Source organism: Thermosynechococcus sp. JY1331, from assembly GCF_031583475.1.
In the GTDB taxonomy this organism is placed as follows: domain Bacteria; phylum Cyanobacteriota; class Cyanobacteriia; order Thermosynechococcales; family Thermosynechococcaceae; genus Thermosynechococcus.
In genome coordinates, this window is record NZ_CP134180.1 from 2,340,447 (window position 1) to 2,397,228 (window position 56,782).

Consider the following 56,782-nt stretch of genomic DNA (forward strand, 5'->3'; position numbering starts at 1 on the left):
TCAGGGCTGCCAATAATGAGTGGTGTGCGCATGTGCAGATGATCAGGCACGACATCGAGGAGGGGTTGGGTGCCGGTACTGGCTTTGCCACCGGCCTGTTCCACGAGGAAGGCGATCGGTGCCGCTTCGTAGAGTAGACGCAACTTCCCCGCGGGATTTTTCTGGGTGCCCGGATAGAGAAAGACCCCCCCCTGCATGAGGATGCGGTGAATATCGCCGACAAGGGCACCACTGTAGCGGGCACTGTAGCCGGGCTGGCGATGGACATGGCGGACATAGTTACGAATGGATTCTTCCCATGCCCAGAAGTTGCCTTCGTTGACACTGTAGATGGAGCCACTAGCGGGAATTTGCAGGTTCTCGATCGCTAGAATAAACTCGCCGAGGCTAGGGTCAAGGACAAAAACATGGGTGCCCCTGCCTAGGGAATAGACCAGCATCGTACTAGGGCCATAGAGAATGTAGCCCGCGGCAATTTGCTTGTGGCCATCTTGTAGAAGATCAGCAGCGGTGCCGTCTAGATCAGTGCCCTCCTGCTGGCGAATCGCAAAAATGGAGCCTACATTGAGGTTAATGTCCACATTGGAGGAACCATCGAGGGGATCGTAAAGCAGCGTGTAGCGGCCAATGGGGCAGTTTTCGGGAATGTAGTAGGGCTTTTCCATTTCCTCAGAAGCAAGGCGACACACCAAGCCACTTTGCTTGAAGGCCGCAATAAAGACTTCATTGGCATAGACATCCATTTTTTTGACGTCTTCCCCTTGGATGTTCACTGCCCCTGTAAAGCCCAACACCCCCTCCATGAGACCCGCTCGACTCAAACGGCGAGCAATCAGTTTGCCAGCAAGGGCAATGCGATTCATCAGGGCACTCAGGTCTTGGGCAGCGGCGTCAAAGCTTTGGAGTTGCTGGAGAACGTGGCGAGATAGGGTCAAACAATCGCGATCGAGGGCTTGTTCGTGAGCTGCAAAATCAGTCATAGCCCCTCCCTAGTGAGGATGCATCTAGCCCCGATCCTAAACTGTCTCTTTTCAGAAGTGGTAAGTCTTTAGATCAACTAAAGATTCAGGGAAGCACTGCTAGTACTGATGCGGTGCATGCCGGCAGCAGCAAACTGGGCAAAGGTTGCATTGGCAGTTTCGCTGAAGTCCACGACCCCCGGCACCACCACAGGGGACATACAATCCTCAAGGAGATAGACGCGTTGCGCTAGTTGGGGATCGCGCTGCTGAATTTCACTGAGCAGGTCGGCCACCGTCCAAGCAACACAGTGACTTTTGGCTTGACCGGCAATGATCAGGCGATCGCCCGCCAGCAGATGCTCAATCAAAGCGCTATTCACCGCCACTAAAGGACGCCCTTGGAGGTCATGGCTCACCTCTGGACGCAACACCGAATAATTCTCCGTCAGGGGGTGGCTCCCCTTGAGTTCGATGCGGGTTTGCTGCTGTCGCGCCACAGTATGAAAGAAACAGGCCTCCTCCACAGCAGACACAAGGGCATGGCCAATCCCCCCCAGCATCGAGTGGTAAGGCCAAATCGTCAACGGAAATTTGCCTTTGGCGGCTAACTGGGCAACGTAGTGCCGGGCATAGGCCTGCAAACTCTCTTGATCAGTCATGCCGAGGGAGGTTAGCAGATGGGGATTGGGTTGCCATCGCCCCCGCTCAACATCGTCAACGGTAATCGTGGTTAGAGGTGGCGGCGGTTCCCCGGTAGCATCTCGCCAAAAGAGGGGATGAAAAATTTGACTGGCGGTATGGGTATCGAGGGTAACAATAATCTCGCTAATGTGGGCAAGGTGGGTGTAGATAAAGCGGCAGAGGCGTTGATTATCCGCAACCGCCCCTTGGACAAATAGCTCAAAGTCGGGTAGGCAAAAGGTGTTTTGCACATCAATGAGCAAAAGGATCGTACGCTGCCGATCCTCAGCGGCAGGGGGAATTTGATACTGCTGTGCCCATTGCCGCGCCTGCACTGCTCGCTCTTGGTAGGGAACGCGCCACACTTGAGCAACCTTAGTGGCATCAAAAAAATCGGGGATAGGCAGTTCTTTGATCGGCGCCATAGGCAAGGGATCCGCTGCAGACCCGCTGCAAAATAGTGTAAAAAGTATTTTTGGATACAATTGTTAATTTTTAATAAAAGTCTAGAATATCAGAAATTCTACGGATGCGCAACAATTGATTACCTCTATAAAGTAGAGTTAGTCAAAGCTTAATCTTGATTGGGAAATTCGCAATGCTGGTGCGTACACTCAAGAGTGTTTTAGAGCAACATATTGCCGGAGTCCCGGGCGTGTTAGCTGTGTTAATTGGCCGCACGACGGATGGAGCAACCATTGCCGAAATTAACTACAGTGGCAATAGCCTTGAAAATGAGTCCTTGAGTTCTTTGGGTGCCTATGCCAGCGATCTGCTGCGAGCCAACAATCGCGTGTGCCAAGTGGTGGATCCGGCCTCAGAGGCAGACTATCTGCTAGCGGGTTCGGCAGAGGTGCGATTGGTCATCAAAGCCTTTAGCAAAACTCCCTACTTTGTCCTCTTTCTCACCAAGGGTAGCACGAACCTGAAGCTGGTCTTTGAGCGGATCAAGGCGATCTTGGCGGATGGCAAGCCCCTGTTGCCGCCTGTCCAAGACAACACCACCTCCGTCGCTCAACTGCTGCTTAGCTATGCCCGTCGCTATGCGCCGGATCCCAACTTTGTGGCGCTGCGGCTGTCGTTGAAAACGGGCTTGCACCGCGAGCGATTGGAAAAAGGCCAGTTGGATGAACGGGAAGTGCGCATTCTCTACAAGGGCGTGGCCGATATCTTGGGTGTGGAACGCCTGCCGGTTGCCCTTCCCTAGGTTGATTTGACTCACCCTTCACCATTTAACAAAAGATTGGCCCTATGTTTGAGCATCTCCGTATCGATCGCCCCCGCAAGCTGGTGGCTTTTTTTGACGAACCAGTGATTTTCCACTGCCACCACTACAACCTATTTCTCCAGCAAACCATTGAAGACCCCGACTGGATTGATGGCGTCAGTATCCTACAGACCTCAGCCCAAGAGATTTTCTATAGCTTGCTCGCCAATGCCTTTAATACGTTGGGAGTGCAAACGCCAGCGGAACGCCTTGCCACCGCCGCCCAGATTTTTAGCTTTTTGGGCTTTGGCCGCCTCAACTTTGAGGTGACAGAAGAGGGGGGTGAGGTGGAATTAACCCACTCCCACTATGCAGAGGGCTGGCTTGGAAAATACGGTGAGCAGGTGAGCCGCACGAAACCCATTGATCACTTGGCGGTGGGTTATGTGGCCGCAGCCCTAGATGCCACCTTTGCGGCGTTGGGTACCTATGTGGCTGAAGAAACCAGTTGTATGGTAGTGACGCGGCAGGATCACTGCATGATCCATGTGACCAAAGCACCGGTGCGCCGCTCCCTAACACCGAGTCCGCAAATGGGCAAGCTCATTGATCAACCAGCGCCCCTGCCGCAGCCAGAAACCAGTGTGGACTACGATGCGGTGAACGAAGCCCTCTGGGGACTGCCCCTGGAAGGGGATGCGAATGGTCAAATCCGAGCGTTTAATGTCTTGTTAACGCGCATGCCCGCCAACTACTACAACCGCATTCAGTACCGTTTCCTTGATGAGTTGCAAAAGGTGGATCCGCAGCTTTTAGAGGTGGGGCAGGCCTTGATCCGTGAATCAGGCCATGTTTGTGTCTTTTACACCTTTGGCAATATCATGGAGTCTTTGGAGTGGGAAACGGTCGTTGGCCCGATGTTAAAAACCGATACCGATTGGATTCACGGGGGGTATGCCGTTGCCAGTAGTTTGGGATGGGGGCGTTGGCAAGCCCTAGAGGTGGTCGGGAATGAATCCTGTCGGGTGGCCATTGATGGCAACTACGAAACCAACTACTTCTTGGCTTCCTATCCCCATACCCTGCAACCGGCCTGTTATTTTGCCCAAGGGGCGGTACCGGCAATGATGAACATTGTCTATAACGGGCGCATTCAACAGAAGCCTGTCTTAGATGAGGCGTTTTACAATCGTCTCTTTCAACGGGGCGGTGTGTTTCAAGGGGCAGAGGTGAAGGCGCGGGAAAAGGGTGATCCCTGGTGTGAATTTTATGCTCAACGCCTATAAGTTAAGTTCTGAGAATGCCAATTCAACTCTCTAAACGGCGGGAATGTGGCGGTACATGGGTGGTTGATGTGGATCTGGGGCGATCGCCCACCAACGAGGAACTCACTACCCTTGCCCAGCGCCATGGTGGTCGCTGTCGCCAATTTCAACAGTTGGTGTGGCTCGATTTCCCTAGCGGTCGGATTACGGCCTCCCTGCGGCTGTCGCGTCTGACGATTCGCCTTGGGGATAACGCCCTCGAAGCAGCCATTATTGCGGAGTTGCAGCAGCTTGCTGCGGCCAGCGTGCCGGCCTGTGCAATGGATGCTTAGCAGTAATTATGGCGGGTTGGCTCGGCACGTACGACTTCCTACTGGTTTCAATGACCTTGGGGGCGATGCTGGCCTTGTCACTCTATTTGCCCCTGATGAGTGGCCAACTCTCCCTTGCGAGTCCAGCGTTTTATGCCATGGGTGGCTATATTGCTGCCTTGGTCTCAACCCGTCTTTTTCCTGACCTGAACCCCTATCCCGTGCCCTTGGTGCTGGGGGAAATGGTGTTGGCGGCTGTGGTCTGTGGTGTGGTGGGCTGGGGCTTGGGGGTGCCGGTGCTGCGGTTACGGGGCATTTATTTTGCCATTGCCACGATTGCTTTCTCTGAGGTGCTGCGGGTGTTGGCACTCAATCTGGAGGTGACCGGGGGGGCGATCGGCATCTTTGGCATTCCCCAACCCTTTAGTACACCCTTGGGCTATTTGTGGCTGACGCTGCCCTTGCTGATCATGGTGGCGATCGCCATCGGTCGCTTGGAACAGACCCGTGCGGGCAAGGCGATGCAGGCCATTCGTGCCGATGAATTGGTGGCACAGACCCTCGGTATTGATACCACTCGCTACAAGGTTTTGGGTTTTGTATTCGGGGCAATTCTAGCGGGGGTGGCGGGAGTTTTGGCGGCCCATCTTTTGAATACTTGGAATCCGCGGCAGGGCACGTTTGATACGGGGGTGTTGGCACTGACAGCAGTGCTGGTGGGGGGCAATCGCACGTTTGTGGGGGCGATCGCTGGCGGTATGCTCTTTACGGCTCTGCCCGAACTCCTGCGGGGACTCGCCGATCAACCCTATTTGCCAGTGGCAGTGGCCACTTTTTTCCGCGATGGGCGTCTGATGCTCTATGGGTTGCTGATTATCCTCGGCACACGGTTCTTTCCCCAGGGGGTGTGCCAGCCTCCCAACTGGCGATCGCTCTGGTGCACCCTATTGGGCAACAAAACGAGGAAAATGTAATCAGTCCTCCTGCATTTGGCTGCTTCATGTCCCATCTGCGTTGCCCCATTGAACCCTCTTTCTCCTGCAGCCCATCTCAGCAGCCCTCCAGCGGCGAAACGTCTATTCGTCATGGCTCCATTTGCATCCTTTACATTCAGTGGGCAGGGCGAGCTGCGGAGCTGTTTTTGACCTCTTGGTATCCGATCCTAAAGCTCTGCAACTGATTCCACCCCAGCAAGGACAACTCAGCCTATGACGCCTCCCTTCACCACGGTTTCCCTAACCCTGACCAGTGACCTGACCCAACTGGAGGCTCTCTTGGCATGGTTCAATCAATATCGCCCCACGACGCTGCCCATCGAAGAGTGGTTGAAATTGGAACTCGCCCTTGCCGAGGGGTTTACCAATGCTGTGCGCCATGCCCATCGCGATCGCGCCAGCGATACCCCCATTCGCATTGATCTCTCCCTTGCAGATACTGTGATTGAATTGCGCATTTGGGATCAAGGGGATCCCTTTGATTTGATGGCCAAACTGGCAACACTCCCCAGCCAAATTGCCCTCGATGCCGAAGGGGGACGCGGCCTACGCCTCTTGGCAACCATCATGGATGAATTGGACTATCAGCGCGTGGGCAATACGGGTAACTGTTTGATTCTGCGCAAAACCGTGAAGCCGACTCCCCAATAACCCTATTCCTTGTGGGGGAAAAGGCGGGCTGCCAATTCCTCGTAGGTGGCATCAAAGGGACAGCGATCGCCCATCGCACACTGGCGACAGTATTTGCCATCGCTATAGCGTTCGAGGTTTTGACGGTTAAAAAAGTAGGGCTTGTGGCTAAAGGTACTGGCCACCCACTGCCACGAGAGGTTATTACTTGCCGGATCGCCATCGAGGAGATGCTGCAAAAACCAAGCGGCTCCCGCCTGCCAGCGCACCCGACACCAATGCACCACATAGGCTGCCAACCATAACCGCGCATGGTTATGCAAGTAGCCCGTTCGTTGTAGGTCGGCACTAAAGGCATCCATACAGGTCAGCCCTGTTTCTGCTGCGATGAGTGCAGGAGGTAAGTCGGTTTGATAATCGGTTGCTTGCCAACCCGTTTTATAGGGTTCAATGTCCTGCCACAGGCGATCGCCCCAACGGGCATAGAGGCGCTGCCAATAGTCTCGCCACGCCAGTTGTTGCAGTAAGGCTTCCGCTTGATGGGGGTGAGACACCACTTCCCGCAGGCGATCGCGCACCGCCGCCAAACTGATCACCCCATGGCGCAAATAGGCCGAAAGTCCTGTCACCGCCCCCACCAAAAAGTTGCGACTTTTGCCATACCGTAGAGGCTGTATCTTGGCCAAACGCTCCTGAGCTGCTCTTTGACCCCCACGGGTTTCACTGACTGTGTCATCCGCCCCCACCACATCGGCAAAGACTTGGCGCAGATAGGGCACATAGGCATCACGAGTTCCCGCCATTCGCTCCACAGCAGCAGCCGCGAGCAGATCTTTAGCAGAATTCGTCATCGGTCTAAGGGCTTAACAAACGTTGCAGGCGATCGCGATTATCCAAGTGTCCCACAAGGCGGCGCACCGGCTGGGGATAGACCCGCACCAATGTTGGCGTGGCTTGGACTTGATCCTCCTCCGCCAGATCGGGTTGCTTGGTGACATCCACCACTTTGAGCGTATAGGGCACCTTGAGGAAACGACTCAGCAAATCATGGAGGTTTTTGAGGGCAACCTCAGCAGCATAGGTTTCTCCACGCATATAGAGGCGAAAGACATAGCGATCGGGTTCCGAAGGACGCGGTGCAAAACTGCTCAGGGGGGTGGCTTCCTGCAAATCATAGATCAGTTGGTGATGCTCCCACAGTTGGGGAAAGCTGCTGCGGTAGGCCTCTAGGGCTTGGACATCGCAGGGATGCTGCGGATCCTGTACCAACTGCCACGGCAATGTGGGCTGATGAACAGGGGCAAAGAGGGCATTCAATAGGGGACGATGGGGCCATGCCAAGGGATAGACCTCCGCCGCCACTCGCAGGCATTGCTGCTCCTCATCAAACCAGTAATCTACCGCCGCTGTGTAGCAGGGGGATAGAAAAAGGGGCGGCTCCTCCAAATCCAACAGTTGTTGCAGGGCTTGACAGAGCGACTGATGCCAATGCCCCTGTTTTGATGGGTCACGGCAAAAGACCACATCCTCCCCCGGTGTAAAGAGGGCCAACCCCTTGTATAAGACAGGCTTGAGGCCAACCATTGCCCTAGACACGACCCCGTAGAATTTGCGCCATTTCGTTGGGTTTGGGGGAGTTTTCGATGGCGGTTTCCTCATCAATGCGCCCCGCCTCATAGAGTTCGTAGAGGCATTGGTTCATCGTGCACATGCCGTCATACCGACACTGCGGAATAATCGCCTCAATTTCTTCCACTTCACCCCGCAAAATGTAGTCCTTGATGGCATCGGTGTTGATCATGATCTCGTGAATCGCTGCCCGCTTACCATCCGTCGTACGCACAAGGGCTTGGGCAATGACTGCCACCAGCGACTCCGCCACCTGCATCCGCATCGGTCCCTGTTCATCGGGGTTGTAGAGGTTGAGGATCCGCTCAATCGTTTTCACGGCACTGTTGGTGTGCAACGTACCAAAGACCAAGTGACCCGTTTGCGCTGCTTTTAGGGCTGTATTCACTGTCTCGCGATCGCGCATCTCCCCAATCAGAATAATATCGGGGTCTTCCCGCAACGACGCCTTCAGAGCATTGTCAAACTTCAGTGTATGGATACCCACCTCCCGCTGGCGGATCAGGGCACGGCGACTTTGGTGCACAAACTCAATCGGGTCTTCAATGGAGATAATGTGCTTCGGCATTTCGGTATTGATATAGTCCACCATTGCCGCAAGGGTGGTGGATTTCCCGGAACCCGTTGGCCCTGTCACCAGAATCAGACCCTTGTGGTAGTGGCAGAGATCCTTGAAGACCGGCGGCAAATTCAATTGCTCTAGGGTCAGAATCTTCACCGGAATCAAGCGCAGCACCATGGCGGGGCCTTTGAGGGCGACAAAGATGTTGATCCGCACCCGGCATAGCCCTTCGTACTGATAGGCACCATCGTATTCAAGGTGGGTGCGAAACTGCTCAATTTGTTGGGGGGTCAGCAGTTCATTCAGCCAGTAGTTAAAGGTTTCCTCATCAGTAACGGGATAGTTGGTAATTTCTAAACGTCCGCGATCGCGAAAGCGCGGCGCTTCGCCAACCCCAACATGAATATCGGAATAGCCGTGCTCAAAAGCCTCCCGCACCAGTTGTTCCATCGTGGGGCCAGAGATCCGCGCGGCTGGTGTGGGTATCGGTTGGGTCGGTACCCCCTGTTGGGGCATTCCCGGCTGCGGCGGCATTGGTCGTGGCGGCATCCCCGGTTGTGGTGGCATGGGTCGAGGCGGCATGCCGGGCTGTGGGGGCATCCCTTGGGGAGGCGGTGGGGGGGCAGCAGGACGGGGAGGCGCCATTCCCGGTTGGGGAGGCAGCGGCGGAACACCCGCCCCCATTGGCGGCCGGGGCGGTGGCATCGGGGGTGAATTGGGAACACGTGGCGGTGGCGGCGGAGGACTTTGGGGATTCGTCATAGGGAGACTCGTGAGAGGGCTAGCAATGGATCAGGTATTTTCAGTGTGCCACTGTTCTTGGAAAAGGAGAGCAGTCGTTAGCGTTATGTTAAAATTTGGCGGCACAGGAACACCCACAACGGTAACACCACCACAAAGCTCAGGGTACTCAGGGCAATCACCGCCGGTGGCAGTTCGGTATTGAGTTCGTATTCCTCTGCCAAAATTAGCGCGGCAAAGGCGGTGGGCGTACCAGTCATAATCGCGATCGCCAGCAACGTATCGCCCCGCAAGCCCAAACCATAGGCGATCGCCATCATCGTCAATGGCAGCAACAACGTCTTCACCAACATAGGCAGCAACCCCATACGAAAACTTTGCCAGCCGGGGAGCCGACTCAGGCGAATTCCTGTGAGAACAAAGGCAAAGGGAATCACCAAGTGAATATCTATCTCACACAACCGTTCGATCGCGTCTGGAAACGAAAGATCATGGGTGGCAAAGCCGGCCATGGAGGCCCAAAGCGTCGGTACCGTTGGAATCACCCCGAGGGCACGCCACCAAGGTTGATCATTGCCCTTACCGTAGTACTGACCGAGGAATGAACCCAATCCATAGGTGCCGAGGGCATTTTGGGTAATGGCATAGAAGGCCGCCCAGGGCAATGCCCTAGCACTCAGGAGAGGAATCGCGACCCCCAAACCGACAAAGCCCGTATTGCCGAGAATGCTGGCAATCAGATAGCTCCCCTGAAAGCGGCGACTTTCTCCTTCGGGAACTGTACTCGTCAGGAAGGGGGGAGTGTAGTGGAGCCACTGGGGTTGAAAGTAGCGTTGCTGCCAATGGTAGAGGCCTTGGGCAAGAATATAGCCGACAATGAGCGCCACAAAGGCCAGCAGCGGTGCCAACCAAATTAACCCCGCGAAGTTGGTTTGCCGCACCAAAGCAAAAATTTGAATGGGTACCCCGACCCAATAGAGGCTGCGCCCCAACCATTGGGGAATCACTGCTGGCAACCAACGGCCACAGAGGAACCCGAGACTTGTCCAAATGACTAAGGGACTAGCTGCGCTGAGTGCACCCACCATCGCGATCGCCCTTAACGATTCTCCACTCAATATACTGTGGACATTCCTAAATTCCTAAATACAGGAGTTGAGTCATGGTTTGCCAAAAAGGCTCCGCCCTCAGGTTTGTCGTGCTCCTAGGGGTGGTTTCCCTCTGTGCCGACGCCACCTATGAAGGCGCCCGCAGTCTTACGGGGGTCTATTTAGGAGTATTGGGTGCCAGTGGTACCGTTGTCGGCCTCGTAGCGGGTTTGGGGGAATTCATCGGCTATGGTCTACGCCTTGGGATTGGCTATCTCAGCGATCGCACCCGTGCCTATTGGCGCATTACTACCCTTGGTTACGCCATCAATACCTTGGCTGTGCCCCTCATGGCCTTAGCCCATCGTTGGGAAGTCCTAGGGGGATTGATGATTGCTGAGCGCACCGGTAAAGCAATTCGTACACCCCCCCGCGATGTGTTGCTCTCCTACGGTGCTCGCCAAGTGGGTCGCGGCTTTGGCTTTGGTCTCCATGAGGCGATGGATCAAATTGGTGCCGTTATTGGACCACTGATGGTGGCCGGCGTCTTTGCCTTGACCCAACACTACCAATGGAGTTTTGCTGTCCTCGCCATTCCCGCCCTGATGGGGCTGGTCGTTTTGTTGGTGACGCAGCGGCGGTACCCAGAGCCACGGGACTTTGAAACGGTGGTGCAGGATCTGGATACCAAAAGACTACCAACACTGTTTTGGATTTATCTATTGGCCGTGGCCTTTCTGGGCGCCGGTTATGTGGATTTCCCCTTGATTGCTTTTCATTTACAGCAGGGAGACAGTCTGCAAACGAGCCAAATCCCGCTGCTCTACGCCTTGGCGATGGGGGTTGATGCCGTGGCTGCGCTGCTCTTTGGATACTTACTGGATCGCATTGGCATCATGGCCTTGATCCTTGCGGTTGTGCTGTCGGTAGGCTTTGCTCCCTTGGTCTTCCTCAGTTCTGCGGTGATTTGGGGCATGGTGCTGTGGGGCATTGGCATGGGTGCCCAAGAATCCATTGTGCGGGCGATCGTCGCCAACCTCGTCCCCCCAGAGCGGCGGGGGTCAGCCTATGGCATCTTTAGCACTGGCTATGGCTTAGCGTGGTTTCTCGGCAGTTTCCTCATGGGAGTGCTCTACGATCGCTCCTTGGGGCTGTTGGTATTGGTGTCGGTAGTGCTACAACTGCTAGGGCTGCCACTGTTATTGTGGATTAGGCAAGGGGCGAGGCATCCTGCTTAGGGGCTGCTTCTTCAGCGAGTGCCTGCAACCGGTAGAGATGGGCATACACCCCATTGCGGGCCAAGAGTTCACTGTGGGTGCCCTGCTCCACTAGTTGTCCCCGTTTGAGCACAAAAATGCGATCCACATGGCGAATCGTGGCGAGGCGGTGGGCAATCATAATGGCGGTTCGATTCACCAACAGGCGGTTCAAGGCCTCCTGAATCATTACCTCTGTACCCACATCCAAATTGGCGGTTGCCTCATCAAGGACAAGGATTTCTGGATTGCGAATCGCTACCCGCGCAAAGGCTAAAAGTTGTCGCTGCCCCGCTGATAGATTCGTGCCCCGCTGCCGCAGGGGAGTGTCATAGCCTTGGGGCAACTGCTCAATGAAGTCGGCAATGTTCATTTCGGCGGCCACCCGCTGAATTTCGGCAAGGGTGTAGTTGTCGCCAAGGGCAATGTTGCTTTTGACATCGCCGGAAAAGAGAAAGCTATCCTGCAAAATCACGCCAATGTGCTGCCGCAGTTCTGCTTGGGTAAAGTCGCGAACATTGCGACCACTAACAAGGACTTCACCGCGCGTTGGATCATAGAGGCGACAGAGCAAGCGAATAATTGAACTTTTGCCTGCACCCGTAGGGCCAACAATCGCCACCTTTTCGCCAGCATGGATCTGAAAGGAAAGTTGCTTGAGGACATAGTCATCGTCTTTGTAGGCCAGCCAGACATCGCGAAACTCAACGGCAGCGGCTGTATTTTCTGGCTTGGGCAAACGCAAAAAGGTGCGATCGGGATCCTGAATTTCAATCGGTTCTGAGAGCAGATCATGGATGCGCTCAATGGCGGTTAAGCCCGCTTGCACCGTGGTAAATTTCTCCGCCAACTGCCGCAGCGGATCAAAAACGCGCTGGGAAAAGAGAATAAACGTGGCCAAAGTGCCAAAGTCAATCGTGCGCTGCTCCACCAAGGCACCGCCCAGCCAGAGAACCCCCGCGATCGCCACAAAGGCAATCCACTCCAACGTTGCTGATACTGCCGAATCGTAGAAAATCGTCCGATCCACCTCTTTGATGTAGCGTTGATTGCGCCGCCGAAACAGTTGGCTATTAAAGGCCTCACGGCGAAACAGTTGCACCACGGTAATGCCAACAATGTTTTCCTGAAGATCGGCATTCAGTAGCGACAGCTCCTCGCGGGATTTGTAGTTGGCCACGCGGTAGCGATGTTGAAAATAGATAATCAGGGCAGTGATCGGCAGTACCAAGGCCAGCAGCAGCGTTGCCAAGAGGCCGTCAATGAAAAACATCGTCAGGATGACCACCAGCATTGAGAAGACATCGCTGAGAACCCCCACGGCGCCAGTGGCAAACACATCCCCCAGAGCATCCACATCACTGGTCAAGCGGGTAATGAGCTTACCGACGGGGGTGCGGTCAAAAAAGCGCGACGATAACCGGAGCACGTGGTCAAATAAGTCATGGCGAATATCGGCAGTAATGTTTTGGCCAATTTTTTGAATCCAGTACCCCTGCACCGCCTGCACCCCAAAGCGCAGCACCACAGTCATCAGCAGTGCAATGCTCAGTAGATCAATCCCTTGGGTCAGGGTCAAAGGTTTCAAAAAGCTATAGGTACTCTCTTCGCCTTTGAGGAAGGCGATCGCCTGACCAATGATGATCGGTTGTAATGCTGCTGCTGCCGCCAAGGGAATCAAGAGCAAGCCACTTCCCACCAGTCCCCAGCGATAGGGCTTGAGGTAAGGAATCAGTCGTTGCAAAAGTTGCCAATCCGTGGAGCGTGTTGCCGCTGTCATGCCCTGCTGAAACTTGTGAACATCCTTTTTCCCAGTCTAGTGGGTGCTTGTAATTGTTTGTAACAATTTACACGCTTTAGGGAGTTGTCATCTGGCCATCCCTTAGCTAAACTAAAGGTAATTCGGGCTATTAATCCCCCGCATAGCCCCACTGAAATCCCCGAAAAGGTAAGTTACGCCGAAAGGGTAACGCACAAATCAAGGATCCTGTAGCCGCCGCTTCAGAAAATGGTATGGACGTCCTTGATGCCGAAGGGATTTTTTCCAAGCTTCTCAACCGCTCTAAACTTAGGGTGTAGGTTAGCTTGGTCGTTGATACGTAGGATAGTCAAGCGATCGCCACCCGCTCCCTATCACTCTTTTGAAATCGCAGTAGGCTAGAACTAGCGGCACCCCGTTCCATTCTATTGATCGGTTTATGAGTGATTCCCGTTTGCTGGATATTGCGCGGCAGGGCGACCCCCGTGCCATTGGTACGCTGCTGAATGCTGTCCTCCTGCCAAAGCGGGTAAAGGCCACTGTGGTACGTCAGGCCGAGGAGTTAATGATCACGCTGCATTCAGAAAAAATACTCAATCAGGGGGCAGCCGTAACCTTGATCCGCACTGCCTTAGAAAAATTGCACTTGCCAGAGATTCAACGGGTTTTCATTGAGTCACGGGTGTTGGGCGTCCCTCTCTGGGAAAGTCATTTTCAGCTCCAAGTCCTGCCACCCACCCAACCCCATCGAGACGTGGTCGAGGATCCATGGGGCACCGAAACGGCAGCGACTGAGCCACCCCCCCCTGAACCCACGCTGCTGGATTTAATGTCTGCTTTTATGACCTCCGAGGTACCTGCCACATCTGAAAGTCAGGATGCTGTGGCGCGATCGCCCGAAGAGAAAGAACAGCCAATTCCAGTAGAGAGCACACCTGAATATGGGGATGTAGCTCCTCCCCTAGAGCAAGTCACTGAGAATGGAACAGGGGCAGAACCCATCAGTGAGCCGCAAGAGAGTTTCCTAGATGAGATTCCAGAAATCGATCCTGATGAGGACATTAGTTTGGCAGATTTAGCTGCCGCCTTTGACCCCAACCCACCCTCACCAGAACCCAATACTGATCGTGAAGAATCTCCATCTGAGTCGCCCCCCCTTCAAGAAGAGCGTATTGAATCCGACACCCTTGATGGGTTCTCAGGAGAATTGCCAGTCTTCGAGGTCGCTGCTGAACCACCTCCAGAAGCTTCTGAGTCCATAGAAGAGAGCATTGCAACACCAGAAGCCCAAGACAGTATTGCTGAGATCCCTGAACCAGCACCCGAACTCTCTGAAGCTACCCTAGAGCAACCGACCCTTGAAGCATACGACTTCCCTAAACCGACGACTGAGGACATTGCCGCCCTAGAAGCTGAGGTTAGCCCACCCACCGCGATAACCCCTGAGATGACTGCTGAAGCTGAATCCCCGCCTGAGGGAGCGATCGCCCCAGACGCTGCCTCTGTTGTTGAGGATCCTTGGGCAGTCTCAGACATGTTGCCCACTGCACCCCCAGTTCCTTCAGAATCTTCTGCCCTTCCCCAACACCAAGAAGCCGCCAACTATCCTCCCCTACGGGATCCTTGGTTAGAGGCCGAGCCTGGGCCACAGGTTCAGGCAGATAAGACACAAGAACCCCCACCACCCCCTGAAACCGCCACAGACCCCCCCCAGCCCCCCTCTGAATCCGAGATTTACACCATTCCCACCATTGAAAAAGTCCCCCGCGATCATCAATCAAAGGTGGCAGGTCTTGCCGGCATAGTCATGGGTCTGGGCTTTTGTGCCACGGGATTAGGAACCATCATCGGTCTGCCGATGGTCGTGGGCAGTATATGGATGCTTGGGGATGAGGAGGTATGGAGTGGCGAGTGTCCCCATTGTCATCACCCGCTGAAAGTTCCGGTCGGTAAGCTGTGGCGCTTTAGTTGTGAAAAGTGTCAAGGGTTGATTGAAATGAAGAATGGCCGCTTCTACGCGCGGCAAACGCCCCCTGCACCCCCCTCGTCTTGAATCTGAATCTAAACAGAACTCTAGATGTCTAACTTAGGTGTCTAAAATTCTCTAAATTCAAACTGACCCGACCCCGTTGGCGACGGGCTTCAAGAGCTTGGGCAATGAGATCCAATAGCCCCGGTGCCTCTTCCTGAATCGTCAGCAGGAGACGTTCGCCCATGGCCAAATCTGTATCTGGAGCGGGCGGTTCTTCTTGAACCAACTGCCGCAGCCGAGGCACTGTATTGTCAACGATTTCCACGAGTGCCCCCAAGCAGCGAAAAAATTGCCGCTCGGTGAGGGTGCTATCCTCAATGGGGAATTCAATCATGGCACGCACTTCACCGGCGTTGGGGTCGTACTCCCACTGCAACATTTTTGTCTGCCACGAAATGCACAGTAGCGTTTGCAAAATGGCATCACGAAACTGGTGGGTTTTAATCCCCGGCAAAAGATTGGGGGCATAGAGCTTAAAAAACTCGCCTCCCTCATCTAGCTCAATGACGACGATAAATCGCTCAAGGTGATCACCGTTGACGCCCGTAATAATTTGGTGGTTGGCCGCATTCAACCGATAGTTCAGTTGGTGCCGTTGGAGATATTGGGCAATTTGGCTGAGGGCGATCGCCATGCCGCCGCCATCCTATACCGTTGCCAAAGGCCGATGACTAATTGTCGTTCCCAAAAGCTCTAAAAATGCCGCCAACCACTGGGGATGGGCAGGCCAAGCGGGCGCCGTGACCAGATTGCCATCCACTACGACTGCATCCACTGCCACACTGGTAAAGTTACCCCCAGCACTCACGACCTCAGGGCCACAGGCCGGATAGGCCGTACAGGTTTTGCCCGCAATAACGCCTGCTGCCGCCAACAGTTGGAGGCCGTGACAAATGGCTGCAATCGGTTTTTGGGTCTCGCCGAAGTGCTTGGTGATTTCCAGGACCCGTGGATTAAGGCGTAAATACTCTGGGGCGCGCCCCCCCGGCACCACTAAGGCATCATAGGTACTGGGATCAATTTCTGCAAAGGTGGCATTGAGCGTAAAATTGTGCCCCCGTTTTTCGCTGTAGGTTTGATCCCCCTCAAAATCGTGAACTGCCGTGCGAACAATGTCCCCAGCGACTTTATCAGGGCAGACAGCATGCACGGTATGACCCACCATTTGGAGGGCTTGGAACGGCACCATCACTTCGTAATCTTCCACATAGTCACCCACAAGCATGAGAATCCGTTTGCCACTCATGATTCGCTGCCTCTTAAACTGACCTGTCTTGATCCTGACATAACTTGTGTTACCGGCAAAAGTTAATCTTAGTAAGGGGAATAATCAGGTGCAGTGTAGTGCTAAAAAGACAGACCTCGGCTGGGGTTTATTTTGTCGGTGCTGGTCCCGGTGATCCAGAATTATTGACCCTCAAGGGGCAACGGCTGATCCAAGAGGCCGATGTGATTCTCTATGCCGATTCCCTTGTGCCTACCGAGATTTTGCAGTTTGCACCGCCGAGTGCCACCTGTATTCCCACAGCCGCAATGACTCTTGAAGAAATGATTCCGCTGATGGTTGAAGCAGTCCAAGCGGGTAAAAAAGTGGTACGGTTGCAATCGGGAGATCCGAGCCTCTACAGTGCCATTCACGAGCAGATTGCCCGCCTCACCGAAGCAGGCATTACCGTTGAAGTTGTCCCCGGCATCAGTGCCTATCAATTGGCCGCCGCCCGCCTCAATGCCGAACTCACCCTACCCGAATTGGTACAGACAATTATCCTCACCCGTGCCAGTGGCCGTACACGCGTCCCACCAACAGAAGAATTGGCCAGTCTAGCCGCCCACAAAGCCAGCCTTTGCCTCTACCTGAGTGCGAATTGTGTCCACCGTGCCCAGCGAGATTTGCTTCAGCACTATCCACCCGAAACCCCAGTTGCTGTGGGCTACCGCTTGGGATGGCCCGATGAGCAGTTGTGGCTGGTTCCCTTGGCTGAAATGGCGGCGTTTAGTCAGCAGCAGCGCTTGACGCGCACCACCCTTTACCTGATCAGTCCAGCACTGGCAGTACAACATCAAGGCCATGGCTCATTGCGCTCCTGCCTCTATAGTCCAGAACATCACCATCTATTTCGCCCCCATTAACCTGCGTATAATTGGGATACCTTGTAGGCAAAGGCTGTGGACAACTGGCTAAGCAAAGCACTGATCTTTTTGATTCGCGCTTATCAGCATTGGATTTCGCCCTTATTTTTGCCCACCTGTCGCTATACGCCCACTTGTTCTGTCTATGCGATTGAGGCGATCGCCCGATTTGGAGCAGTCAAGGGAACCTATTTAGCTATTCGTCGTATTTTGCGCTGCCACCCCTTTGCCGCCGGCGGCTATGACCCTGTACCCGATCCCCACGATGACTCTGTGCCCCCCTCTTCCCCTTGTTAGTGTCCGGGAGAGCCTATCGACCCTCTACGGCATCGGCATAGCGATAAATTTCTATTCCCAATGCTGCGGCAACTGGTCGTGCCCGATCCTCTACCATTGGCGAAATCACGATTTTACGGTCAATTTGGCGTTGGGGGTGACGTGCATAAAAATTCACCTTGCGATCAAAGATATACATCCCTGCCTTGTCAATTGAAGATTTATAGCTATTTCGAAAAAGAGTGAGATATTTTCAAGAGGGATAGGCTATACTCAAAGCGTCATGAATGTTACTCAAGAATATGAGCTATGGCTTGAACTGACGAGAGCGGGTTATCTCCTACATCCAGCAAGGTGGCAAAATCAGTGAAGCAACTCAAATCTTCCAAGTGAGCCGCGCCACTATCCATCGCTGGCTGAAGCGAGAGGACTCAGCCCCCACGGTTGTCCCCCGTCGTCCTTGGAAACTGGATTGGGCGGCCTTAGCAGCCGATGTTGCTGCCCATCCCGATTGATGGAGAGCGAGCGGGGAAGCGTCAGAAAAGAGAGAGTTGAGTCGCAGGACGGTATAGACACCAGAAAGACTTCATCGCCCCAATGCTGTTTTGCGGATACTTGAATGCGTTAGGGTTTGTGAGCTGGCTGAGTCAGTACTGTTTGCCGGCGTTAAAGAGACCGTCGTTGTTGATGATGGATAATGCACCGATTCATCCAAAAGGGGCGATTCAGGCAGTGGTGAAAGCGGCGGGTCACGCGGTGTTATTTTTACCGAAATACTCTCCTGATTTGAATGTGATTGAGCACGACTTCAGTGCACTGAAGCGAGCGCGGATGTATGCAGGGTCAAACAGTTCGATTGATGAAGTGATTCGCAAGTATTGTGCTGGATGATATCTCATTCCTTATTGGAATAGCTATATGTGGTGAATGGCAAGCCTGCCATCAAGTGGGTGATGGATCGCTATCAAGTCACTGTGGATAAAGACAGCCAAATTCGCAATGACCCCAACGACTGGTCAGCAGATCCCCGCTACATTATTGATTTACTGAAGCGCGTGGTGCGAGTGAGCGTCGAAACGCTCCAGATTGTCCAACAGCTTCCAAAGTTCAAGCTCCTCAGCAAAAAGGCAACTGCCCCCTGATTAGCGCCTAGGCAAAGACTGCCGTGCGATTGCCATACACCAGAATCCGATTTTGCAAATGCAGCCGTACCGCCCGTGCCAACACCACCCGTTCTAAATCCTTGCCCTTGCGAATCAGATCTGCCACCGTATCGCGATGGCTAATGTGCACAACCGCCTGCTCAATAATCGGTCCTTCATCCAAATCCGCTGTAGCATAGTGGGCCGTGGCACCAATGATTTTTACCCCCCGCTCATAGGCACGGTGGTAGGGATTCGCCCCCGCAAAGGCAGGCAAAAATGAATGGTGAATGTTGATCACTTGGGGAAAGGCCTCAATAAATTCTGGACTGAGTACCTGCATATACTTGGCCAGCACCACCAGATCGATGTTGTAGTCCTTGAGCAGTTGCAGCTGCTTGGCTTCGGCAAGGGGCTTGGTCTCTGGTGTCACGGGGATATAGTGAAAGTCAATGCCAAACTGTTCGGCAATGGGACGTAAATGCTCATGGTTACTGATAATCAGGGGAATTTCCGCAAAGAGATCCCCCGCTCGCTGCCGCAGCAGCAAATCCCACAGGCAATGATCTTGGCGGCTCACCCAAATGGCCAAGCGATAGGGAATATCCGACACCCGCAACTGCCAGCGCACCCCTTGCCAACTGGCAAAGACTTTTTCCCGCTGTGCATAGTTGATAAATGTAGCAGCAATCTGATCGCGAGGAATTTCAAAGCCCTCTAGTTCCCACTCGAGGCGGGAAAGAAAAATGCCCGCGACGGCATCGGTGTGGTGGTCGGCATGAACAATGTTCCCGTTGTAGCGATAGACAAACTGCGCCAACTTGGCCACTAGCCCCCGCTGATCGGGACAGGAAATGGAGAGGGTCATCGTCGGCATAGACGCACCGCAAGGCAGAGCAACCTGTATTCTACTATTGCGAATTGGCAGCGGCGCGATTTAAGACCTTGGCGAGATACTGCCCTGTGTAGGATTGGGGCATCAGTGCCACCGCTTCAGGGGTGCCGACGGCAACCACTTCTCCGCCGCGATCGCCCCCCTCTGGTCCAAGGTCAATAATCCAATCGGCACAGCGAATCACATCCAGATTGTGCTCAATCACCAAAATCGAGTTGCCTTTGTCCACAAGACGCTGCAATACATCGAGGAGTTTATGCACATCGTAAAAAGACAGCCCCGTGGTGGGTTCATCAATGAGGTAGAGCGTTTTGCCCGTGGCACGCCGCGACAGTTCAGAAGCCAATTTGAGGCGTTGGGCTTCGCCCCCAGAGAGGGTCGGTGCCGTTTGCCCTAGTTTGAGATAGCCCAAGCCCACATCCACGAGGGTTTGCAGCTTGCTCACTGCCTTGGGGATATTTTCAAAAAAGGCCAGTGCCGTCTCGGCGGTCATATCCAAAACGTCGGCGATCGAGCAGCCTTTGTACTTCACTTGCAGGGTATCGCGATTGTAGCGTGCCCCCTTGCACACTTCACACTGCACATAGACATCGGGCAAAAAGTTCATCTCAATCACATTGACCCCTTGGCCAGCGCAGGCTTCACAGCGTCCGCCCTTGATATTGAAGGAAAATTGCCCTGGTTTATAGCCCCGTGCCTTGGCCTCCACGGTTTGGCTAAAGACCTCACGGATAACATCAAACACCCCAATGTAGGTGGCAGGGTTCGAGCGGGGGGTACGACCAATGGGAGACTGGTCAATGACAATCACCTTGTCAATGGCATTTAAGCCTTCAATCTCGCCAACTCCCTTGGGCAGGGGCACACTGTGACCAAGATGGTGCTGCAGGGCAGGATAGAGGACTTCGTGCATGAGGGTGGATTTTCCCGACCCCGATACCCCCGTCAGACACACCAGCTTACCGAGGGGAATTTCTACGGTGATGTTCTTGAGATTATTGCGAGATACCTGTTTGAGAATCAGGGATTGACCATTCCCCGGCCGGCGATCGCTGGGGGTTTCAATGCGCTTGCGCCCCGACAGATAAGCCCCCGTCAGGGAGTCGGGATGGTTGAGAATTGTCTCTAGACTGCCTTGAGCCACAATCTGGCCGCCGTAGATCCCCGCCCCTGGGCCAATATCAACAATGTGATCGGCAGCGCGGATCGTGTCCTCATCGTGTTCAACCACAATCAGCGTATTCCCCAAGTCCCGCAGGCGAAACAGTGTTTGCAGGAGGCGATCATTATCCCGCTGATGCAAGCCAATACTGGGTTCATCGAGGACATAGAGCACTCCCGTCAGGCCAGAGCCAATTTGAGTGGCCAAGCGAATGCGTTGGGCTTCACCACCAGAGAGGGTGGCCGCACTGCGATCCAGCGTCAGGTAATCTAGCCCCACATCCACCAGAAACTGCAACCGCGCGGTCACTTCCCGCAGAGCCAGCTCCGCAATCTGCTGTTGGCGGGCACTCAGTTGGAGCGATCGCAGCCGTGCTAAACACTCGCGAATCGAGACACTGGTGAGATCCGTAAGGCGATATTGCCCTAGGCGCACAGCCAAAGCGGCCGGTTTTAGACGCTGTCCCTGACAGGCGGGGCAGGTTTGATTGACTTGGTACTCTTCCAATTTTTGCTTGTAGGCCTCGGAGGTGGTCTCGCGGTACTGCCGCTCTAGAATTGGGATCACCCCTTGAAATTGGCGGTAGTAGTCCCGTTTGCGATAGCGGGAATCGGCAGGAACCAGAATTGGGGTATCGGTGCCGTAGAGGATAATTTCCCGTTGCAACTCCGTCAGGCGGTACCACGGTGTATTGATGTCAAAGCCAAAGGCCTCAGCAATGCCACAGAGGAGAGCAAGGTAGTAGTCGTGTTCTTTCTCGGCCCAGGGGGCGATCGCCAGATAGACCGGTAGTTCAGGATTGGGGACAATCAACTCCGGACTAAATTTGCGCAAATAGCCCAAGCCATGGCACTCTGGACAGGCACCGTAGGGGGAGTTAAAGGAAAAGAGCCGCGGCGATAGCTCATCCATCACGGCCCCATGCTCCGGACAGGCAAAATTTTCGGAAAATAGGAGCGTTTGACCCTCAGCCTCACCCTCGCGGGGTACCACACTGACCATTGCCGTACCATTGGCATGGTGCAACGCCGTTCGCAGCGAGTCCGCTAAGCGTTCCTCAATCCCCGGCTTCAGCACAAGGCGATCGACAACAATTTCAATCGTGTGGGCATGGTTTTTATCCAGTTCAATGGCATCACTGAGGTCGCGCACCTCGCCATTAATGCGAACCCGCACAAAGCCTTCACTAGCAAGACTCGACAGCAGTTTTTTATGCGTGCCCTTTTTCCCCTTGACAATAGGAGCTAGAACTTGAAAGCGCGTCTGAGGGGGCAACTGCATCACCTGATCCACCATTTCATCAATGGTTTGGGGGCGAATCGAGCGATCGCAATGGGGGCAATGGGGTTCACCCGCACGGCCATAGAGCAGCCGCAGGTAATCATAGATTTCCGTCACCGTGCCCACCGTCGAGCGAGGATTGTGGGAAGTGGACTTTTGATCAATGGAAATCGCTGGACTCAGCCCCTCAATGGCATCCACATCCGGCTTATCCAACTGACCGAGGAATTGCCGTGCATAGGCACTCAGGGACTCCACATAGCGGCGTTGCCCTTCAGCAAAAATCGTGTCAAAGGCCAGAGAGGACTTACCGGAACCAGAAACCCCTGTCATCACAATCAGGCGATCGCGGGGCAGATCGAGGTCAATGTTTTTCAGATTATGCTGCCGTGCACCCCGAACCCGAATTTCACCCGTAGGCACTGGATCGCCCATGCTGCAAACTGCGAATGTTAAAAAACGTTACATTGAGGGTTATTATAGCAACGCGGCCAGACCCGTTTGGCACCATCCAATAAAAAAGCGGGGTGTGGTTTCCCCGCTGTGAGTGTGACTTAGGTTACTTGCGCTGAACCCAGTGAGTCTGAGGGATTCACCGACGGGTTGGGCTTAGTAGTCGAAGTCACCGCCCATGCCGGCACTGGCACCCGCAGGATTGTTGTCCTTGGGTTCGGGTTTGTCAACGATGATGCACTCGGTGGTCAGCACCATACCGGCAATAGAGGCCGCATTTTGCAGAGCCGAGCGGGTGACTTTGGCAGGGTCAACGATACCAGCATCGAACATGTTGACATATTCATCTTTGGCGGCATCATAACCCACATCGAAGGGTTTTTCTTTGACCCGTTCGACAATGATGGCACCGTTTTGACCCGCGTTTTCAGCGATGCGACGCAGGGGAGCGCTAAGGGCACGCTCAACAATGTTGGCACCAATCAGTTCTTCACCCGTCAGGTGCTCAGCCGCCCAGTTGCTCAACTCAGGTGCCAAGTGCACCAAGGTGGTACCGCCACCGGGAACGATCCCCTCTTCAACAGCGGCTTTGGTGGCGTTAATCGCATCTTCCAGACGGAGTTTGCGATCTTTCATTTCAGTTTCAGTGGCAGCACCGACTTTAATCACTGCCACGCCACCGGCCAGTTTGGCCAACCGCTCCTGCAGTTTTTCTTTGTCATAGCTGGAGTCGGTTTCTTCGATTTGGCGACGGATTTGCTCGCAGCGAGCTTTGACGGCTTTTTCATTGCCTTCGGCCACAATCGTGGTGTGATCTTTGGTGATGGTGATGCGGCGAGCTTTACCGAGCATATCCAGCTTGGTATTTTCCAGCTTCAGACCGGCATCTTCGGTGATCACTTGACCCGCTGTGAGGACGGCAATATCTTCGAGCATTGCTTTACGGCGATCGCCAAAGCCGGGAGCTTTCACCGCAGCCACATTCAAGACACCGCGCAGACGGTTGACCACGAGGGTCGCCAAGGCTTCTTTCTCGATGTCTTCAGCAATGATCACCAGCGGTTTACCGGCGCGAGCCACTTGTTCGAGGATCGGCACTAGATCTTGCACTAAGGTAATTTTCTTGTCGGTGATCAGCACGAAGGGTTCATCAAGCACCGCTTCCATGCGCTCGGTGTCGGTGGCAAAGTAGGGGGAGATGTAGCCCTTGTCAAAGCGCATCCCCTCAGTGACCTCGAGTTCGGTGGTCATGGATTTGCCTTCTTCGAGGGAGATCACGCCTTCTTTGCCCACCTTGTCCATGGCATCGGCAATCATCCGACCCACTTCTTCATCGTTGCCCGCGGAAATTGCTGCCACTTGGGCAATAGCTTTGGAATCTTCCACCGGACGGGCATGTTCAGCAATTTTTTCCACAAGGAAGTGGGTGGCTTTGTCAATCCCGCGTTTCAGGGCAATGGGGTTAGCACCGGCAGCCACGTTGCGCAGCCCCTCTTTCACCATGGCATGGGCAAGAACCGTTGCCGTAGTCGTACCGTCACCGGCAGCATCATTGGTTTTCGAGGCGGCTTGGCGGATCAGCGCCACACCGGTGTTTTCAATGTGATCTTCCAGTTCAATTTCTTTGGCGATCGTCACCCCGTCGTTGACAATTTGGGGGGCGCCAAATTTTTTCTCCAGAACTACGTTCCGTCCTTTAGGACCAAGGGTCACGGCCACGGATTCAGCCAAGATGTCCATCCCTTTTTCGAGGGCACGACGAGCATTTTCGTTGTAGATAATGCGCTTCGCCATAGGTGTTTCCTACCTCAATCGTTCAACAGTGATGAAAAATCGCACAGAAATGTAAGGAGTGTCAGCGACTTAGCCAACAATGGCCAAGATGTCTTTTTCCGAGAGGAGAACGTAGTCTTCGCCCGCCAGTTTCACTTCAGTACCGGCATATTTGGAGTACAGCACTTTGTCCCCCACTTTCACATCCATGGGCTGACGCTTGCCGTCTTCAGTGAGTTTGCCAGGACCGACGGCGGTCACTTCGCCCACTTGGGGTTTTTCACGGGCGTTGTCGGGCAGGAGGATGCCCCCTGCGGTACGTTCTTCACTTTCGCTGACTTTGACAAAAATGCGATCGCCCAACGGCTTCACAGTTGAAACGCTTAGAGATACGGCTGCCATAGCGTACTGTTCTCCCAATTGTAAGAGTATGGATTGATAGCACTCACTGCACGGCTCATCGCGCAGTTTCTGGGGGGCAAGAGCATCACTTACAGTTGTTTAGCACTCTCACCCTTCGAGTGCTAATGTAGCGAGAGACGGTTGGCGATCGCAACTCCTGTTGCAGTACGGTTTTCCGAACGGAACTTTAGCTCTTTAGTCCCGTCGTGGCAATGCCGCGAATCAGTTGCCGCTGACCCAAAATAAACAAAATCATCACCGGCACAGTGGCAATCACCGCCGCCGCCATCATCAACGGCCAATCATTGGTGAACTGCTCCTGAAAACTGGCCAAGGAAAGCTGCACTGTGATCAGTTCTGGCTTAGTGGTAAAGACCAAGGGCTTAAAGAGGTCATTCCACTCCCCAATAAAGGTAAAGATAAAGAGTGTGACCAAGGCCGGTCGGCTCAGGGGCAAGAGAATATGCCAGAGGACTTGCCAGCGATTTGCCCCATCCAAGAGGGCTGCCTCCTCAAGGGCAACGGGCAATGTGAGAAAAAACTGCCGCATCAAAAAGACGCCAAAGCCATTGGCCGCCGTCGGCAAGATCAAGGCGCCATAGGTATTGATCAGATGACCCGCCTTGAGGATGAGGAAAATTGGGATCACCAAAAGTTGAAATGGGATCACTAGGGTTGCCAGCATCAGCAGCAAAATCGTCTGTTGCCCCGGAAACGAAAGTCGCGCAAGGGCGTAACCCGCTAGGGCTGAGGTCACCAACTGGAGCGCCGTTACCGCTAAAGCCACAAACGTTGAGTTGGCAAAGGCCAAGATAAAGTGTCCCTGCTGCCATGCTGCCTGATAGCTCTGCCATGTCCAGCCTTGGGGTGGCAACAATTGGGTAGGTAGGGTTCCCGGTGGCCAGCCCGACGTACAGAGCACCACCAGTAGGGGGCTGAGAACCAGCAACGCCCCCAATGTCAATACTAGGGTCAACCCCAAGGAGTGACCCCTGCCCAAGAGCCGTTTCAGCCCATCCACAACCTTCCGCTCCCCAAACAAAACCCTGCGCCCTTCGGAAAGCCAGCCTCTTGAGAGCTGCATGTCCAATTCTCCCTCATCCCTGCTTTAACTGCCAGTGAGGTACATTCTCCTTCCCCCTTTCATAGAGATTTATCTGCCCCACTCAGAGAGATTTATCTGCCCCACTCAGGGGGTTGGGAGGGCGCTTGAGGACATCCTTGCAATCAAGATTTTGCTCAAGACGCTATCAAGGGAGCACTATACCACCCTTTGCGTCTCGCAAGAGAGTGTTTGACCACCCTCCTGAGGACTTGCTTATTCAAAGTGCTGCAGGCACAGAGACCGATTCCAAGACAAAGCTTTGAGTTTCCTCCCCAAGTTTGCATAGGAGACAAGCTGTGCCAGTTAGAGAAGTTGCAATTGTCCACCCTTGTGGAGTGTCCAGTAATGACTCATCTGTACAACCCAAATCCTGCTGTTATTTACCGCTGGGTGATGAGTTCTTGCCTTGTTGGTTTAGGATGTGCAACCCTGCACTTAGCTCCTGTAACTGCCCAAATTGCCGTCTATGAAGGGCGGCGTGTCACCGGGGATGTTACCATGACACTTCCCGACGGCAGCACCTACAAAGGGGAATTGCTCAATGGTCGCTTTAATGGCCAAGGTATCCTCACAATGGCCAATGGCAACCGCTATGAAGGGGAATTTCGCAATGGCCGCTACCACGGTCAGGGGGTGCTCACCTATGCCGATGGGGGACGCTACGAAGGGGGGTTTGTGGAGGGCATCTTCAATGGCAAGGGCACTCTCCAACTGGCCAATGGTCAACGCTACGAGGGCACGTTTCTCAATGGTCAATACCATGGGGAGGGGGTGCTCACCTTTCCCGACGGTACCCGCTATGAGGGGCAGTTTCTAGCGGGCAAGTATCATGGAACTGGAACGCTCTCCTTCGGAGATGGCACAAGCTATGCCGGACAGTTTCGCAATGGCTTATTTGAAGGACAGGGGGTCTTTACGCTACCAGATGGCTCCCGCATTGTGGCCACATGGCGCAATGGTCGCCGCGAACCCCGCTAATCTGCTTCAATCAGGCTGTGAGTGATCCGCTGACGGCGGCGCTAAGTCCCTACGCCCGCTTTGGGGTGCGCCTTGGCCTTGAACCCATCCAAGCGCTGCTGAGTGCTTTGGGGTCTCCCCAGTTACAGGTGCCCTTGATCCACGTTGCGGGGACAAATGGCAAAGGGTCGGTGTGTGCCTATTTGGATAGTGTTTTGCGGGCGGCGGGCTATCGCACGGGACGTTATACTTCACCCCATCTGTTGAGTTGGTGTGAGCGCATTTGTGTCGATGGTGAACCCATTGCCCCTGAGGTCTTTTTGACCTTGATTCAACACATTGAAGCGGTACTGCCACAGGTGGCTTATCCCCCCAGTCAGTTTGAAGTGATCACGGCGGCGGCATGGTTGTATTTTGCCCAGCAGCGGGTGGATGTGGCGGTGATAGAGGTGGGCTTGGGGGGGCGCTTGGATGCCACCAATGTATGTCAGCCCCCTTTGGTGAGTGTGATTACCTCCATCGGTTGGGATCATTGGCAGCGGTTGGGCAATACCTTGGGGGCGATCGCTGGCGAAAAAGCAGGTATTCTCAAGCCGGGCGTGCCAGCCGTCATTGGCCCTGTTCCCCCCGAGGCAGAGGCGGTGATTGCGCAGCGTTTGGAAGCTTTGGGGTGCCCAGCGATCTGGCCAGAACCGGCACAGTGGTCTGCTGATCGTGCTGGGTGGGCGACGTGGGGTGGCATCGAGTACCCCTTGCCCTTGGCTGGAGAAATGCAGTTGGTCAATTCAGCGATCGCGATCGCCACGCTACAACAGTTACAATCTCAAGGCTGGCAGATTTCCCGAGAAGCGATTCAACAGGGAATGGCACAAACCCGCTGGCCGGGACGACTGCAATGGTTACAGTGGCAAGGGCGCAAACTGCTCATTGATGGTGCCCACAATGCTCCTGCCGCCGCCTACCTACGGCAATACGTGGATCAACTGGGCTGGACAGAGGTGACATGGGTGGTGGGGATGCTCGCCAATAAGGATCATGAGGGGATTCTCAAACATCTCCTGCGAGGGGGCGATCGCCTGTGGTTGGTACCCGTACCGGATCACGCTAGCGCTGACTTAGAGGACTTGAAGGCACTTGCCTACACCTGTTGCCCTGAGTTAGGGGAATGCCGTCTTTTTAAGGAGGTGACTGAGGCACTCGATAGGGCAGGCGATCGCTGTGTGGTCTGTGGCTCCCTTTACTTAATTGCTGGCGTTTTGGGAAAGAACTCATAATTGATGTGGGACACTCGCTTTCAAGGAGACACTTATTTCTACGGCACAGAGCCAAACGATTTCCTCAAAGCCCATGCCCATGACTTTGTGCCCCAAGGGCAAATTCTCTCCCTCGTCGAAGGGGAAGGGCGCAATGCCGTCTATCTTGCTCAGCAGGGATATGCCGTCACGGCTGTGAATGCCTAGGACTGGCGAAAGCCCAGCGCCTTGCTCAAGAACGGGGAGTCGCCATTACTACCTATCACTGCGATCTGCGGGATGTTGACCTTGGTGAAAATGCGTGAGATGGGATGATTGCTATTTTTTGCCATCTGCCACCGGAGCGGAACGGTAAAATCGAGGTAATGTTGTCCTATTGCTATGCCGCCGCGACGCACCCGTAGCCAAGTCATTATTCTCGATGCCCTTAGAGCCAGTGGCCGAGCGCTCTCGGCACAGGAACTATTTTTGGAACTACGGCAGCGGCAAACTCCCCTAGGACTGGCAACGGTTTATCGCACCCTCGATAGTCTGCGCATCAATGGTGAGGTGCAAGCACGGGCGTTGCCCAGTGGCGAATTGGTCTATAGCCTCGTGCAGCAGGATCAACACTACCTCACCTGTTTGCACTGTGGGGCATCGATTCAGATTAACTGCTGCCCAGTCCAGCACTTAGAAGCTGAGCTACAACAGTCCTACCATTTTGAGATTTTCTACCATACCCTTGAGTTTTTCGGTCTTTGTGCCAAGTGCCAAGTGACGGTGCAGCGCTAAAAGGGTATTCTGGATCAGACAGGTCTTCAGAAAGGGTGTGATTGAATTTGCCAACTGTACCTGGACACGGGCGATCGCCCAAGGCTGGGAAAATCCCTACCGCGTTCGCTATGCCAGCAATTTAGACGATGGCCCTTGGCATGGCATGCCGCTGGGGGGGGTTGGCGCAGGTTGCATTGGCCGTTCTTCTGCTGGGGATTTTAATTTCTGGCATATTGACGGCGGAGAGCACATTTTTGGCACCCTAGCGGCCTGTCAATTTAGTCTTTTTGAGCAGGGAGAGCAAACCCAAGCCTACGCCCTAGGGACTCCCCCTAACGATGGCCGCCTCAGCAGTTGGCAATGGTATCCAGCTGGCAAAGGTATCTACGCTGCCCGCTATCCCCGCAGTTGGTTTGTCTATGAGGGGGTCTTTAGCGCCCAGATCACCTGCGAACAGTTTTCACCGATTCTGCCCCACAACTACCAAGAAACCAGTTACCCTGTGGCAGTATTTCTGTGGACGTTTAGCAATCCCACGGATCAGCCCCTCACCCTCAGCTTGATGTTCTCGTGGCAAAATACCGTCGGTTGGTTTCGCAATACCACCCCTTCCTCTGCCATTGAAATCCGCGATGATGGCAGTCCCGTCTATACCTACACGCCCCCTTGGGGTCAAAGTGACGGCAATTTTAATGAACTGATTCAAACGGAGTCCTACCAAGGTTGGCGACTGCGCCGTACGCCCCACCCGAACCCACCCCAAGAAGGCGATGGCGAATGGGCAGCATTGGTTCCCACAGGCCTTGGTGAGTTTTTTGGCTGTAGTCGCTGGCAGCCAGAGGGGGATGGGGCACAACTGTGGCAATCATTTTCGGGGGATGGTTCCCTACCAATTGTCAATGATCCAACCCCAGCGGCAGCGGGAGAACAGGTGGCCGCCGCCTTTGCGGTGCGCTTTGCCTTGGCACCTAGGCAAACAAAACAAATTCCCGTGGTCTTGGCGTGGGACTTTCCTGTGACTGAGTTTGGTAAGGGCGTGATCTATTACCGTCGCTACACGGATTTTTGCGATCGCAGTGGCACCAATGCTATCACCCTTGCCGCCCGTGGCCTAGAGCATTACAAGGAATGGCAACAGCAGATTCGCACTTGGCAAGCGCCAATTCTCACCCACCCCGATTGGCCCGACTGGTTCAAGATGGCTCTGTGCAATGAGCTGTACGTCCTCAGTAGTGGTGGAACCCTTTGGAGTACCGCCAGCGATCGCGACCCCGTGGGGCAGTTCGCCGTTCTAGAATGCCTTGACTACCGCTGGTATGAAAGTCTGGATGTGCGCCTTTATGGCTCCTTTGCCCTGCTGCAACTGTGGCCAGAACTGGAAAAATCCGTAATGCGTGCCTTTGCGCGGGCGATTCCCACCGCTGATCCCACCCGGAGAATCATTGGCTACTTCTATCGCGGTGACCCCGAAACCGCCTACAAAGCCCCTCGCAAACTGGCCAATGCTGTACCCCACGATCTCGGTGCGCCCAATGAGCATCCTTGGGAAAGGACGAACTACACTGCTTATCAGGACTGCAATCTTTGGAAGGATTTAGCTTCTGACTTTGTCCTTTTGGTCTATCGGGACTTTTTGTTCACTGGGGGGACGGATCTCAACTTTGCCCGTGAGTGCTGGCCGGCTATGGTGGCGGCCTTGGCCTATTTGAAACAATTTGACCACGATGGCGATGGCCTGCCAGAAAATGGCGGTGCCCCGGATCAAACCTACGATGACTGGAAGCTACAGGGGGTCAGTGCCTACTGTGGTGGCTTGTGGTTGGCAGCCCTCGAGGCAGCGATCGCCCTCGGCACGATTCTCCAACAACCGCAGGTGGAGACCTACCGCCAGTGGCTCAAGCAAGCTCGCCCCCGCTACCATCAACTGCTGTGGAATGGCGAGTACTATCGTCTCGATACCGGCAGTGGTTCCGATGTGATCATGGCGGATCAACTGTGTGGCCAGTTCTATGCCCAACTCTTGGGTTTGGCGGATATTGTGCCCCCAGACTGTTGCGATCGCACCCTGCGAAAAATCTACGACATCTGTTTTCTCGAATTTCACAATGGCCAGTTGGGTGCCGCCAACGGTTTATTGCCCAATGGTCAACCCGAAAACCCCCACGCTACCCATCCCCTTGAAGTCTGGATAGGGATTAACTTTGGCTTGGCCGCCTTTTTGTGGCAGCGGGGAATGACCCACGAAGCATGGCGCTTAGCCGAGGTGGTGGTACGGCAAATCTACGAGAATGGTCTGCAATTTCGTACACCGGAGGCGATTACGGCCAATGGGACGTTCCGTGCCTGTATGTATCTGCGACCCATGGCCATTTGGGCACTGGCTCTCGTCAGCCGGGGATCACGACCCACCTAAAAGTTTTGTAACCTATTTTACATTGTTTCAGTTTTCTAGGGTAATTGAAACTGCACTCCCTGCGATCGCCTTATCCGTCTCATCATCACATCTTATCTTTCCTCAATTCCCTCTAAAGGCCATAGGGTGTAGGCTCAAGATCAAGAAACAATAGCTTTAGCTTTTCACTGGTTCTGGAGTACGCACCATGACCCCCTTAGCGCGATCGCTAGCTGCCCATCCCACTAGCTTTGCCACTATTGAGCGCTATTTACAGCAAGAAGAAGTGATTATTTTGCCCATGGCTACCGTCTATAGCTTTGTGGTGAATGGCACCAGCCCAAGGGCAATAGCGAACCTACGCCGTCTCAAACACTTTAGTACAGAGCAACCTCTGGCTATTCTCACGCGGAGCGATCGCGCTGCTGAAGTGGCAGAACTCTCTCGAGATGCTAAAACCATGGTGGATCACTTTCCCTATCCTGTCACCATGATTGTCAAGGGTAAACCCCACCTCGATCCACAAATTATGCAGGGGTTTAACTGTGTTTATCTGGCCTGTCCCGACCAGTTCATTTACGATCTAGTGGGGGCTTTGCCCTTCTTTTTAGTGGCAGCAACGGTCAAGGTGGGAACGGAACTGATTGTCAACTTTGAGGATGCCCAAAAATACTACGGCGAGCAGGTACCGCTGATTGTGGATGGCGGCCGCTGTCGCTATGGGCGGCGGGGCACACTCGTGGACTTTACGCTGGCATACCCAACAATCATGAACTTTGGTCCTGTATCGGTGGATGACTTACGACCCATCTTGCCCCATATTATTTTGCCCTCCCATTTAATGAAGTAGATATAGTTCATTTGAGAAGTAGCCCCTTTGACTCCCCACTATGTACGACCGACCAGAACCTGAAGCGGGAGCTATGATGCAAGATCAGCCGAAATAGACTTAAAGATAGCAGGGAGGGTGTAGTCATCCTTTTGAAGCGGAAATCTTTAGAATGGGGTTACAGGTCATCTCATAATAGCCAGTTTTAATGGAGCGAGAAGAAATTATTGCGCTCATTCAGCGTGAGCTACCGCAGCTTGTGGCTCAAGACCCCAGCTTGAGAGATTTCATCCTGCGCACGGTCTTGGACGTTTCTTTGCCTCGCCGTGAGGCAGATATCAAGTTTGACCGTATCCTCACGGAACTACAGCGCGATCGCGAGGAACAGGCCAAGCGTTGGGAAGAACAGAACCGCAAGTGGCAAGAACAGGATCGCCGCTGGCAAGAACAGGCCAAGCGTTGGGAAGAGCAAGACCGCAAGTGGCAAGAACAGGTTCGACGTTGGGAAGAACAGGATCGCCGCTGGCAAGAACAGGCCAAGCGTTGGGAAGAGCAAGACCGCAAGTGGCAAGAACAGGTTCGACGTTGGGAAGAACAGGATCGCCGCTGGCAGGAACAGGCCAAGCGTTGGGAAGAACAGGATCGCAAGTGGCATGAGCAACTTGCAGAGATTCGGCGTCTTGACAAGCGGTTTGACAGTACAATTGGTGCCCTTGGTGCTCGCTGGGGAATTGCTTCAGAAACCAGCTTTCGCAACGCCCTCGCTGGCATTTTGACGGAATCCTTTGGGGTTGAGGTTTTGAACTTAACCCTCTACGACCATGAGGGTGAAGTCTTTGGCCGCCCTGATCAAGTGGAGCTAGACTTGATTATCAAAAATGGCTTAACCATTGCCTGTGAAATCAAATCTTCTATTGATAAGGCAGGGATGTATATTTTTGACCGTAAGGTAAATTTCTATGCGCGGCATCACCAGCGCCAAATTGACCGCAAAATTGTGATTTCGCCAATGGTTGATCCGCGTGCACGACCTGTGGCTGAGGCGCTAGGGATTGAACTCTATAGTTATGCCGACTCAGTGGAGGGCTTGTAATAAACGATAATGCGGGTGAAAATGCCCCACCACTAGGCCAGGCTTGGAGCATTGGAATCCCGCACCTGTATTTACGAGCCCTACAGCATGACTTGGCTGCAGCACGTCTTTATCAGTTTTTGCAGTTCGGGTCAGTTGAGTGGCTGTTGCTCTCTAGGTACCTACAATTCTTTGGGTAACGCCACCCTATGCTACGGTAGGGGCAAGAGGTACTGCAATTTTTGCCCGCCGCCACCGTCCCTAGTGCTGCTGCTTGGGCATTATTCGCCAGTGCCATTACCCTTCTTACTTCTACCTTTGCTGCACCGCGTATTTGTGCGGCGCTATTGATCTAGGCTGGCTTAGGATTTAAAGGCATTCAATCGTAGGACGTTGTATGACTGACTACACTATATCGGCATCCATCGTAACGAAGCAAATACCTAAGGTTAGTATTGGTATGCCAGTTTATAACGGTGAAAAATTTATTCGTGACGCACTCGATTCATTATTGGCGCAAACCTTCACCGACTTTGAATTGATCATTTCAGACAACGCTTCAACCGATCAAACGGAAGCCATCTGTCGGGAATATGCCGCTAAGGATAAACGGATTCGCTACGTGCGACAAGCCCAGAATTTGGGCGCGGCAGCGAATTTCAAGTATGTGCTGGATGAGGCAAGGGGAGAATATTTTATGGGGGCAGCGGCAGATGATAAGTGGGATCCAAGATGGATAGAGATTCTTTTGCCTATCTCTGCTCGCACTCAATGTATTGCCTTTGGCACATTACAAACTATCGATAGCAGTAGCAATCCAATGCTACATCCTGCCAATAGACGAAATTTCAGCTATACAGGATCAATACTCAGTCGAAGATTGAAATACTGTCTGGAACCGGCTTTCTTGGGTAGTTCAGTTTTTTGACGAGAATCAAGCGGTGTTTCGTATAGCGACAAATCTAAAGCATCTGAGTGATCCTGAATACTTTGGGAAGAAGCTATTGGACGAGTTGCAATATTTGCAACTGGAACTCAGTCGTCGCTGCTCGATAGGGCATTGGAGCCTTGATTGGCTGCCAGAGCTACTGGTCACTTAGAATGTCAAGTTTTGTTGCAGAATTCAACACTTCTGCGTAGTACTCTTATGTGAAATAACTAAGAAACTATATCACTAGTAAGTTGAGACTCGAAATTTTGTAACCTATTTTACATTGTTTCAATTTGTGAAGCTGCGACAATGGTGACCAATGGGCTGCCCGTTTATGATAGGGGATAGCGCGTCAACAGCCACTTCTTTAGATAACCTATGGATAATCTCAGCCAACGTTACCTACGTCTGTGCCAAGCCTATAGCCAACTGGCAGAACGCTATACCAAACTTGATATTGACCACATGACGCTGCGGGAAAAACTCGTTCCTTTTCTGATGGCGTTCAAATATTACAAACAAATGACAGAGCAGCTCACGGCTGAAAAAGAGGCGATGCAACGGGAACTCAATGATCTGCGCGATCGCTACCAGTTGCTGGTAAGTCAAAACGGCAATGCCCCCATCAATGAAGAACTGCTCAGTGCCCTTGCTGAAGCAGAGGAGCAGATGGGACTCATTGAAGAAACCCTCAAAGAACAGGAGGCGGATCCGGATCCCAACCTGCTTCCCATTGAAAAGCAATTGCTGGAAGAATATACAAAGGGGAGTGGTGATTTTCAAGCGCTGCTTCCACAATCGTCGAGTCACTCCGGGGTTACTGCCTAGATGCTCTGGCCAGCCAGTGAAGAATTTGCTGCCCTCTGTCGTACCCAATTAGAACTCGTTGTTAACAGCTTGGGTGCCTCTTCACTGGCGGTCTATCTGAGTGAAACCCTCAACGACTCCCCCTCATGGTCTCCCGTTGCTGTCTATCCAGAGGCGACCGCCCCCCTGAGCTTACCGTTTCCCCCGACCCTACCACCGCCAACGCAAGCAGCAGAGACCCCGTTAAGCCATCGCCCTCAACAGGTCGTCTCGTCCTTGGCCAATCAACTGATCCTGCCCCTGATGTACCAAAATTGGGTCTTGGGGGTACTGGTGGCGCAGCGGCAACACCGTCCTTGGCTGGCGGCAGAGCAGGCACAATTGCAACAGGTGGCGCAAACACTGGCGATCGCCTGCGTCTTGGATCAACGGCAACAATGGCTCAGCCACTCCCCTGCCAACCCACTGGATCAACAGCAACAGCGCTTTGATGACCTGCTCCATCAACTGCGCAATCCCGTGGCCGCCATTCGCACCTTTGTCAAGCTTCTGCTCAAACGGTTGGAACCCGATCACCAAGGGCGCCCTCTCGCCGAAGGCATTGCCAAGGAAACAGAGCGGCTCATGGCATTGTTGGAGGACTATCGCCAACAGCGCAACGAGATTCCCGCCCTCACGGGCAGCCAGCCCCTACCCCTTGCGGGTAAACCCCTCGATCTAGCTGGAACCCTCTCACCACTGATCACCGCCGCCCAAGCCCGTGCGGAAATGGAGGGCAAAACCTTTGTCGTGGAGAGACCGCCCCAACTGCCGCCCATCTGGCTAGAGGAACGGGTGCTTCAGGAGGTCGTGGGCAATCTGCTGGATAATGCCTTTAAGTACACCCCCAAAGGCGGCACCATTGGTTTGCGCTTGACCCTCACGCCCGCAGTCTTAGAATTAACGGTTTGGGATACTGGCTGTGGGATTCCTTTGGAGGTGCAGTCACGGCTCTTTGAACGGGGCTACCGCGGGATTCAAGCCAACAGTGGGATTGAGGGCAGTGGTCTGGGGTTGGCGATCGCGCAAGATTTGCTGCGTCCCTATGGCCTCAGTCTGCGGGTCACCAGTCCTTACGAGGGCGATCGCGGTACGGCCTTTACACTGACGATTCCCTTGCCAATGAAGGTGGAACGATGAGTGCTCTGAAACAGCGTCTTGCCAAGATCAGCAGTCAGGGGCATCAATTCCTTGTGGTGATCTTTGCCCTACCCCTATTGATCTCCGCCACAACGGGAATCGCCCATCGTCTTGGGCGCAGTTGGTTTGGGCTATCTAAAGACTTTGGGCGAGCGATGATGACCCTTCATGAAGGCCGCTATCTGGGGGAATGGGGCGTGCCGCTCTATGTGTTGGTCATTGGTCTGGGGTTGCTGGGAATCATTGCCACGGGTTTGGCTCTCCTGTGGGGGCGATCGCTCCCGGCGCAGTGGTCAGCACGGCGGCTGCATCATCTTTTGGCTGCCATTGCAGCATTGCCTTTGCTTGTGAGTGCCACGACGGGAATGGCCTATCGTCTTGGCCGCAACTGGTTTGGCCTCTCCAAAGAACAGGCGGCGATTTTCCTGAGCCTACATCAGGGAACCTATTGGGGCGAGGTGGGGCGTCCCTTCTATGTTCTTTTGGTGGGTCTGAGTTTGCTGACACTTCTGGCCACGGGACTCTCGATGCTGACTCTCCTGCGACGGCTGCCCCACTGGCGTCCTAGGGTGACCCCGGAGACCTAGCTGCGAAATGTTACAAACTATGAGCAAGCGTTGCCAAAGGTAAGCGCCTATGGAGTAATAAATACAGCACTTGATCGCGACTGTTATTCCACAAAGGAGTTGTTCATGGCGCTGACCGATACCCAAGTTTACGTTGCCCTTGTGATTGCTCTGCTGCCTGCGGTGTTGGCATTTCGGCTGTCCACTGAGTTGTACAAGTAGTTGCGCCTGTTATTGCTAACTGGCTGCATAACGTCATTTCTCCAAACTAAAATTTATCAGGCGGTTCCCGATGTTGTTGGTAAGACAAGGGGGCTGCTTTTTTCTTTTTATACTGATAGACAACTCGCCGTTCATGGTTTAGTCATGGTTCACTCTCCTCGAAAAATTCCTGCGATCGCTTGGGAAGCGGGTGCCAAAATTGCAGTGAATCTGATCCTGCTCGCCTTTGCCCTAGGGGCGATCGCCAAGCTGGTGCCCTATCAACTCAGTCAACTGCAAAAGCTCCATGCCCTCGAAGCAGAAGTGGCGCAGCTGGAGGCACGAGTTAAGGAATTGCAACTGGAACAGGAGCGCGATCGCCAACCCCAAGCACGGCAGCGCATTGCCCAAGAGGAGGCCAATTTAATTGCCGCCAATCAGCGGCGGATCATCTGGGTACAACCTAAAAACCCCAAGCAAGAACCGGACTAAGCCCAGCCTAAAACAAGGCCAAGACTAAACCACAGACACCACAGAGGGCAGCACTGAGGGACGCATAGGTCATTTTCCGTTTTTGCCGCTTGTACTGCTGGCTAAGTTGATCCTCAACACTCAGGGAAATGATGAATTTTTGTCCCCGCTTTTGTGGCTTTTGCAGGCGGAGTACCCCCCCCTGATCCGAGGCCATGCCCACCACTGAAACAGGTTGCCCCAAGGGCAGCACCCACTCCTGATAGCGATAACCCAGCGTCGTCGTGCTACCAAAGCGCCAATTCAATGACAAGAACCCTAAGGAAAAGGCAAAAGAATGGGGTTTATCCGCAGGCCGCAGTTCGTCTAAGACCTGCATTGCTTCAATCTCAGCGCCGAGGGGGTTTACCTCAATTTCCCCCTGATGATCTCGCAGAAAAAATAGGGTTGACTGCTCATGGCGGCCAATAATTTCCGACTGGCGTTCTCGACGATTGTGGCGATCGCTCCCCTCTTTTTCATACTCGCGGCTGATGATTGTTTTGTAATAAACACAGGGAATACGCTTCACTTCCGAGAGCAAGGGTTGAGACGTGGTGACTTGGCCAACCACCTGCACGTACTCGCGCCAACTGCCGCTACCGATTTCCTGAGCCACCTGTTGCTGGCATTGCTGTAACTCACGAATAGAGCTAGGGTTGGCCACCTTCATTGCCTTTAACTTCAGCCGATAATAGCCCTCAAGGGCAAAGAGAAAGGCCGACCCCGTTAAGCAAAGGTGAGCAATAACCCCCATGACTGGCGCTCAATCCCTCTCTGATGGTTTTAGAGAGAACTGTCTTAACTCAAGGATAATAAACCAATGGTGAGGCCAAAGAGACCATCAACAACGAGCGTACTCAAGACAGCGCCCATAAATCCCCACACAGGCAAAACAGCGGGATAGCCACGACGAATCTGGGATTCAAAGAGGGGCAGCAAACCAATGAGGAGCAAACTCAGGCTCAAGAGAACCCCCCACACTTGGCCACTAAAGGTCTGGGCTTGGGCGATCGCCTGTGCCAGCATCTCCTGAACGGAAATCACATCCCCTTCAAGGTACATGATGGCTCGCCAATGGGGGATCACATCAATCAGGTAAAAGTAGGCATCGGTGATGGCGGTGCCCAGAAAAGATCCCAAAAAAAAGAACACCCCCACCAGTTGCTGCCGCTGCCGTAGGTGCCAGAGCATGAGCGGAATGGGGAGCGCCTCAATGGGCAAGTGCCACAGGGGTTCCCAGCGCAACCATGCCCAGTAGAGCGACCCTGCCCCCCAGCACCAGCTAAATCCATAGAGCATCTCCCCCCAATAGCGGCAGTGGGGTTGGCGTTGGAGATAGAAACTAAGACCTAGAAGCAGCGGCGTCAGAGCCAAACTCAGCCAAGGCTGTGTCCGCACGAGGGGCGCTTCAATAAACACGGGAACCGACACCAAGAAGGCAGCAAAGCCAAAAAGGAACCAAGCCAGCCGTGAGCCAAGGCGCAGCGCAGGAAAAACCGAGGGGGAGGTAAGAGCAGTCAAGGGAATATCAGGAATTGTTAACTTTTATTTCTTTCCTTTAAGGTATCACAGGCTGGAACGTCGTGGTCGGGGCGATCGCCGAGGGGCTTTTGAACGCGCTTTGCGCCGCAGTGTTTCTGATAGATCAATAAAGGCATCCCGCTGCAAAATGGGGTAGGTGCCAATCCAGAGGCGATGGCGGGGCAGGAAAACTTCAGAAATCAGTTCAATCTCTGCCAGATCAGGACGACGGGAGAGAACCAGCATTTCCGCTGCATCGCCGGGGCGAATCCCTCGATGTTGACGCAGTAACTTGGCCTGCACTCTGGTTTCAAAGCCGATTTTATCACCAATCTCCAGATTCAAGCAGCGTTCACGGTTCTCGATAATTACCAGTTGCCCCTTGTCGTTCACCGTCTCCTCTTTGCCCACCAATTCTTCGGTGACATAGACATCCAAGACGCGCCCGCGCCAAAAACCCCCATAGGGAAACCGCCGATGGCGACGATTGCGAAATGAGGCCAATACTGCCGGTGCCCAGAGCCAATAGAGACCTGCAATCAGACCCAAAACCAGTTGGGTGCTATCCCCTAAAAAATTCAAACCAAAAGCAACAATGGCCACCGCCACCACAGAGAAGGTTAAGCGTCGTAGAAAGTCCTGAAGTTTGCCCCAAACATAGCGATACTGGGAACCCGTGGCCACCAGTGGCACCAATTGACGGACTTTTTCTTGGGTGAGGGGAATGAGCACAACCAGTTAGGGCGTAGGCGTTGTCTCCAGTGTATTCGTGGCGGGACGAGGCGGCTGGCGATCGCGCCACCAAGCAAGGAGGGTACTGGCAATAAAAATACTGGAATAAGCCCCCATCGTGAAACCAATGATCAGCGCTAGGGCAAAGTAGCGCAGCGTGTCACCGCCAAAGATGAAGATCGTAATCAGGGGCAGTAGGGTCGTTAGGGTGGTATTAATCGAGCGGCCAAGGGTTTGCACAACCGCCTGATCCACCACCTCTTTAATGCCAAGCTCTGGGTTGAGCTTCAGGGTTTCCCGCACGCGATCGTAGATCACCACCGTATCGTTCACAGAAAAACCAATGATCGTGAGCAGCGCCACAATAAAGAGGCTATCAATTTCCACCCCTGCCACGAGTCCCAAAATGGCAAACACCCCCGTGGTCACCCACACATCGTGGACAAGGGCGACAAGGGCAAAACAGGCATAGTCAAACTGAAAACGCAGCGTGAGATAGATCGTAATGCCAATAAACGACACCAAGAGCGCCAGCAACCCCGATCGCAGGATTTCTTCGCCAAGGGTAGGGCCAACGGTCTCAATCTGCGTTTTCTGGGGGTCAAAGTCACCAATTTTCTGCGTGAGGGCAGCACTGAGGCGAGTGCGCTGATCCACATCGAGGGGTACCGTCCGAATACTCACCCCGTACTGATCAATAATTTGCAGGCTGCTGTTGCCTAGGCCTTGCTGATTAAGCACTTGACGCACCGCATCAATATCAATCGGCTGAGAACAGGTCTGCGTAGCGCTACAGGCCAGTTCAAATTGCAGCCGTGTGCCACCGATAAAATCCAAGCCCAAGCGCAGGGGACTCCCTAGGGACACCCAAGAGATGGCCATTGCCACAAGGCCACTGAGAATGACTACTAAGGATAACCCCCACCAGAGCGATCGCTGGCGATTGACACTAAAGCTCATCGAAAGCTCTCCAGTTTTGGACAGAACCAATTGGGCTTACGCAGACTGGGAATGCTAATGGCGTAAAACAAGAACGTGCGACTACAGGTCAGCGCCGTAAACATACTAATGCCAATGCCGATGGCAAGGGTCACAGCAAAACCGCGCACAAACCCTGTCCCCAAGGCAAAGAGGGCAGCACAGGCAATCAAGGTGGTGACATTGCTATCGAGAATACTGGCAAAGGCGCGATCGAACCCCGATTCAACGGCACGGTAGAGGGTTTTGCCTGCCCGTAACTCCTCGCGGGTGCGCTCAAAAATCAGCACGTTGGCATCCACCGCCATACCAATACTGAGAATAAAGCCCGCAATCCCCGGCAGTGTCAGCGTCACCCCAAACAGCAGAAACGCCGCGTAGGTAAAGATGGCGTAGAGAATCAGGGCAATGTCGGCAATCAATCCCGGCAGGCGGTAGTAGGCCACCATAAAGATCAGCACCAACACCAAGCCCGCCAAACCGGCATAGAGGCTATCGCGAATGCTATCTTGACCCAGCGAAGCCCCCACCGTGCGGTTTTCCACCACCTCGAGGGGAACGGGCAGCGCCCCCCCTTGTAACTGAATGGCTAAATCATTGGCAGTTTGGGCAGTGAAGCCACCGGAAATCTCTGCACTTCCGCCAACAATCCCTGTTTCTGCATATTCCACCGCCACCGTTGGCGCACTAATCAGGCGATCGTCAAGAAAAATCCCCAGGCTGCGCCCCGTGCCAGCAATCTCCTTGGTCAGTTGGGCAAAAAGTTCAGCCCCTTGGCTGTCAAAGCGGACAATCACACTCCAGTTCGGGGATCCCGGGGCGACGGGACTGGCAAAGGCTTCCCTGAGCATTGCGCCTGTCAAATCCGAGGGCGTGAAGAGGCGGGCGATCGCCTGTTGGCTTTTTTCAAGGGATTCACGGTTTTTGGCCAGCTTTGCCTCAATCTCCTTCAGGGCATCAGGATGATTGGCATTTTGAGCCTGCTCCGCCAAGAGTTGCGCCTGTTCCAAGAGCAGTTGCGACTGAAGTTGCCGCTCAATTTGCAATTGGGTCTCTGTGCCCGGCTTCTGGGCGGCAAAGAGCAGTTGTGCCGTCCCCTTAAGAATCCGTTCCGCCTGCTGAGGATCGGTGACCCCCGGCAATTGCACCAAGAGCTTGTCATCCCCAGCAGTTTGCACCACAGCTTCGGCAACACCCAAGCCATCAATCCGCCGTTGCACCACCCCTTGCACTGCCGCCAGCACTTGGGGCGTAATTTGGGGCACCTTGTCCGTGGTTTGCACTTGCAGCGTCAGTTGGGCACCCCCCCGCAGATCTAAGCCCAGTCGAGCCGGTGTGCGCACAATCACCCAAGTGGCGGCCATCAGCAACACCAAAATGACAATCAGCCAGCCGCGATATTTACCCATGGTTAGACCTGTCCCTGCACCAGCTGCTGCACGGCCGCTACAATTTGGGGCGGTTGCACAATTGTGAGATTCTCTAGGGTACCGTTGTAGGGGGTGGGAATATCTTGGGAGGAAAGGCGGACCACAGGGGCATCCAGTTCGTCAAAGTAGCGTTCCATAATCGAGGCCGAAAGCTCAGCCCCAATGCCACCGGTTTTCATGCACTCTTCGACAATCACCACCCGATGCGTTTTACGAACCGAGGCACCAATTGTCTCAAAGTCCAAGGGTTTCAGGGAAATCAGGTCAATGACCTCTGGATCATAGCCCTCTTTTTCCAGTGTCTTCACCGCTTGCAGCACATGGTGGCGCATCCGCGAGTAGGTCAAAATGGTAACATCTTCGCCACTGCGGACTATCTCAGCTTTATTGAGGGGCAGCAGATATTCCTCTTCTGGAATATCCTCCTTGAGGTTGTACAGGAGTACATGCTCAAAGAACAGCACTGGGTTGGGATCACGAATCGCCGATTTGAGCAAGCCCTTGGCATTGTAGGGGGTTGAGCAGGCAACAATTTTTAATCCGGGGACTGCTTGAAAGTAGGCTTCAAGACGCTGCGAGTGCTCTGCCCCCAATTGCCGGCCAACACCGCCGGGACCGCGAATCACAATCGGAATTTTAAAGTTGCCGCCAGAGGTGTAGCGCAGCATGCCAGCATTGTTGGCGATTTGATTGAAGGCCAAGAGCAAAAAGCCCATGTTCATGCCCTCGACAATGGGACGCAAGCCGGTCATTGCTGCCCCGATCGCCATGCCGGTAAAGCTATTTTCAGCAATGGGGGTATCCAATAGACGCAGTTCACCATACTTTTTGTAGAGGTCTTTGGTGACTTTGTAGGAGCCGCCATAATGTCCCACATCTTCCCCCAGCACAAACACTGTGGGGTCACGCTCCATTTCTTCATCAATGGCAGCACGAAGGGCATTAAACATTAAGGTCTCGGCCATGGTTGCGCGGCATACACTCATTAAGGACTATTTCCTAGGGTAGTTGAAACTGCACCGCTTGCGATCATGCTTATCAGACTCATCATTAAACGCAATCTATTCTCAACTCCCCCTAAAACCTATTGAGCATAGACTAGAGATCAAGGGCGCATTTACTGCCTAATGATTTTCGGAGTACCAAACATGACCACCTTGGCGCGATCGCTCCCCGCTGATACTCGCAGCTTTCAAACCATTCAAACCCACTTGCAGCAGGATCATGTCATTATTCTGCCCATGGCCACGGTCTATAGCTTTGTCGTCAACGGCACGAGTCCAAGGGCGATCGCGAAGCTGCGTCGTCTCAAGCACTTTAGTACGGAACAGCCCTTAGCCATTCTCACCCGGGGCGATCGCGCGGCTGAAGTGGCAGACCTCTCCCAAGAGGCAAAAACCCTGCTGGCTCACTTTCCCTACCCCGTCACTATGATTGTCAAGGGCAAGCCCCACCTAGACCCACAAATTACGCAGGGTTTTGATTGTGTCTATCTCGCTTGTCCCGATCGCTTTATCTACGATCTCGTGGGTGCCTTGCCCTTCTTTTTGGTGGCAGCAACGGTGAAAGTGGGGACGGAACTCATTGTCAGCTTTGAGGACGCCCAAAAATACTATGGCGAGCAAGTGCCGCTGATTGTGGATGGGGGGCGCTGTGCCTATGGACGGCGGGGAACCCTCGTGGACTTCACCCTTGAATACCCAACCATTATGAACTTTGGCCCTGTGTCTGTGGATGACTTGCGACCAATATTGCCCAACATTATTTTGCCGTCACATTTAATGAAATAGATATAATGATTGAGCATTTTCGCGTTAGGGGGGCGTCACTATTTCTCAGCATTGCCAGTCCCTACTGATTACGGGTGTGGATACCGGTGTGGGCAAAACGATGATCACGCGGGCACTGTGGTCTTACGCCCATCGCTATCGTCCCCAAGAACGCTGGGGCATTCTCAAACCAATGCAGAGCGGTACTGCGGTCGAAATCGGAGACGGTGACTACTACTGCCAAACTCTGCCCCTGCAACAAACCGCCAGTGAAGTGTGTCCCCTCAGTTTTGCAGCACCCCTTGCGCCTCCCATTGCCGCCGAGTTGGAACAGCGCACGATTGATTTAGCCCCTGTGTGGCAAACCTACCAGCAGCTTCAGCAGCGATTTGATTACCTTTTAGTTGAAGGGATTGGCGGTCTAGGGTCGCCCATGACTTGGGAGTGGACGGTGGCGGACTTGGCAGCCGCTTGGAAGTTGCCCATTGTCTTGGTGGCAACGGTGCGCTTGGGGGCGATCGCCCAAATTGTTGCCAATATTGCCCTTGCGCGGCAGTACAAGCTGGACATTCGCGGTCTGATTCTCAACTGTGTCACCCCCTGTAGCGACACGGATATTGCGCAGTGGACACCACCAGAATTTCTCAGCCGTTTTACCCAAGTGCCCGTGCTGGGGGTGCTGCCCTGTGGTCAACACTCCAATGAGGAGTTGGCGGAAATGGTCGCCGAATGGCCGCTGCATCTGCTTTGGCGTTGAGGACTGTGAGGCAAGAAATCATTTTGCGGCCGATCAAAGCGCATAATAAAAGTGACTTAGATTAAAAGTGACTTAGATTAATTGACACAACAGATCGCTGAACTGACCTATGCTAAAGCTCTATGGTGGTGCTAAATCCCGCGCCAGTATTGTTCGCTGGTATTTAGAAGAATTGGGAATTCCCTATGAATTTGTGCTGATGGATCTACAAGCCGGGGAGCAACATCAGCCCGACTTTCTCAAACTCAACCCCATGGGTAAAGTGCCTGTGATTGTTGATGGGGATGTCGTGCTCTGGGAATCGGGGGCGATTTTGCTTTATCTTGCCCAAGTTCACGGTGAATTACCTAAGGATGCGGCTGCCGCTGCCCAAGTTTATCAGTGGGTGCTGTTTGCCAATTCCACCTTGACACAGGCAATGTTTCCGCCTGAAACGCGCGATCGCCAGCTGCCGCGACTACTCAAAGGCATTGAGACCGCCCTCATGGGGCAATCCTACATTCTCGGCAATGACTTTTCCGTTGCCGATGTCGCCCTCGGGTCAGTGCTGGCCTATCTACAGATGCTCTTTCAGGTGGATTTGAGTCCCTATCCTGCAGTGGCGAACTACGTGGCTCGCTTGCAACAACGGCCTGCATTCCAGAAAGGCTTACTGGGGGCTGGGGTATGAATGTGATCTTTCGTGAGGTCGATCCCTTTGATTTATGGATTTGGGTGGAATTTGCCGCACCGCCTTCATCCGTTGAGCAGCAGTACCTTGAGGAAGTCTTTAACTCGTGGTTTTTCCTCGGGAAGCTGGGGGGATTCAATGCTGAGAATCTCCAAGTCCAAGAAACGGGGTTAGACCTCAGTCACCTAGAGTACGATCGCGCCCAGGCTGACAGTTCGATGATGGCCGTGATGCACAATATGGGCGAGTTTGAATACAACGATCGCTGGGCACGCTGCTGGTTTGACTTGGGCACCAGTGACGCTTTAGCCTTGGATGTTCTGATTAATGCCCTCAGCCAATTTAGTGAGGACTATGTACCCTTAAAAACGCTTGTCATTGGCGGTGACAACCCCGAATGGCCGATCGCCACCAGTGAACAGCGGGAAATGATTGAACAATCGGCGTGGAACTAAGTGCGCGGCGTCTTGCCCTCGATGCCCTAGAACGGGTGGCCAAGGGAGCCTATGCCGATGTGGCGCTCCATCAGGTGTTGCAGCAGTATTCCCACCAAGGGGGCGATCGCGCCCTGATCACTGAACTGGTCTATGGGACTATCCGCCAACAGCGCACCCTAGATACCCTTGTTCAGGGGTTTTGTCAGCAACTGCCGCCCTTGAAGGTACAGTTAGTGTTGCGCCTTGGCCTCTACCAACTGCGCTATCTGGATCGCGTTCCCCCCCATGCTGCCGTGGACACCAGCGTTGAACTGGTCAAAGAGATGGGTTTAGGCGGCTTTGCCAAGCTGGTGAATGGCGTTTTGCGCCGTTACACCCGTTCAACCTGCGATCCCCTTGAGGCTTTCATTGCTCCCCTGCCCTTGGTCTCCCAACTGGGGTGTCGCTATAGCTTTCCCGATGAGCTGATTGCATCTTGGTTGGAGCGTTTAGGACAACAGGAGTGTATTGCCCTCTGTCAGTGGTTTAATCATCCCCCCCGCCTCGATCTACGCCTCAATCCATTGCGAACAACGGCTAACCAACTGATGGCTGACTTTGCGGCGGCAGGCTGTGGCGTCAAACCAATTCCCGACTTGCCCCAAGGACTCGTCCTGCCCCACTGTAGCCAACCCATGCAGTCACTCCCCGGCTATCGTGAAGGGCACTGGTCAGTTCAGGATCGGGCGGCGCAATGGGTGAGTCATCTACTGGATCCGCAGGCCGGTGAGGTGGTGATTGATGCCTGTGCAGCGCCGGGGGGCAAAACCACGCATATTGCTGAGTTGATGGCCGATCAAGGCCGCGTCATTGCCTGCGATCGCACCCCCAGTCGCCTGCGGAAATTGCAGCAAAATCGCGATCGCCTCGGCCTGAAGAGTATTGAAATTCACACCCTTGATAGTTCAACAGCAGGGGATTTTGCAGCGATGGGCGATCGCGTTCTTTTAGATGTGCCCTGCTCCGGTACAGGTACCCTCCACCGCCATGCCGATAGCCGCTGGCAACCCCTGAGAACACGCTTGGCTGAACTCCTACCCCTACAAGCTCAACTCTTAGCCAATGTTTGCCAGTGGGTGAAACCCCAAGGTTTGCTTGTCTATGCCACCTGTAGCCTAGAACCTGCCGAAAATGAAGCCCAGATTCAACACTTTTTAGCTCACCATCCCCAGTGGCACATTGAGCGGCCACCCCCAACCTTTCCCCTCAAAGCTACCCCCGAAGGCTGGATCACCGTGTGGCCGCAACGGCACGATATGGATGGCTTTTTTATGGTGCGGTTGCGACGCGGTAGCTAAGCCCCAAGGCCACCAAAATTAAAAGACCTACCCCCATCAGGCCAGCGATCGGGTTGCCATTGATGCCGGTTAGCCACTCTGGCGCTACCCCCGTATAGCTCACCAATTTGCCCACGTTGACACCAAAATAAGCCCAGACCAAGCCACCGTGGAGTCCCATGGGAAAGCCCAATCGTCCGCCAAAGATCCATTTACTCAAACCAAGAATCCAGCCCAACAGTGCCAAGCCGAAAAACTGCGGCCATGTGGCCAAAATGACCTCCAAGGGATGCAGATAGTGCAACGCGGCAAAGATCAGGCCATTGAGCACCAAGGCAAACCATGGTTGGTACTCTAGCTCTAGCTCCTGCAACAGCCAGCCACGAAACAACAATTCCTCAGCAAAGCCCACAGCAACACCGGTGAGGACGCCATCCAACAGCAGTAGCCCAAAGCGATCCGGTAGCCCCTGCCACGTTACCCAGCCCAAGAGTCCTTCGATGAGAAATAGCAGGGCAACCAAAAACACCCCCGCCAGCCAGCCCAGCAGGGCATCCCGCCCAAAGTTCCACCCCCCCTTAAGGCCATAAAACACTAGGGGCGATCGCTGTTGGTGTACCCGCCGTCCCCAGACTCGCAGCAAGAGAATAAAGATGAGGTACAACAGCCCCATATTGACAAAGCTGGCAGCACCGCCCTCTCCCCAGAGAAAATAGATGCTCAAACCGATGGGCAGCCACAGCAGCACCAGCGTTAGGGCAAAACTAACGATGCGAATCCAGAAGGGACGGCGGATCATTTGCCGCCAAAACTGAGCGAAAAGTGGCTTATTCAGTCGGTTCAATGGTACTCGTCAGCCCTGCCATTTTCAGGCCTTCACAATAAAATTCAGCATGCTCAAGGGCACAGGTGATCACCAAGGCCACTCCCGTCAGGTGCGCCTCCATCATGATATCCACGGCTTGGGGTTGGGTGAGGCTCGGCACCGTCTTCAGCAATACCTCCACCACATACTCCATGGAATTGACATTGTCATTGTGAAGGAGCACACGATAGCGGGGCGCCAACTTGCGAACGGTTGCTGGTTTTTCAATGGTTTGCACTGACATTGTTGGCCATGCCTCCATTCAGTGGACATTCAGTATCAGGAATTCAGCAAATATGCTTAAGATTTTAGCAAACCAATCAAACTTGACCACTCACCGATTCTGGACGCAACAGCGGAAAAGCAATCACATCCCGAATACTGGGGGAATCCGTCAGCAACATCACCAAGCGATCAATGCCAATGCCTAAGCCCCCGGTCGGTGGCATTCCATGCTCTAGAGCTGTGAGGAAATCTTCATCGACACTGTGGGCTTCCAAATCCCCAGCCGCTTTGCGCCGTGCCTGTTCCTCCAAGCGTTGCCGTTGATCCAAGGGATCCGTTAACTCCGAAAAACTATTGGCGTGTTCGCGACCAACGATAAATAATTCAAATCGCTCCACCAGTCCCGGTTGGCTGCGGTGGGGCTTGGCCAAGGGGGAAATCTCCACAGGATAGTCAAGAACAAAGGTGGGTTGAATCAATGTCGGTTCAACAGTCTGCTCAAACACTTCGTTAAGCACTCGGCCAATCGTGTCACAGGCGTCTAAGTCTTTTACCCCTGCTTTTTGGGCTGCTTTCTTCGCCGCTGCTAGATCGCACAATTGGCGAAAATCAATCCCAGTGGCTTGCAACACTGCATCGTGCATGGTCACCCGTCGCCATGGCGGCGTCAGATCAATCGTTTCCCCTTGATAAGTCATCTTGAGCGTGCCCAACACCTCCATCGCTGCTGTGGTGATGATTGCCTCCGTCAGCGTCATCATATCGTTGTAGTCGGCGTAGGCCTGATAGACCTCAATGGACGTAAATTCAGGGTTGTGCTTGGTTGAGATGCCCTCATTGCGAAAGATGCGCCCCAGTTCATAGACCTTCTCAAAACCACCGACAATCAGGCGCTTCAGGTGCAGTTCTGTGGCAATGCGCAAATAAAGCTGCATCTCTAGCGTGTTGTGATAGGTAATGAAAGGACGAGCCTCGGCTCCCCCGGCTTCCGCCTGTAGCACCGGCGTTTCAATTTCAATAAAGCCTTGTTCATTGAGGTAGCGGCGAATGGCGGCGGTGATCAGTGCTCGCTTGCGGAACGTATCGCGTACGTGGGGGTTGACAATGAGATCCACATAGCGCTGACGATAGCGTTTTTCCACATCCGTGAGGCCGTGCCACTTGTCCGGCAGAGGCAGCAATGACTTCGTGAGCATGGTGTAGGATTCCACCACAACCGAGAGTTCACCCTTTTCTGTGCGCTTGAGGGTGCCCACAGCGCCAAGGATATCGCCGACATCCGTCAGGTGTTTCAAATCGGCAAAGGCGGCTTCCCCCATGCCTTGGCTAATGGTTTGCTTATCGAGGTAAAGCTGAATTGTGCCGCTGTCGTCCTGAAGTGTAAAAAAGGCCAGCTTGCCAAAGACGCGCCGCGCCATAATCCGACCGGCGACACTGACGCGATCGCCCACCGCTTCACCAGCGGCCAAGTGAGCATATTTTTCTTGCAGAACTGCTGCAGTATGGGTGCGCTCCCAACGATAGGCATAGGGGTTCATGCCCTGTGCTTGCAGTGTTTTGGCTTTCTCAATCCGTGTTGCCCGAATTTCGGCTCCCGTTGCCCCCACGTCGGCCATATTGGTAGAAACTCTCCACGATTAGCAAACCTTAACCTTCTCATTGTACGCTCTGGAATCGGTACCAACGCTGCTAAAGGGGAATCGAGTACAGTGGATGCTAGTGCAACCGACAACGTAGAACAAACGGCTATGACCCCTGCGAAGTCCCCTCGCCGTAAAGTGTCTAACCCCATTGACCTCCAGAATCCGCAGTACTACTTCAACCGCTCCCTGAGTTGGCTGGAATTTAATAAGCGGGTACTCCACGAGGCCTATGACCCCCGCACACCGCTCCTAGAGCGGCTGAAATTTATGGCCATTTTCAGTTCCAACTTAGATGAATTTTTCATGGTGCGGGTGGCGGGTTTGAAGCAGCAAGTGGAAAGTGGCATTGTTCAAGGGGGAGCCGATGGCATGCCCCCAGCGGAGCAATTACAAGCAGTGCGGCAATATCTGCTACCAATCGTTACTGAGCAACACCGCTATTTCGACCAAGAATTGCGTGCTCTCTTGGCCAAGGAAGCCATTTTTCTCACCCGCTTTAATGAGTTGACCCCTGAGCAGCAGGCCTACCTCAACGACTACTTCCAAGCGCAAGTTTTTCCGGTGCTCACCCCCTTAGCAGTCGATCCGGCGCACCCCTTTCCCTATATCTCTAGCCTCAGCCTCAACCTTGCGGTTCTGATCCGTGATCCCGAATCTGGCCAAGAGCGACTGGCACGGGTGAAGGTACCGAATCGGTTTCCGCGCTTTGTTGCCCTGCCCCAACATTTGCACTCGCCTCAAGGTGCCCATTGGCTAGGCGTTCCCCTCGAAGAAATGATTGCCCACAACCTTGGGGCTCTCTTTCCGGGGATGGAGATTCAGGCCTACTTTGCCTTTCGCATTACCCGTAGTGCTGACCTCGAACTAGAAACGGACAAGGCGGATGATTTACTGATTGCCATTGAGCAGGAAATTCGTAAACGGCGCTTCGGCTCTGTGGTGCGTCTAGAGGTGCAGCGGGGCATTCCACCGCTTCTGAGGCAAACCCTGATGGAAGAGATGGATCTTGAGGAGATTGATGTCTATGAACTGGATGGTCTGTTGTGCCTCAATGATTTGTTTGCCTTTATGAGCTTGCCCCTGCCCCACTTGAAGGATTCGGAATGGCACCCCCAAGTGCCTCCCCGTTTTCAGCGGGTGGAAGAGCGGGAGTCAATGTTTGACACCACCAGTGAGATTACAACTTTGGGCACCGACTACTGGGAAGCCGTGGCCAATGAACTATTTAGCCTGATTCGGGAGGGAGATATTCTGGTGCACCACCCCTACCATTCCTTTGCGGCAACGGTGCAGCGCTTTATTACCTTGGCGGCCCACGATCCCCAGGTGCTGGCGATTAAAATGACCCTCTATCGCACCTCAGGGGACTCGCCGATTGTCAGTGCCCTGATTAAAGCCGCAGAGAATGGCAAACAGGTGGCGGTCTTGGTGGAACTGAAGGCGCGCTTTGACGAGGAGAACAATATCCTCTGGGCACGGAAGCTGGAAAAAGTGGGTGTCCACGTGGTCTATGGCGTACCGGGTCTCAAGACCCACACAAAAACGGTTTTGGTTGTGCGCCAAGAGGCGGGGCAAATTCGTCGCTATGTCCACATTGGCACGGGCAATTACAATCCCAAAACTGCTGGCCTCTATGAGGACCTAGGGCTGTTTTCCTGCCGTGACGAGTTAGGAGCGGATCTCTCGGAACTCTTTAATGTGCTCACGGGCTATTCCCGCCAACGGGATTATCGCCAGCTTCTCGTTGCCCCGGTCACAATGCGCGATCGCACGCTGCAATTGATTTACCGTGAGATTGAACACGCCCGCAATGGTCACCCCGGCCGAATTATTGCCAAGATGAATGCGATCACAGATACGCAGGTGATTCGTGCCCTCTATGAGGCGTCCCAAGCAGGGGTAGAAATTGATCTAATTATTCGTGGCATGTGCTGTCTGCGGCCGGGGGTACCGGGGGTGAGCGATCGCATTCGGGTGATTAGTATCATTGGCCGCTTTTTGGAGCACTCACGGATTTTCTACTTTGGCAACAATGGCGAGCCAGAGTACTACATTGGCAGTGCCGACTGGCGATCGCGCAACTTAGACCGCCGCGTTGAAGCCATTACCCCCATTCAAGATCCAACGATTCAACTGGAACTCAAAGAGCTGCTGGAAATTATGTTGGCAGACAATCGCCAAGCATGGGAGCTGCAACCCGATGGCACCTACCAGCAACGACAGCCAGCCTCCGGCGAACCCGAACGCGGTACCCACAGTGTTTTAATGGCACGTACCCTCAAGGAAGTAGAAGCGAGCCGCTAGCTAGCGCCTGCATACCCTTGCGCCATGGCTCGAAAGTCTGGACTGTTTTGCAGGAGTTCTTGGTAGCTCCCGACAGCCGCCACTTGGCCATTGGCCATTAGGTACAGGCGATCGCACACCATGACGGTGCTGAGGCGATGGGCAATCATAATAATGGTTTTTGCTCCACTGAGGGCTTGAATGGCATCCATCACTCCCGCTTCCGTTTGATTGTCAAGAGCCGCTGTTGCTTCATCCATAATGAGCACTGAGGGGTTGTGGTAAAGGGCGCGGGCAATGCCAATTCGCTGGCGCTGTCCTCCCGAAAGGCGCACCCCCCGTTCACCCACAACGGTATCTAGTCCCTCAGGCAGAGTACGGACAAACGTGGATAACTGAGCCGCTTCTACCGCCGCCCACAAAGCCGTTTCATCAATGGCCTCCTCCGGTAAGCCAAAGGCAATATTGTGGCGCAGCGTGTCATCGGAAAGATAAATGGTTTGGGGAATATAGCCAATCTGCCGTTGCCATTGGGCAAGGTTGTGGTAAATACTCTCACCATCCACACGAATATCCCCTTGAGAAGGTTCTAGGAGTCCCAAAATTAGATCGACAATTGTGGTTTTCCCTGCCCCTGAGGCTCCAACAAAGCCAATCATTTCCCCCTGTTTGATAGTCAGAGAAACCCCACAGAGGGCTGGCCGAGGGGAATTGGGATAGGTGTAGTGCAGATCAATCAGTTCTAAGCGATCCTGAAAAATTGGTTCTGCTGCTGCAGCAGCGGTAGAGGGAGCCTGCAACATTCTGGCTTCTAAAAGATCGTCATACAACAAATCAACAGAAGCAGAATAGTAAATAACGGAGTTAAGACTGTTGGTTAAGCGAGTTGCCGATGGCAACAGACGAAACGCTGCAGCTGCAAATAGAGAAATTAGCGGCAGAACTTGTGCCACGTTGCCTCGCTGAAGCAAGTTGACGATAACAATAAGAATAATTGTGAGAACAGCTAACGTTTCAAAATAAGCACGGGGTAACTGCTGAATAAACTGCAAAACTAAGTTTGCTTTGCGGTCTTCAGTCATGTTTTCAGTATAGGTCTTCAGGAATTGCTGCTCGCGACCTAGGACTTTCGCTTCTTTGATGCCGCCCAAACTCTCACTAATACTTTGGATCGACTTTTGAGCATAATCAATGCGACGTTGACCCACTTCCTTGAGCTTATGGCGAAAGGCTTGAAAGAAAAGCAAAGATAGAGTTGAGATTAGGATAATAACCAAGATTGAGATGAGGGGGTTACTCCAAATAATGACTGAAAATATGGCAAAAACAATTAAAGATTCAGAAAAAATAACTAATAAAGGCAGGAGATACAAATTAAAAACATTATTTATTTCAGTATTTACATTCTGGATTAGTTTAGCAGTATTGTGTTGCAGGTGAAATGTGTAGGGTTTGTAGAGATAGGATTGCAACAATAAACTTGAGAATTTGCGGTACTTACTGTTCAGAAACCGCAACTGAAGATAGGTGCTCAAGGCAATAAACAGGTTCTTGCCCACATATAAAAGCCCTAGGGCAGCACTGAGGATCAATAGCCACTGGGATTGCTCTGCAGGGGTTAGAGGAACCTCTCGCCAAAAGAGGAGGGCGTTTAAGCGTTCCGGTTTTTCGACGACAGCAATAAAGGGCAGCACCAAACCCACCCCCAAGGCTTCCCAAAGGCTGCCAGTGAGCATCAAGACACCAATGCCTGCCAGTTGCCAGCGATCGCCCCGATCCAGTAGTCGCCAAATTTTGCCAAGGGAGCGCAGTGCAGGGTGCTTTAACATTCCGTTTTAGGGGTAACAACGCCTTGATCTTAGGCTACTTATGCCCAAGTCGTGCTTCCCAAATCTGGCGGAATATCTTGCCAGCGACCTTGACCGACCGCCCGAACCGCTTCCCGCAAATCCACTGCTTTGGTATAGAGTGCCTTACCGACGATCGCCCCCGATAACCCTTGGGGACTGAGGGCAAAGAGACTGAGAATATCCGTGAGGGAACTCACGCCACCCGATGCAATGACCGGCCGATCAGTTGCCGCCAATAACTGCCGCAGGGCTGGAATATTCGGCCCTTGGAGGGTACCATCCCGCTGAATATCGGTGTAAACAAACCCCGCTACCCCCATTGCTGCCATTTTTTGGGCGAGATCTGTTGCCAAAATTGTTGAGGTTTCTAGCCAACCCCGCGTTGCCACATAGCCATCGCGAGCATCCAGCCCTACCCAAATGCGTCCGGAGTATTCTGCAGCCAAACTGGCCACTAGCTCTGGATCCTCAAGAGCCACGGTACCCAAAATGGCGCGGTTGACGCCTTGGAGAAAGAGATCAGCCACTGCTTGGCGCGATCGCAAGCCACCCCCCACTTGGACAGGAATTTCAAGGGAGGCGACGATCTTGGCAATCAGATCATAATTTCGCGGTTCGCCCGTTTTGGCTGCATCTAGGTCAACGACATGCAAGCGGGGAGCACCCAACCGCTGCCAGTAGAGGGCAACTTTTAGAGGATCATCATGAAAAATCTTGACCTTACCATAGTCCCCTTGCACTAGGCGCACACATTTGCCGTCAAGTAAATCAATGGCGGGGATAACATCCATTGGCGTCAGAAATCCTTATTGAAAAATTGAAAATTTGAGCGTAACTCCCATCCTAGCAGTCACAAGGGGTGAAGCGCATCGGAGGATTGCTAACATAGTCCCCTCCGTTCCTGAATTGACAAGAGCCACCCATCGAAGGCCGCGCCCTGTCTAAATTCCTGTGGCGATCGCGTGATTATGCAACAGATTTAATAGGATTCCGTTTGAACATGTCCCCCATATCCTCGCGCAGCAGGTGGGGAAACCTTCATAGGCGGACAGAAAATTCAGGCTCATTTCCTCGAGCCTTGGGAATTTGAGTGCTGCTCACCAGTCAAGGTAAGCTAACAAACAAAGGATTTGCTTGGGGTACAAGGACATGGCTGTTGCTGCCGCCATTATTCTCTTGTTGTTGAGTGGCTGGGTGAATGACCATCCGTGGGGATGGCTGCTGATTCTTGGTCTAGGGTTGGGCTATTGGTACTGGCGGCGATCGCCCGCTGCGCCAAACCCAGCTCCCCCTCAACCTTCTCTGCATCCTCAATTACTGGAAAAGCAACTGGCAGACACGCGGAGCCTTTTGCAGGAACTTCCGATAGAGCGCCAAGCCTCCCTACAATCAGCCCACAGCCAACTCCAACAGCGGTTAGATAGCCCAACGGTTGAGGTCTGTGTTCTCGGGCAATCGGCCTATGCTCTCAATCGGGTGTACGATGCCGTCGCTACCCTACCCCTCGATAGCTGTACGTTTCAGCAGCAAACATTGGCAACGGTGCCCCAAGCAGACTTAGTGCTTTTGACCGTAACGGGTGCCCTTACCGCCAGTGAGTTTGAGATGCTGCGGGTATTGCAAGCAAGCCATTATCACGTTCTTGTGGTGTGGTATCCAGAAATGGTGCAGGAGCGCGATCGCCCGAAGGGCGCGCTTTGCAATCGCGTGGCAGTGCATTTACAGCAGCAACTGCAACAACTCCAGATTGGACAAGATCAACTCATTCCCTTTACACCCCACAATCCCCAAGAACTCACCTCCGCAGTGCTGCACTGTCTCACCCAAGAGCGAGCGAATCTGGTCTTAGCCGGCACCTATCGCCGTGCCCAACAACTCCATCAACAGGCGCAATCCGCCCTCAACCAGTATCGCCAAGAACGAGCCACCCCGATCATTGAGCGCTACCAATGGCTGGCAGCAGCGGCAACGGCAGTGAATCCTCTTCCGCTTCTGGATCTCGTCATGGCCGGGGGGCTATTGGTGCGCCTCACGTGGGATCTCGGTCAAATCTACCAACGCTCCTTTCGCTTGGCGGATGCTGAACCCCTTGCCAAGGAGCTATTGCGGCTAATGGTGCAGTTGGGGGCTGTGGAACTGGGCACCCAATCCCTAGGACAGTGGCTCAAGGGCAATTCCCTCACCTATTTGGCAGGGAGCTGTTTACAGGGGGCAACGGCAGCCTATGTGTTGCGCTTGAGTGGCTTGAGTTTGATCCATTACTTTGAGACCGCTCCCCAAGTAAAATCTCTGCCCTTGGTGACTCGATTGCAGCAAAGCCTTCAGTGGGCACAGCAACAGGTGGGACGCTCTCCCCTGCAAACCCTAGGACAGTCTCTTGGCTTGCCGTCGGCCTAGCCAGTGACGCAGGAGTTGAGCGGCAAAAAGCACAACAAATGCGGGGTTGTTTATCAGATAGCGTTGCCAGAGGCGGCGGGGTTCTTGCAGGAGTCGAAAGAGCCACTCCAGACCGATCGCCATCATCCAGCGAGGCGCTTGCGCTACAACGCCACTGTGAAAATTAAAGGCTGCTCCCACACCCACCAAGACAATGGGCAGAAAAGGGCTTTGGCGAGCCATCCACTCCTCCTGCTTGGGACAGCCAAGGCTGACAAAAACCAGATCAGCACCGCTATCAAGAATGCGCTGGCGATCGCTGGCCTCCTCCTCAGGGGTCAAGGGACGAAAGGGAGGCGCGTAGGCACCCACTAACTGCATCTTGGGAAAGCGCTCTCGCAGATTTCGTTGCAGCCGCTCTAACACGAGGGGTTCACTGCCATAGAGGAAAATACGCCAGCCTTCCTCTTGGGCGCGATCGCACAACGCCAGCATCAAATCAGGACCATAGACCCGCTCTGCTTGCGGAAAGCCCAACAGCTGTAAGCCCCACACCAAGGGCATGCCGTCAGAGGTCACCAGTTGGGCACCATTCACCACCCGTTGAAAGGGCGATCGCCACACCCCTGTCATGACCACATGGACATTGGCCGCCACCACATAGCCCCCCTTACCTTGATTAATCCATTCAGCTATAAGATCACAGGCTTGGCTGTAGGTGGTGACATCAATCCGTG

56 protein-coding genes and 2 pseudogenes (2 of these 58 only partly in view) are annotated in these 56,782 nt (G+C 53.7%); 31 read left to right on the forward strand and 27 right to left on the reverse strand.

The features are described from left to right. Positions 1-980, reverse strand: the 5' portion of a protein-coding gene (fbp, locus tag RHJ31_RS11465; RefSeq protein WP_206201242.1) for a class 1 fructose-bisphosphatase. 67 nt of this gene lie to the left of the window's left edge; only the first 980 of its 1,047 coding nucleotides appear in the window; it begins with the start codon at positions 978-980; its stop codon lies off the left edge, out of view. Positions 981-1,057: 77 nt separating this feature from the next. Continuing rightward, positions 1,058-2,068, reverse strand: a complete 1,011-nt coding sequence (locus RHJ31_RS11470; RefSeq protein WP_302676679.1) for an isochorismatase — start codon at positions 2,066-2,068, stop codon at positions 1,058-1,060. Between the two features lie 173 nt (positions 2,069-2,241). On the opposite strand from RHJ31_RS11470, the gene RHJ31_RS11475 reads away from it, so the two are divergent. From RHJ31_RS11475 to RHJ31_RS11495, 5 genes are all read left to right on the forward strand, one after another. Continuing rightward, the gene (locus tag RHJ31_RS11475) at positions 2,242-2,850 is read left to right on the forward strand and encodes a hypothetical protein (RefSeq protein ID WP_206201240.1); all 609 of its coding nucleotides are present in this window, start codon (positions 2,242-2,244) and stop codon (positions 2,848-2,850) included. A 44-nt stretch (positions 2,851-2,894) separates the two neighbouring features. Then, positions 2,895-4,136 (forward strand): hypothetical protein, encoded by a 1,242-nt coding sequence (locus RHJ31_RS11480; protein ID WP_302676680.1) that lies wholly within the window; start codon positions 2,895-2,897, stop codon positions 4,134-4,136. A gap of 14 nt (positions 4,137-4,150) precedes the next feature. Further along, positions 4,151-4,447: a hypothetical protein gene (locus RHJ31_RS11485; RefSeq protein ID WP_206201238.1), complete on the forward strand. Its 297-nt coding sequence runs from the start codon at positions 4,151-4,153 to the stop codon at positions 4,445-4,447. Between the two features lie 8 nt (positions 4,448-4,455). Further along, a complete protein-coding gene (locus RHJ31_RS11490; RefSeq protein ID WP_302676681.1) occupies positions 4,456-5,400 on the forward strand; it encodes a branched-chain amino acid ABC transporter permease in 945 nt (314 codons plus the stop codon). Positions 5,401-5,634: 234 nt separating this feature from the next. Next, on the forward strand, positions 5,635-6,072 hold the full coding sequence (locus RHJ31_RS11495; RefSeq protein WP_149817272.1) for an ATP-binding protein: 438 nt from the start codon (positions 5,635-5,637) through the stop codon (positions 6,070-6,072). Positions 6,073-6,074: 2 nt separating this feature from the next. Here the strand turns inward: RHJ31_RS11495 and RHJ31_RS11500 are convergent, their stop codons facing one another. From RHJ31_RS11500 to RHJ31_RS11515, 4 genes are all read right to left on the reverse strand, one after another. Then, positions 6,075-6,902, reverse strand: coding sequence for an FAD-binding domain-containing protein (locus RHJ31_RS11500; RefSeq protein ID WP_302676682.1), 828 nt, complete (start codon positions 6,900-6,902; stop codon positions 6,075-6,077). A gap of 4 nt (positions 6,903-6,906) precedes the next feature. After that, positions 6,907-7,635, reverse strand: a complete 729-nt coding sequence (locus RHJ31_RS11505; protein ID WP_206201235.1) for a circadian clock KaiB family protein — start codon at positions 7,633-7,635, stop codon at positions 6,907-6,909. 4 nt (positions 7,636-7,639) lie between these two features. Then, positions 7,640-9,004 carry a type IV pilus twitching motility protein PilT gene (locus tag RHJ31_RS11510; protein WP_206201234.1) on the reverse strand — a complete coding sequence of 455 codons (1,365 nt, stop codon included), beginning with the start codon at positions 9,002-9,004 and terminating at the stop codon, positions 7,640-7,642. Positions 9,005-9,087: 83 nt separating this feature from the next. Beyond that, a complete protein-coding gene (locus tag RHJ31_RS11515) occupies positions 9,088-10,071 on the reverse strand; it encodes an AEC family transporter (RefSeq protein WP_206201233.1) in 984 nt (327 codons plus the stop codon). Between the two features lie 74 nt (positions 10,072-10,145). On the opposite strand from RHJ31_RS11515, the gene RHJ31_RS11520 reads away from it, so the two are divergent. After that, positions 10,146-11,309, forward strand: coding sequence for an MFS transporter (locus RHJ31_RS11520; RefSeq protein WP_206201232.1), 1,164 nt, complete (start codon positions 10,146-10,148; stop codon positions 11,307-11,309). On the opposite strand, the gene RHJ31_RS11525 is transcribed toward RHJ31_RS11520, so the two are convergent. Further along, positions 11,281-13,107, reverse strand: coding sequence for an ABC transporter ATP-binding protein (locus RHJ31_RS11525; protein ID WP_302676683.1), 1,827 nt, complete (start codon positions 13,105-13,107; stop codon positions 11,281-11,283). The two genes, RHJ31_RS11520 and RHJ31_RS11525, sit on opposite strands and share 29 nt — an antisense overlap. Positions 13,108-13,525: 418 nt before the next feature. On the opposite strand from RHJ31_RS11525, the gene RHJ31_RS11530 reads away from it, so the two are divergent. After that, a complete protein-coding gene (locus RHJ31_RS11530) occupies positions 13,526-15,139 on the forward strand; it encodes a hypothetical protein (protein WP_302676684.1) in 1,614 nt (537 codons plus the stop codon). A gap of 28 nt (positions 15,140-15,167) precedes the next feature. On the opposite strand, the gene RHJ31_RS11535 is transcribed toward RHJ31_RS11530, so the two are convergent. Both RHJ31_RS11535 and RHJ31_RS11540 read right to left on the reverse strand, forming a co-directional pair. Then, entirely contained in the window at positions 15,168-15,752 is a 585-nt protein-coding gene (locus tag RHJ31_RS11535) for a hypothetical protein (protein ID WP_302676685.1), read from the reverse strand. Positions 15,753-15,764: 12 nt separating this feature from the next. Then, a complete protein-coding gene (locus RHJ31_RS11540; RefSeq protein WP_302676686.1) occupies positions 15,765-16,364 on the reverse strand; it encodes a DJ-1/PfpI family protein in 600 nt (199 codons plus the stop codon). Between the two features lie 98 nt (positions 16,365-16,462). Between RHJ31_RS11540 and cobM the strand changes: the two genes are divergently transcribed. Further along, the gene (gene cobM, locus RHJ31_RS11545; RefSeq protein WP_302676687.1) at positions 16,463-17,248 is read left to right on the forward strand and encodes a precorrin-4 C(11)-methyltransferase; all 786 of its coding nucleotides are present in this window, start codon (positions 16,463-16,465) and stop codon (positions 17,246-17,248) included. Positions 17,249-17,284: 36 nt separating this feature from the next. Then, positions 17,285-17,545, forward strand: coding sequence for a membrane protein insertion efficiency factor YidD (yidD, locus tag RHJ31_RS11550; protein ID WP_286626169.1), 261 nt, complete (start codon positions 17,285-17,287; stop codon positions 17,543-17,545). Positions 17,546-17,558: 13 nt separating this feature from the next. On the opposite strand, the pseudogene RHJ31_RS11555 reads toward yidD, so the two are convergent. After that, positions 17,559-17,747: pseudogene (locus RHJ31_RS11555) on the reverse strand (hypothetical protein); the annotation flags it as partial. Between the two features lie 112 nt (positions 17,748-17,859). Here RHJ31_RS11555 and RHJ31_RS11560 point away from each other — a divergent pair. Then, positions 17,860-18,415: pseudogene (locus tag RHJ31_RS11560) on the forward strand (transposase). A gap of 32 nt (positions 18,416-18,447) precedes the next feature. After that, a complete protein-coding gene (locus RHJ31_RS11565) occupies positions 18,448-18,666 on the forward strand; it encodes a type ISP restriction/modification enzyme (protein WP_310445877.1) in 219 nt (72 codons plus the stop codon). Positions 18,667-18,673: 7 nt separating this feature from the next. On the opposite strand, the gene purU is transcribed toward RHJ31_RS11565, so the two are convergent. The 5 genes from purU to RHJ31_RS11590 all read right to left on the reverse strand — a co-directional run bounded on the left by purU (position 18,674) and on the right by RHJ31_RS11590 (position 25,644). Then, complete coding sequence (gene purU, locus RHJ31_RS11570) at positions 18,674-19,543, reverse strand: formyltetrahydrofolate deformylase (protein ID WP_302676689.1); 870 nt, start codon at positions 19,541-19,543, stop codon at positions 18,674-18,676. 34 nt (positions 19,544-19,577) lie between these two features. Further along, positions 19,578-22,439 (reverse strand): excinuclease ABC subunit UvrA, encoded by a 2,862-nt coding sequence (gene uvrA / locus RHJ31_RS11575; RefSeq protein WP_302676690.1) that lies wholly within the window; start codon positions 22,437-22,439, stop codon positions 19,578-19,580. A gap of 174 nt (positions 22,440-22,613) precedes the next feature. Beyond that, positions 22,614-24,251 (reverse strand): chaperonin GroEL, encoded by a 1,638-nt coding sequence (gene groL / locus RHJ31_RS11580; protein ID WP_206201221.1) that lies wholly within the window; start codon positions 24,249-24,251, stop codon positions 22,614-22,616. A gap of 69 nt (positions 24,252-24,320) precedes the next feature. Then, positions 24,321-24,632: a co-chaperone GroES gene (groES, locus tag RHJ31_RS11585; protein ID WP_149820030.1), complete on the reverse strand. Its 312-nt coding sequence runs from the start codon at positions 24,630-24,632 to the stop codon at positions 24,321-24,323. A 187-nt stretch (positions 24,633-24,819) separates the two neighbouring features. Continuing rightward, entirely contained in the window at positions 24,820-25,644 is an 825-nt protein-coding gene (locus tag RHJ31_RS11590; protein WP_225901698.1) for a carbohydrate ABC transporter permease, read from the reverse strand. Between the two features lie 438 nt (positions 25,645-26,082). Between RHJ31_RS11590 and RHJ31_RS11595 the strand changes: the two genes are divergently transcribed. The 13 genes from RHJ31_RS11595 (at position 26,083) to RHJ31_RS11655 (ending at position 37,172) form a co-directional block, all read left to right on the forward strand. Then, on the forward strand, positions 26,083-26,715 hold the full coding sequence (locus tag RHJ31_RS11595; RefSeq protein WP_302676691.1) for an MORN repeat-containing protein: 633 nt from the start codon (positions 26,083-26,085) through the stop codon (positions 26,713-26,715). Beyond that, positions 26,685-27,968, forward strand: a complete 1,284-nt coding sequence (locus RHJ31_RS11600) for a folylpolyglutamate synthase/dihydrofolate synthase family protein (protein ID WP_315862955.1) — start codon at positions 26,685-26,687, stop codon at positions 27,966-27,968. The genes RHJ31_RS11595 and RHJ31_RS11600 overlap by 31 nt, the downstream gene beginning before the upstream one ends. 3 nt (positions 27,969-27,971) lie before the next feature. Further along, complete coding sequence (locus RHJ31_RS11605) at positions 27,972-28,154, forward strand: hypothetical protein (RefSeq protein ID WP_302676693.1); 183 nt, start codon at positions 27,972-27,974, stop codon at positions 28,152-28,154. A gap of 174 nt (positions 28,155-28,328) precedes the next feature. Next, positions 28,329-28,721: a Fur family transcriptional regulator gene (locus RHJ31_RS11610; RefSeq protein WP_206201216.1), complete on the forward strand. Its 393-nt coding sequence runs from the start codon at positions 28,329-28,331 to the stop codon at positions 28,719-28,721. A 37-nt stretch (positions 28,722-28,758) separates the two neighbouring features. Then, on the forward strand, positions 28,759-31,116 hold the full coding sequence (locus RHJ31_RS11615; protein ID WP_302676694.1) for a GH116 family glycosyl hydrolase: 2,358 nt from the start codon (positions 28,759-28,761) through the stop codon (positions 31,114-31,116). Between the two features lie 187 nt (positions 31,117-31,303). After that, a complete protein-coding gene (locus tag RHJ31_RS11620; protein ID WP_206201215.1) occupies positions 31,304-31,945 on the forward strand; it encodes an L-threonylcarbamoyladenylate synthase in 642 nt (213 codons plus the stop codon). A gap of 187 nt (positions 31,946-32,132) precedes the next feature. After that, a complete protein-coding gene (locus RHJ31_RS11625) occupies positions 32,133-33,017 on the forward strand; it encodes a PD-(D/E)XK nuclease family protein (protein WP_302676696.1) in 885 nt (294 codons plus the stop codon). A 376-nt stretch (positions 33,018-33,393) separates the two neighbouring features. After that, complete coding sequence (locus tag RHJ31_RS11630) at positions 33,394-33,924, forward strand: glycosyltransferase family 2 protein (RefSeq protein WP_302676697.1); 531 nt, start codon at positions 33,394-33,396, stop codon at positions 33,922-33,924. Between the two features lie 381 nt (positions 33,925-34,305). After that, complete coding sequence (locus tag RHJ31_RS11635; protein ID WP_302676698.1) at positions 34,306-34,755, forward strand: hypothetical protein; 450 nt, start codon at positions 34,306-34,308, stop codon at positions 34,753-34,755. Next, positions 34,756-35,913 carry a HAMP domain-containing sensor histidine kinase gene (locus RHJ31_RS11640; RefSeq protein ID WP_302676699.1) on the forward strand — a complete coding sequence of 386 codons (1,158 nt, stop codon included), beginning with the start codon at positions 34,756-34,758 and terminating at the stop codon, positions 35,911-35,913. Beyond that, positions 35,910-36,500 carry a PepSY domain-containing protein gene (locus RHJ31_RS11645; protein ID WP_206201210.1) on the forward strand — a complete coding sequence of 197 codons (591 nt, stop codon included), beginning with the start codon at positions 35,910-35,912 and terminating at the stop codon, positions 36,498-36,500. The genes RHJ31_RS11640 and RHJ31_RS11645 overlap by 4 nt, the downstream gene beginning before the upstream one ends. Before the next feature lie 105 nt (positions 36,501-36,605). Beyond that, a complete protein-coding gene (gene psaM / locus RHJ31_RS11650; RefSeq protein WP_011056052.1) occupies positions 36,606-36,701 on the forward strand; it encodes a photosystem I reaction center subunit XII in 96 nt (31 codons plus the stop codon). A 144-nt stretch (positions 36,702-36,845) separates the two neighbouring features. After that, positions 36,846-37,172 carry a hypothetical protein gene (locus RHJ31_RS11655; RefSeq protein WP_149820046.1) on the forward strand — a complete coding sequence of 109 codons (327 nt, stop codon included), beginning with the start codon at positions 36,846-36,848 and terminating at the stop codon, positions 37,170-37,172. 7 nt (positions 37,173-37,179) lie between these two features. Here the strand turns inward: RHJ31_RS11655 and RHJ31_RS11660 are convergent, their stop codons facing one another. Genes RHJ31_RS11660 through RHJ31_RS11685 form a run of 6 tightly spaced genes read right to left on the reverse strand, consistent with a single transcriptional unit; the run spans position 37,180 to position 42,819 of the window. Continuing rightward, positions 37,180-37,947 (reverse strand): E3 ubiquitin ligase family protein, encoded by a 768-nt coding sequence (locus RHJ31_RS11660; protein WP_302676700.1) that lies wholly within the window; start codon positions 37,945-37,947, stop codon positions 37,180-37,182. A 44-nt stretch (positions 37,948-37,991) separates the two neighbouring features. Next, complete coding sequence (locus RHJ31_RS11665) at positions 37,992-38,714, reverse strand: DUF3120 domain-containing protein (protein ID WP_302676701.1); 723 nt, start codon at positions 38,712-38,714, stop codon at positions 37,992-37,994. Positions 38,715-38,759: 45 nt separating this feature from the next. After that, on the reverse strand, positions 38,760-39,446 hold the full coding sequence (locus RHJ31_RS11670) for a phosphate ABC transporter permease (RefSeq protein WP_302676702.1): 687 nt from the start codon (positions 39,444-39,446) through the stop codon (positions 38,760-38,762). 6 nt (positions 39,447-39,452) lie between these two features. Then, on the reverse strand, positions 39,453-40,406 hold the full coding sequence (secF, locus tag RHJ31_RS11675; RefSeq protein ID WP_302676704.1) for a protein translocase subunit SecF: 954 nt from the start codon (positions 40,404-40,406) through the stop codon (positions 39,453-39,455). After that, positions 40,403-41,833 carry a protein translocase subunit SecD gene (gene secD, locus RHJ31_RS11680; RefSeq protein WP_302676705.1) on the reverse strand — a complete coding sequence of 477 codons (1,431 nt, stop codon included), beginning with the start codon at positions 41,831-41,833 and terminating at the stop codon, positions 40,403-40,405. The genes secF and secD overlap by 4 nt, the downstream gene beginning before the upstream one ends. Before the next feature lie 2 nt (positions 41,834-41,835). Continuing rightward, positions 41,836-42,819, reverse strand: a complete 984-nt coding sequence (locus tag RHJ31_RS11685; protein WP_302677819.1) for an alpha-ketoacid dehydrogenase subunit beta — start codon at positions 42,817-42,819, stop codon at positions 41,836-41,838. A 162-nt stretch (positions 42,820-42,981) separates the two neighbouring features. Here RHJ31_RS11685 and RHJ31_RS11690 point away from each other — a divergent pair, with 162 nt between their 5' ends. The 5 genes from RHJ31_RS11690 to RHJ31_RS11710 all read left to right on the forward strand — a co-directional run bounded on the left by RHJ31_RS11690 (position 42,982) and on the right by RHJ31_RS11710 (position 46,824). Then, the gene (locus tag RHJ31_RS11690) at positions 42,982-43,644 is read left to right on the forward strand and encodes an L-threonylcarbamoyladenylate synthase (RefSeq protein WP_302676706.1); all 663 of its coding nucleotides are present in this window, start codon (positions 42,982-42,984) and stop codon (positions 43,642-43,644) included. Positions 43,645-43,744: 100 nt separating this feature from the next. Then, positions 43,745-44,380 (forward strand): dethiobiotin synthase, encoded by a 636-nt coding sequence (bioD, locus tag RHJ31_RS11695; protein WP_399375711.1) that lies wholly within the window; start codon positions 43,745-43,747, stop codon positions 44,378-44,380. Between the two features lie 109 nt (positions 44,381-44,489). Then, positions 44,490-45,050, forward strand: coding sequence for a glutathione S-transferase family protein (locus RHJ31_RS11700; RefSeq protein WP_302676708.1), 561 nt, complete (start codon positions 44,490-44,492; stop codon positions 45,048-45,050). After that, complete coding sequence (locus RHJ31_RS11705; protein WP_286649548.1) at positions 45,047-45,505, forward strand: DUF3531 family protein; 459 nt, start codon at positions 45,047-45,049, stop codon at positions 45,503-45,505. Before RHJ31_RS11700 ends, RHJ31_RS11705 begins: the two co-directional genes overlap by 4 nt. Beyond that, entirely contained in the window at positions 45,496-46,824 is a 1,329-nt protein-coding gene (locus RHJ31_RS11710) for a 16S rRNA (cytosine(967)-C(5))-methyltransferase (protein ID WP_302676709.1), read from the forward strand. Before RHJ31_RS11705 ends, RHJ31_RS11710 begins: the two co-directional genes overlap by 10 nt. Here RHJ31_RS11710 and RHJ31_RS11715 read toward each other — a convergent pair. From RHJ31_RS11715 to lysS, 3 genes are all read right to left on the reverse strand, one after another. Then, positions 46,796-47,602: a CPBP family intramembrane glutamic endopeptidase gene (locus RHJ31_RS11715; RefSeq protein WP_302676710.1), complete on the reverse strand. Its 807-nt coding sequence runs from the start codon at positions 47,600-47,602 to the stop codon at positions 46,796-46,798. The two genes, RHJ31_RS11710 and RHJ31_RS11715, sit on opposite strands and share 29 nt — an antisense overlap. Positions 47,603-47,630: 28 nt before the next feature. Continuing rightward, the gene (gene clpS, locus RHJ31_RS11720; RefSeq protein ID WP_024123996.1) at positions 47,631-47,912 is read right to left on the reverse strand and encodes an ATP-dependent Clp protease adapter ClpS; all 282 of its coding nucleotides are present in this window, start codon (positions 47,910-47,912) and stop codon (positions 47,631-47,633) included. Positions 47,913-47,988: 76 nt separating this feature from the next. Beyond that, positions 47,989-49,509 (reverse strand): lysine--tRNA ligase, encoded by a 1,521-nt coding sequence (lysS, locus tag RHJ31_RS11725; protein ID WP_302676713.1) that lies wholly within the window; start codon positions 49,507-49,509, stop codon positions 47,989-47,991. 132 nt (positions 49,510-49,641) lie between these two features. On the opposite strand from lysS, the gene ppk1 reads away from it, so the two are divergent. Beyond that, the gene (ppk1, locus tag RHJ31_RS11730) at positions 49,642-51,840 is read left to right on the forward strand and encodes a polyphosphate kinase 1 (protein WP_302676714.1); all 2,199 of its coding nucleotides are present in this window, start codon (positions 49,642-49,644) and stop codon (positions 51,838-51,840) included. Here ppk1 and RHJ31_RS11735 read toward each other — a convergent pair. Next, positions 51,837-53,648 (reverse strand): ABC transporter ATP-binding protein, encoded by a 1,812-nt coding sequence (locus RHJ31_RS11735; RefSeq protein WP_302676715.1) that lies wholly within the window; start codon positions 53,646-53,648, stop codon positions 51,837-51,839. The two genes, ppk1 and RHJ31_RS11735, sit on opposite strands and share 4 nt — an antisense overlap. Before the next feature lie 38 nt (positions 53,649-53,686). Further along, positions 53,687-54,460 carry a 1-(5-phosphoribosyl)-5-[(5-phosphoribosylamino)methylideneamino]imidazole-4-carboxamide isomerase gene (hisA, locus tag RHJ31_RS11740; protein WP_302676716.1) on the reverse strand — a complete coding sequence of 258 codons (774 nt, stop codon included), beginning with the start codon at positions 54,458-54,460 and terminating at the stop codon, positions 53,687-53,689. 358 nt (positions 54,461-54,818) lie between these two features. Between hisA and RHJ31_RS11745 the strand changes: the two genes are divergently transcribed. Then, positions 54,819-56,066, forward strand: coding sequence for a YcjF family protein (locus RHJ31_RS11745; RefSeq protein ID WP_149820078.1), 1,248 nt, complete (start codon positions 54,819-54,821; stop codon positions 56,064-56,066). Here RHJ31_RS11745 and RHJ31_RS11750 read toward each other — a convergent pair. Continuing rightward, positions 56,034-56,782: the 3' portion of a WecB/TagA/CpsF family glycosyltransferase gene (locus RHJ31_RS11750; protein ID WP_302676718.1), read on the reverse strand. 25 nt of this gene lie beyond the right edge of the window; the window shows 749 of its 774 coding nt (coding positions 26-774); its start codon lies beyond the right edge, outside the window; its stop codon occupies positions 56,034-56,036. The two genes, RHJ31_RS11745 and RHJ31_RS11750, sit on opposite strands and share 33 nt — an antisense overlap.

Bases quoted from the DNA above. Each gene is read 5' to 3' on its own strand.
- RHJ31_RS11470 (WP_302676679.1), bottom strand. From the start codon at position 2,068: ATGGCGCCGATCAAAGAACTGCCTATCCCCGATTTTTTTGATGCCACT.
- RHJ31_RS11475 (WP_206201240.1), top strand. From the start codon at position 2,242: ATGCTGGTGCGTACACTCAAGAGTGTTTTAGAGCAACATATTGCCGGA.
- RHJ31_RS11480 (WP_302676680.1), top strand. From the start codon at position 2,895: ATGTTTGAGCATCTCCGTATCGATCGCCCCCGCAAGCTGGTGGCTTTT.
- RHJ31_RS11485 (WP_206201238.1), top strand. From the start codon at position 4,151: ATGCCAATTCAACTCTCTAAACGGCGGGAATGTGGCGGTACATGGGTG.
- RHJ31_RS11490 (WP_302676681.1), top strand. From the start codon at position 4,456: ATGGCGGGTTGGCTCGGCACGTACGACTTCCTACTGGTTTCAATGACC.
- RHJ31_RS11495 (WP_149817272.1), top strand. From the start codon at position 5,635: ATGACGCCTCCCTTCACCACGGTTTCCCTAACCCTGACCAGTGACCTG.
- RHJ31_RS11500 (WP_302676682.1), bottom strand. From the start codon at position 6,902: ATGACGAATTCTGCTAAAGATCTGCTCGCGGCTGCTGCTGTGGAGCGA.
- RHJ31_RS11505 (WP_206201235.1), bottom strand. From the start codon at position 7,635: ATGGTTGGCCTCAAGCCTGTCTTATACAAGGGGTTGGCCCTCTTTACA.
- RHJ31_RS11510 (WP_206201234.1), bottom strand. From the start codon at position 9,004: ATGACGAATCCCCAAAGTCCTCCGCCGCCACCGCCACGTGTTCCCAAT.
- RHJ31_RS11515 (WP_206201233.1), bottom strand. From the start codon at position 10,071: ATGGTGGGTGCACTCAGCGCAGCTAGTCCCTTAGTCATTTGGACAAGT.
- RHJ31_RS11520 (WP_206201232.1), top strand. From the start codon at position 10,146: ATGGTTTGCCAAAAAGGCTCCGCCCTCAGGTTTGTCGTGCTCCTAGGG.
- RHJ31_RS11525 (WP_302676683.1), bottom strand. From the start codon at position 13,107: ATGACAGCGGCAACACGCTCCACGGATTGGCAACTTTTGCAACGACTG.
- RHJ31_RS11530 (WP_302676684.1), top strand. From the start codon at position 13,526: ATGAGTGATTCCCGTTTGCTGGATATTGCGCGGCAGGGCGACCCCCGT.
- RHJ31_RS11535 (WP_302676685.1), bottom strand. From the start codon at position 15,752: ATGGCGATCGCCCTCAGCCAAATTGCCCAATATCTCCAACGGCACCAA.
- RHJ31_RS11540 (WP_302676686.1), bottom strand. From the start codon at position 16,364: ATGAGTGGCAAACGGATTCTCATGCTTGTGGGTGACTATGTGGAAGAT.
- purU (WP_302676689.1), bottom strand. From the start codon at position 19,543: ATGCCGACGATGACCCTCTCCATTTCCTGTCCCGATCAGCGGGGGCTA.
- uvrA (WP_302676690.1), bottom strand. From the start codon at position 22,439: ATGGGCGATCCAGTGCCTACGGGTGAAATTCGGGTTCGGGGTGCACGG.
- groL (WP_206201221.1), bottom strand. From the start codon at position 24,251: ATGGCGAAGCGCATTATCTACAACGAAAATGCTCGTCGTGCCCTCGAA.
- groES (WP_149820030.1), bottom strand. From the start codon at position 24,632: ATGGCAGCCGTATCTCTAAGCGTTTCAACTGTGAAGCCGTTGGGCGAT.
- RHJ31_RS11595 (WP_302676691.1), top strand. From the start codon at position 26,083: ATGACTCATCTGTACAACCCAAATCCTGCTGTTATTTACCGCTGGGTG.
- RHJ31_RS11600 (WP_315862955.1), top strand. From the start codon at position 26,685: ATGGCGCAATGGTCGCCGCGAACCCCGCTAATCTGCTTCAATCAGGCT.
- RHJ31_RS11605 (WP_302676693.1), top strand. From the start codon at position 27,972: ATGTGGGACACTCGCTTTCAAGGAGACACTTATTTCTACGGCACAGAG.
- RHJ31_RS11610 (WP_206201216.1), top strand. From the start codon at position 28,329: ATGCCGCCGCGACGCACCCGTAGCCAAGTCATTATTCTCGATGCCCTT.
- RHJ31_RS11620 (WP_206201215.1), top strand. From the start codon at position 31,304: ATGACCCCCTTAGCGCGATCGCTAGCTGCCCATCCCACTAGCTTTGCC.
- RHJ31_RS11625 (WP_302676696.1), top strand. From the start codon at position 32,133: ATGGAGCGAGAAGAAATTATTGCGCTCATTCAGCGTGAGCTACCGCAG.
- RHJ31_RS11630 (WP_302676697.1), top strand. From the start codon at position 33,394: ATGACTGACTACACTATATCGGCATCCATCGTAACGAAGCAAATACCT.
- RHJ31_RS11635 (WP_302676698.1), top strand. From the start codon at position 34,306: ATGGATAATCTCAGCCAACGTTACCTACGTCTGTGCCAAGCCTATAGC.
- RHJ31_RS11640 (WP_302676699.1), top strand. From the start codon at position 34,756: ATGCTCTGGCCAGCCAGTGAAGAATTTGCTGCCCTCTGTCGTACCCAA.
- RHJ31_RS11645 (WP_206201210.1), top strand. From the start codon at position 35,910: ATGAGTGCTCTGAAACAGCGTCTTGCCAAGATCAGCAGTCAGGGGCAT.
- psaM (WP_011056052.1), top strand. From the start codon at position 36,606: ATGGCGCTGACCGATACCCAAGTTTACGTTGCCCTTGTGATTGCTCTG.
- RHJ31_RS11655 (WP_149820046.1), top strand. From the start codon at position 36,846: ATGGTTCACTCTCCTCGAAAAATTCCTGCGATCGCTTGGGAAGCGGGT.
- RHJ31_RS11660 (WP_302676700.1), bottom strand. From the start codon at position 37,947: ATGGGGGTTATTGCTCACCTTTGCTTAACGGGGTCGGCCTTTCTCTTT.
- secF (WP_302676704.1), bottom strand. From the start codon at position 40,406: ATGAGCTTTAGTGTCAATCGCCAGCGATCGCTCTGGTGGGGGTTATCC.
- secD (WP_302676705.1), bottom strand. From the start codon at position 41,833: ATGGGTAAATATCGCGGCTGGCTGATTGTCATTTTGGTGTTGCTGATG.
- RHJ31_RS11685 (WP_302677819.1), bottom strand. From the start codon at position 42,819: ATGGCCGAGACCTTAATGTTTAATGCCCTTCGTGCTGCCATTGATGAA.
- RHJ31_RS11690 (WP_302676706.1), top strand. From the start codon at position 42,982: ATGATTTTCGGAGTACCAAACATGACCACCTTGGCGCGATCGCTCCCC.
- bioD (WP_399375711.1), top strand. From the start codon at position 43,745: ATGATCACGCGGGCACTGTGGTCTTACGCCCATCGCTATCGTCCCCAA.
- RHJ31_RS11700 (WP_302676708.1), top strand. From the start codon at position 44,490: ATGCTAAAGCTCTATGGTGGTGCTAAATCCCGCGCCAGTATTGTTCGC.
- RHJ31_RS11705 (WP_286649548.1), top strand. From the start codon at position 45,047: ATGAATGTGATCTTTCGTGAGGTCGATCCCTTTGATTTATGGATTTGG.
- RHJ31_RS11715 (WP_302676710.1), bottom strand. From the start codon at position 47,602: ATGATCCGCCGTCCCTTCTGGATTCGCATCGTTAGTTTTGCCCTAACG.
- clpS (WP_024123996.1), bottom strand. From the start codon at position 47,912: ATGTCAGTGCAAACCATTGAAAAACCAGCAACCGTTCGCAAGTTGGCG.
- lysS (WP_302676713.1), bottom strand. From the start codon at position 49,509: ATGGCCGACGTGGGGGCAACGGGAGCCGAAATTCGGGCAACACGGATT.
- ppk1 (WP_302676714.1), top strand. From the start codon at position 49,642: ATGACCCCTGCGAAGTCCCCTCGCCGTAAAGTGTCTAACCCCATTGAC.
- RHJ31_RS11735 (WP_302676715.1), bottom strand. From the start codon at position 53,648: ATGTTAAAGCACCCTGCACTGCGCTCCCTTGGCAAAATTTGGCGACTA.
- hisA (WP_302676716.1), bottom strand. From the start codon at position 54,460: ATGGATGTTATCCCCGCCATTGATTTACTTGACGGCAAATGTGTGCGC.
- RHJ31_RS11745 (WP_149820078.1), top strand. From the start codon at position 54,819: ATGGCTGTTGCTGCCGCCATTATTCTCTTGTTGTTGAGTGGCTGGGTG.